General features: G+C 59.8%; 46 protein-coding genes (1 of these 46 only partly in view). 30 read left to right on the top strand and 16 right to left on the bottom strand.

The window, feature by feature from the left end; translation table 11 throughout:
* Nucleotides 1-162: 162 nt before the first annotated feature.
* The 4 genes from ACSQ36_RS39150 to ACSQ36_RS39165 all read left to right on the top strand — a co-directional run bounded on the left by ACSQ36_RS39150 (nucleotide 163) and on the right by ACSQ36_RS39165 (nucleotide 8,038).
* On the top strand, nucleotides 163-4,419 hold the full coding sequence (locus ACSQ36_RS39150) for a matrixin family metalloprotease (RefSeq protein WP_436186258.1): 4,257 nt from the start codon (nucleotides 163-165) through the stop codon (nucleotides 4,417-4,419).
* 129 nt (nucleotides 4,420-4,548) lie between these two features.
* Complete coding sequence (locus ACSQ36_RS39155; RefSeq protein ID WP_436186259.1) at nucleotides 4,549-5,364, top strand: sulfotransferase family protein; 816 nt, start codon at nucleotides 4,549-4,551, stop codon at nucleotides 5,362-5,364.
* Nucleotides 5,365-5,367: 3 nt separating this feature from the next.
* Nucleotides 5,368-5,922: an adenylyl-sulfate kinase gene (cysC, locus tag ACSQ36_RS39160; RefSeq protein WP_436186260.1), complete on the top strand. Its 555-nt coding sequence runs from the start codon at nucleotides 5,368-5,370 to the stop codon at nucleotides 5,920-5,922.
* Entirely contained in the window at nucleotides 5,912-8,038 is a 2,127-nt protein-coding gene (locus ACSQ36_RS39165; protein ID WP_436186261.1) for a type I secretion system permease/ATPase, read from the top strand. The genes cysC and ACSQ36_RS39165 overlap by 11 nt, the downstream gene beginning before the upstream one ends.
* Here the strand turns inward: ACSQ36_RS39165 and ACSQ36_RS39170 are convergent.
* Nucleotides 8,005-8,352, bottom strand: coding sequence for a hypothetical protein (locus tag ACSQ36_RS39170; protein ID WP_436186497.1), 348 nt, complete (start codon nucleotides 8,350-8,352; stop codon nucleotides 8,005-8,007). The two genes, ACSQ36_RS39165 and ACSQ36_RS39170, sit on opposite strands and share 34 nt — an antisense overlap.
* Here ACSQ36_RS39170 and ACSQ36_RS39175 point away from each other — a divergent pair.
* From ACSQ36_RS39175 to ACSQ36_RS39190, 4 genes are all read left to right on the top strand, one after another.
* A complete protein-coding gene (locus ACSQ36_RS39175) occupies nucleotides 8,294-9,463 on the top strand; it encodes an HlyD family type I secretion periplasmic adaptor subunit (RefSeq protein WP_436186262.1) in 1,170 nt (389 codons plus the stop codon). The two genes, ACSQ36_RS39170 and ACSQ36_RS39175, sit on opposite strands and share 59 nt — an antisense overlap.
* Complete coding sequence (locus ACSQ36_RS39180) at nucleotides 9,453-10,886, top strand: TolC family protein (protein WP_436186263.1); 1,434 nt, start codon at nucleotides 9,453-9,455, stop codon at nucleotides 10,884-10,886. The genes ACSQ36_RS39175 and ACSQ36_RS39180 overlap by 11 nt, the downstream gene beginning before the upstream one ends.
* Before the next feature lie 198 nt (nucleotides 10,887-11,084).
* A complete protein-coding gene (locus ACSQ36_RS39185) occupies nucleotides 11,085-11,354 on the top strand; it encodes a BrnT family toxin (RefSeq protein ID WP_213762803.1) in 270 nt (89 codons plus the stop codon).
* Nucleotides 11,341-11,607 (top strand): BrnA antitoxin family protein, encoded by a 267-nt coding sequence (locus ACSQ36_RS39190; protein ID WP_213762802.1) that lies wholly within the window; start codon nucleotides 11,341-11,343, stop codon nucleotides 11,605-11,607. Before ACSQ36_RS39185 ends, ACSQ36_RS39190 begins: the two co-directional genes overlap by 14 nt.
* Nucleotides 11,608-11,846: 239 nt before the next feature.
* Here ACSQ36_RS39190 and ACSQ36_RS39195 read toward each other — a convergent pair whose 3' ends face one another.
* On the bottom strand, nucleotides 11,847-12,695 hold the full coding sequence (locus ACSQ36_RS39195) for an IclR family transcriptional regulator (protein ID WP_255631212.1): 849 nt from the start codon (nucleotides 12,693-12,695) through the stop codon (nucleotides 11,847-11,849).
* Between the two features lie 140 nt (nucleotides 12,696-12,835).
* Between ACSQ36_RS39195 and ACSQ36_RS39200 the strand changes: the two genes are divergently transcribed.
* The 3 genes from ACSQ36_RS39200 (at nucleotide 12,836) to ACSQ36_RS39210 (ending at nucleotide 17,753) form a co-directional block, all read left to right on the top strand.
* Nucleotides 12,836-14,071 (top strand): acyl-CoA dehydrogenase family protein, encoded by a 1,236-nt coding sequence (locus ACSQ36_RS39200; protein WP_436186264.1) that lies wholly within the window; start codon nucleotides 12,836-12,838, stop codon nucleotides 14,069-14,071.
* On the top strand, nucleotides 14,068-16,272 hold the full coding sequence (locus ACSQ36_RS39205; RefSeq protein ID WP_436186265.1) for an acetate--CoA ligase family protein: 2,205 nt from the start codon (nucleotides 14,068-14,070) through the stop codon (nucleotides 16,270-16,272). The genes ACSQ36_RS39200 and ACSQ36_RS39205 overlap by 4 nt, the downstream gene beginning before the upstream one ends.
* 89 nt (nucleotides 16,273-16,361) lie before the next feature.
* Complete coding sequence (locus tag ACSQ36_RS39210; RefSeq protein WP_436186266.1) at nucleotides 16,362-17,753, top strand: MFS transporter; 1,392 nt, start codon at nucleotides 16,362-16,364, stop codon at nucleotides 17,751-17,753.
* A gap of 40 nt (nucleotides 17,754-17,793) precedes the next feature.
* Here ACSQ36_RS39210 and ACSQ36_RS39215 read toward each other — a convergent pair whose 3' ends face one another.
* The 5 genes from ACSQ36_RS39215 to ACSQ36_RS39235 all read right to left on the bottom strand — a co-directional run bounded on the left by ACSQ36_RS39215 (nucleotide 17,794) and on the right by ACSQ36_RS39235 (nucleotide 28,763).
* Complete coding sequence (locus ACSQ36_RS39215; RefSeq protein ID WP_436186267.1) at nucleotides 17,794-19,302, bottom strand: efflux transporter outer membrane subunit; 1,509 nt, start codon at nucleotides 19,300-19,302, stop codon at nucleotides 17,794-17,796.
* Entirely contained in the window at nucleotides 19,299-22,646 is a 3,348-nt protein-coding gene (locus ACSQ36_RS39220) for an efflux RND transporter permease subunit (RefSeq protein ID WP_436186268.1), read from the bottom strand. The genes ACSQ36_RS39215 and ACSQ36_RS39220 overlap by 4 nt, the downstream gene beginning before the upstream one ends.
* Nucleotides 22,643-25,780: an efflux RND transporter permease subunit gene (locus ACSQ36_RS39225; protein WP_213762797.1), complete on the bottom strand. Its 3,138-nt coding sequence runs from the start codon at nucleotides 25,778-25,780 to the stop codon at nucleotides 22,643-22,645. Before ACSQ36_RS39225 ends, ACSQ36_RS39220 begins: the two co-directional genes overlap by 4 nt.
* A 19-nt stretch (nucleotides 25,781-25,799) precedes the next feature.
* Nucleotides 25,800-27,071, bottom strand: a complete 1,272-nt coding sequence (locus ACSQ36_RS39230; protein WP_436186483.1) for an efflux RND transporter periplasmic adaptor subunit — start codon at nucleotides 27,069-27,071, stop codon at nucleotides 25,800-25,802.
* Nucleotides 27,072-27,740: 669 nt separating this feature from the next.
* The gene (locus ACSQ36_RS39235) at nucleotides 27,741-28,763 is read right to left on the bottom strand and encodes a LacI family DNA-binding transcriptional regulator (RefSeq protein WP_436186269.1); all 1,023 of its coding nucleotides are present in this window, start codon (nucleotides 28,761-28,763) and stop codon (nucleotides 27,741-27,743) included.
* Nucleotides 28,764-28,973: 210 nt separating this feature from the next.
* Here ACSQ36_RS39235 and ACSQ36_RS39240 point away from each other — a divergent pair, with 210 nt between their 5' ends.
* From ACSQ36_RS39240 to ACSQ36_RS39260, 5 genes are all read left to right on the top strand, one after another.
* Nucleotides 28,974-30,113 carry an ABC transporter ATP-binding protein gene (locus ACSQ36_RS39240; RefSeq protein ID WP_436186270.1) on the top strand — a complete coding sequence of 380 codons (1,140 nt, stop codon included), beginning with the start codon at nucleotides 28,974-28,976 and terminating at the stop codon, nucleotides 30,111-30,113.
* A 115-nt stretch (nucleotides 30,114-30,228) separates the two neighbouring features.
* Nucleotides 30,229-31,482 carry an ABC transporter substrate-binding protein gene (locus tag ACSQ36_RS39245; RefSeq protein WP_213762794.1) on the top strand — a complete coding sequence of 418 codons (1,254 nt, stop codon included), beginning with the start codon at nucleotides 30,229-30,231 and terminating at the stop codon, nucleotides 31,480-31,482.
* Between the two features lie 73 nt (nucleotides 31,483-31,555).
* Entirely contained in the window at nucleotides 31,556-32,461 is a 906-nt protein-coding gene (locus ACSQ36_RS39250) for a carbohydrate ABC transporter permease (RefSeq protein ID WP_436186271.1), read from the top strand.
* A gap of 18 nt (nucleotides 32,462-32,479) precedes the next feature.
* A complete protein-coding gene (locus ACSQ36_RS39255; RefSeq protein WP_436186272.1) occupies nucleotides 32,480-33,331 on the top strand; it encodes a carbohydrate ABC transporter permease in 852 nt (283 codons plus the stop codon).
* A 1,209-nt stretch (nucleotides 33,332-34,540) separates the two neighbouring features.
* A complete protein-coding gene (locus tag ACSQ36_RS39260) occupies nucleotides 34,541-36,514 on the top strand; it encodes a beta-galactosidase (protein WP_436186273.1) in 1,974 nt (657 codons plus the stop codon).
* Nucleotides 36,515-36,911: 397 nt separating this feature from the next.
* Here the strand turns inward: ACSQ36_RS39260 and ACSQ36_RS39265 are convergent, their stop codons facing one another.
* Nucleotides 36,912-37,202, bottom strand: coding sequence for a hypothetical protein (locus ACSQ36_RS39265; protein WP_436186274.1), 291 nt, complete (start codon nucleotides 37,200-37,202; stop codon nucleotides 36,912-36,914).
* Between the two features lie 58 nt (nucleotides 37,203-37,260).
* Nucleotides 37,261-37,485, bottom strand: a complete 225-nt coding sequence (locus ACSQ36_RS39270; RefSeq protein ID WP_436186275.1) for a hypothetical protein — start codon at nucleotides 37,483-37,485, stop codon at nucleotides 37,261-37,263.
* Nucleotides 37,486-37,848: 363 nt separating this feature from the next.
* On the opposite strand from ACSQ36_RS39270, the gene ACSQ36_RS39275 reads away from it, so the two are divergent.
* Complete coding sequence (locus ACSQ36_RS39275) at nucleotides 37,849-38,274, top strand: GFA family protein (RefSeq protein WP_436186276.1); 426 nt, start codon at nucleotides 37,849-37,851, stop codon at nucleotides 38,272-38,274.
* A 193-nt stretch (nucleotides 38,275-38,467) separates the two neighbouring features.
* Here ACSQ36_RS39275 and ACSQ36_RS39280 read toward each other — a convergent pair whose 3' ends face one another.
* On the bottom strand, nucleotides 38,468-39,424 hold the full coding sequence (locus tag ACSQ36_RS39280; protein WP_436186277.1) for a sulfonate ABC transporter substrate-binding protein: 957 nt from the start codon (nucleotides 39,422-39,424) through the stop codon (nucleotides 38,468-38,470).
* A 488-nt stretch (nucleotides 39,425-39,912) separates the two neighbouring features.
* On the opposite strand from ACSQ36_RS39280, the gene ACSQ36_RS39285 reads away from it, so the two are divergent.
* The 5 genes from ACSQ36_RS39285 to ACSQ36_RS39305 all read left to right on the top strand — a co-directional run bounded on the left by ACSQ36_RS39285 (nucleotide 39,913) and on the right by ACSQ36_RS39305 (nucleotide 45,862).
* On the top strand, nucleotides 39,913-40,293 hold the full coding sequence (locus ACSQ36_RS39285; RefSeq protein WP_436186278.1) for a hypothetical protein: 381 nt from the start codon (nucleotides 39,913-39,915) through the stop codon (nucleotides 40,291-40,293).
* Between the two features lie 141 nt (nucleotides 40,294-40,434).
* The gene (locus tag ACSQ36_RS39290; RefSeq protein ID WP_436186279.1) at nucleotides 40,435-41,508 is read left to right on the top strand and encodes a sulfate ABC transporter substrate-binding protein; all 1,074 of its coding nucleotides are present in this window, start codon (nucleotides 40,435-40,437) and stop codon (nucleotides 41,506-41,508) included.
* A gap of 8 nt (nucleotides 41,509-41,516) precedes the next feature.
* Complete coding sequence (locus ACSQ36_RS39295; protein WP_436186280.1) at nucleotides 41,517-43,310, top strand: SulP family inorganic anion transporter; 1,794 nt, start codon at nucleotides 41,517-41,519, stop codon at nucleotides 43,308-43,310.
* A gap of 252 nt (nucleotides 43,311-43,562) precedes the next feature.
* Entirely contained in the window at nucleotides 43,563-44,132 is a 570-nt protein-coding gene (locus tag ACSQ36_RS39300; RefSeq protein WP_213762784.1) for a phasin family protein, read from the top strand.
* 599 nt (nucleotides 44,133-44,731) lie between these two features.
* On the top strand, nucleotides 44,732-45,862 hold the full coding sequence (locus tag ACSQ36_RS39305; protein WP_436180774.1) for an IS110 family transposase: 1,131 nt from the start codon (nucleotides 44,732-44,734) through the stop codon (nucleotides 45,860-45,862).
* Between the two features lie 513 nt (nucleotides 45,863-46,375).
* Here the strand turns inward: ACSQ36_RS39305 and ACSQ36_RS39310 are convergent.
* From ACSQ36_RS39310 to ACSQ36_RS39335, 6 genes are all read right to left on the bottom strand, one after another.
* Nucleotides 46,376-47,125 (bottom strand): amino acid ABC transporter ATP-binding protein, encoded by a 750-nt coding sequence (locus tag ACSQ36_RS39310; protein WP_436186484.1) that lies wholly within the window; start codon nucleotides 47,123-47,125, stop codon nucleotides 46,376-46,378.
* Nucleotides 47,125-47,802: an amino acid ABC transporter permease gene (locus tag ACSQ36_RS39315; protein ID WP_213762783.1), complete on the bottom strand. Its 678-nt coding sequence runs from the start codon at nucleotides 47,800-47,802 to the stop codon at nucleotides 47,125-47,127. The genes ACSQ36_RS39310 and ACSQ36_RS39315 overlap by 1 nt, the downstream gene beginning before the upstream one ends.
* A gap of 45 nt (nucleotides 47,803-47,847) precedes the next feature.
* The gene (locus ACSQ36_RS39320; RefSeq protein ID WP_436186281.1) at nucleotides 47,848-48,627 is read right to left on the bottom strand and encodes an amino acid ABC transporter substrate-binding protein; all 780 of its coding nucleotides are present in this window, start codon (nucleotides 48,625-48,627) and stop codon (nucleotides 47,848-47,850) included.
* Between the two features lie 160 nt (nucleotides 48,628-48,787).
* Nucleotides 48,788-49,735 (bottom strand): D-isomer specific 2-hydroxyacid dehydrogenase family protein, encoded by a 948-nt coding sequence (locus tag ACSQ36_RS39325; protein WP_436186282.1) that lies wholly within the window; start codon nucleotides 49,733-49,735, stop codon nucleotides 48,788-48,790.
* A 203-nt stretch (nucleotides 49,736-49,938) separates the two neighbouring features.
* Entirely contained in the window at nucleotides 49,939-51,579 is a 1,641-nt protein-coding gene (gene groL / locus ACSQ36_RS39330; RefSeq protein ID WP_213762780.1) for a chaperonin GroEL, read from the bottom strand.
* Nucleotides 51,580-51,592: 13 nt separating this feature from the next.
* Nucleotides 51,593-51,886: a co-chaperone GroES gene (locus tag ACSQ36_RS39335; protein ID WP_213762779.1), complete on the bottom strand. Its 294-nt coding sequence runs from the start codon at nucleotides 51,884-51,886 to the stop codon at nucleotides 51,593-51,595.
* A 361-nt stretch (nucleotides 51,887-52,247) separates the two neighbouring features.
* Here ACSQ36_RS39335 and ACSQ36_RS39340 point away from each other — a divergent pair, with 361 nt between their 5' ends.
* The 8 genes from ACSQ36_RS39340 to ACSQ36_RS39375 all read left to right on the top strand — a co-directional run.
* On the top strand, nucleotides 52,248-53,066 hold the full coding sequence (locus tag ACSQ36_RS39340; protein WP_213762778.1) for an ABC transporter substrate-binding protein: 819 nt from the start codon (nucleotides 52,248-52,250) through the stop codon (nucleotides 53,064-53,066).
* 94 nt (nucleotides 53,067-53,160) lie between these two features.
* Entirely contained in the window at nucleotides 53,161-53,886 is a 726-nt protein-coding gene (locus ACSQ36_RS39345; RefSeq protein ID WP_436186283.1) for an amino acid ABC transporter permease, read from the top strand.
* Entirely contained in the window at nucleotides 53,883-54,620 is a 738-nt protein-coding gene (locus ACSQ36_RS39350) for an amino acid ABC transporter permease (protein ID WP_436186284.1), read from the top strand. Before ACSQ36_RS39345 ends, ACSQ36_RS39350 begins: the two co-directional genes overlap by 4 nt.
* A gap of 250 nt (nucleotides 54,621-54,870) precedes the next feature.
* Entirely contained in the window at nucleotides 54,871-55,347 is a 477-nt protein-coding gene (locus tag ACSQ36_RS39355; RefSeq protein ID WP_436186285.1) for a rhodanese-like domain-containing protein, read from the top strand.
* A gap of 38 nt (nucleotides 55,348-55,385) precedes the next feature.
* Nucleotides 55,386-56,315, top strand: a complete 930-nt coding sequence (epsC, locus tag ACSQ36_RS39360) for a serine O-acetyltransferase EpsC (protein ID WP_436186286.1) — start codon at nucleotides 55,386-55,388, stop codon at nucleotides 56,313-56,315.
* Nucleotides 56,312-56,542, top strand: coding sequence for a helix-turn-helix domain-containing protein (locus ACSQ36_RS39365; protein WP_213762773.1), 231 nt, complete (start codon nucleotides 56,312-56,314; stop codon nucleotides 56,540-56,542). Before epsC ends, ACSQ36_RS39365 begins: the two co-directional genes overlap by 4 nt.
* Before the next feature lie 114 nt (nucleotides 56,543-56,656).
* Nucleotides 56,657-57,589 (top strand): family 2A encapsulin nanocompartment shell protein, encoded by a 933-nt coding sequence (locus tag ACSQ36_RS39370; protein WP_089165150.1) that lies wholly within the window; start codon nucleotides 56,657-56,659, stop codon nucleotides 57,587-57,589.
* A protein-coding gene (locus ACSQ36_RS39375) for a family 2A encapsulin nanocompartment cargo protein cysteine desulfurase (RefSeq protein ID WP_436186287.1) crosses the window boundary here: on the top strand, nucleotides 57,564-57,671 show its start. The gene runs 1,899 nt beyond the window's last position; the window shows 108 of its 2,007 coding nt (coding positions 1-108); it begins with the start codon at nucleotides 57,564-57,566; the stop codon falls past the right edge of the window. Before ACSQ36_RS39370 ends, ACSQ36_RS39375 begins: the two co-directional genes overlap by 26 nt.

The following is a 57,671-nucleotide window of genomic DNA, read 5'->3' on the forward strand; positions in this document are numbered from 1 at the left end:
CAGCAGTCAACAGTATTCAATAGCGACGGTAGTATTGCCTACACGGAAAACACCTCTTCCACTGGGGGGATAGTAACAAGTGATGTCATTGATGCAAACGTGAATGCTTCGCTGGCTGTCGCGGGCGACAATGTTGTTTTAAATGGAATCGCAGGAAACATCGTGTCGATCTCCGGGCAAGGCGATATTTTAAACCTGAGTAACGGTTCTCTTTCGTTTGCCGCTGGCTCGAGCGCAATGCTGAACGGTTCGGGTAATAAAGTAACTGCATCTTCGGCAGGCGCCACGTTCACGCTAAACGGCACTGACAATCAGGTCAATGCTTCTGGTGATGTCGTGTCGCTTTCGCAAGGCTCCAGTGCTGATTTTATTGGCGGTAATAACACAATCACCGAAAACGCCGGTTCCACGGTCACACTCAACTCCACCGACAGCAACACAATCGAAAATGCCGTCACCGGACAGGAGTTCACCATTTCAGGTGGGACGATCCGCGCATCCGGTGACAACGGTCCTTTTGGCGGGGGCGCGACAGACAGTTTCACCGCCAACAACGACGGCTCAATGAGCCTCGCGATAAGCGATTCAAGCGGCGAGCAAACCGACACCGACACATTCAGTTCAACCGGGGAGCTCACGCAGGACCAGCAGTTCAGCAACGGCAATTTGGCCGATGAGATCAACTATACAAGCGGCGTCGAGACAAGCCAGGTTTTCTACAGTGCGCTCACCGGAGCCGAAACCGCCGAGAACATCTTCAACAGTGACGGTTCGCAATCCGACAGCACCTTTAGAGGCGGGATCGAGAATATATCCGTCTATAACGCCGATGATCAACTCATCGAGCAGGCGCTGATTATCCCGAACGCCACAACGACCGAAGACTTCTACGACCCGTCGAGCGGTCTCATGACGGGTGAGGTCATGGTCAACAGCGATGGGTCCGAGCGAGACATTACCATTAACCAAGATGGTTCGTATAGCAGAGCGATTTTCGATGCCTCCGGCCAGCAAACCGAGCAGGACCAATGCAATGCGGATGGTTCGGCTACCGAGGATTTCTACGATCCGTCGAGCGGGGTGCAGACTGGCGAGAACCAGATCAACAGCGATGGCTCGCAGACCAACTATCAATTCAACAGCGATGGATCGCAGAGCGCGTCGGTGTACAACGCGTACGGTCAACAGACCGAGCAGGCGCAATTCAACGCGGACGGTTCGGCAACGAAGGATTTTTACAACGCTGCGGGCCAGGAGACCGAAGCCCTCGACGATTTCACGAACGGCACTTCGCAGGAGACCTTTTTCACCGGGTTGCCGAGTGGCGAAACGTCGGAAACGGATGCATTCACCGGTGCGGACGGAACCGGAACCCAGACTGCGGCTCTATTCGACCTTACCAATGGGACATCGCAGGAGCTCTTCTACACTGGCCTGTCCAACGGGGAAGCGTCGGAAGACGAATTCTTCAGTGGCACGAACGCTACCGGAACGCAGTCGGAGGACCTCTACGATTTCACCAATGGCACTTCGCAGGCACAGTATTTCACGGGCCTGGGCAGTGGAGTTTCGGAATTGATTGATGACTATATGTCGGCCAACGGCACCGGTACCGAGACGTCGCAGGTCACTGATTTCACTGCGGGTAACTCACAGGTGACCACTTTCACCGGGTTGCCAAGTGGCGAATCGTCGGAAACGGATGCCTTCAGCGGCGCCAACGGAGCCGGCACCCAGACTGCTGCTCTCTTCAACCTCACCAATGGGACATCGCAGGACTTCTTCTACAATTCATCTACGGGTGCAGAAACGGGCGAAACCGATATCAACGCTGACGGTTCGCAGGATCAGTACACGTTCAATGCCAACGGCTCGCAGAACATGACGGCGTTTAACGCAGCCGGGCAAGAGACGGAGCAGGCACAATTCAACGCCGACGGTTCGGCAACTGAGAACTTCTACGATCCGTCCACACGCGCAGAAACGGGCGAGACCGATATCAACGCCGACGGCTCACAGGATCAATACACGTTTAACGCCAACGGCTCGCAGAACATGACGGCGTTTAACGCAGCCGGGCAAGAGACGGAGCAGGCGCAGTTCAACGCCAACGGTTCGGCAACTGAGAACTTCTACGATCCGTCCACACGCGCGGAAACGGGCGAAACCGATATCAACGCTGACGGTTCGCAGGATCAGTACACGTTTAACGCCAACGGCTCGCAGAACATGACGGCGTTTAACGCAGCCGGGCAAGAGACGGAGCAAGCACAATTCAACGCCAACGGCTCAGCGACAGAGTACTTCTACAATCCGTCCACGCGTGCGGAAAGCGGCGAGACCGATATCAACGCCGACGGCTCACAGGACCAATATACGTTTAACGCCAACGGTTCGCAAAACATGACGGCGTTCAACGCAGCCGGGCAAGAGACCGAGCAGGCGCAGTTCAACGCCAACGGTTCGGCAACTGAGAACTTCTACGATCCGTCCACACGCGCAGAAACGGGCGAAACCGATATCAACGCTGACGGTTCGCAGGATCAGTACACGTTTAACGCCAACGGCTCGCAGAACATGACGGCGTTTAACGCAGCCGGGCAAGAGACGGAGCAAGCACAATTCAACGCCAACGGCTCAGCGACAGAGTACTTCTACAATCCGTCCACGCGTGCGGAAAGCGGCGAGACCGATATCAACGCCGATGGCTCACAGGACCAATACACGTTTAACGCCAACGGTTCGCAGAGCATGACGGCGTTCAACGCAGCCGGGCAAGAGACCGAGCAGGCGCAATTCAACGCCAACGGTTCGGCAACTGAGAACTTCTACGATCCGTCCACACGGGTACAAACCGGCGAGAACGACATCAACGCCGATGGCTCGCAGACCGACTATTCGTTCCTGAGCAACGGTTCGCAAACCGCATCGGTCTACAACGCAGCCGGCCAGCAAACCGAGCAGGCACAGTTCAATACCGACGGGTCGGCCACCGAAATCTTCTACGATCCATCAACTCGGGACGCTACCAGTGCAAATCTCATTAATGCCGATGGTTCGCAAACGGATTACACAATCAATGCGGATGGCTCGCAAACCGCGCTGTCTTATAACGCCGCTGGCCGGTTAACAAGCGAGACGTGGTTCAACCCGGCCGCGCAGGAAACGCAGTCCGACGTCATTTCTGGTAACACGACCTATGTGGACCTCTTCAGCCCAGGTTCGTCGTACGCATACGAGGAGGATGTGTACAACGGCAATAGCCTGAGTCAGGAGAGCATGTACAACCAAGCTACAGGCCAGCTCAATGAAGTTGCACTGTTTGACGGATCAGCCTTCGCTAACGAGGTTGAGATTGCCGACGGTGGCCCATATTTCTCCGAGGTCGTGACCTACAACTCGCAGACCGGTCAGGTATTGAGCGCGATCACCTACAACCCGAACACCGGCATCATGACCGGATTCAGCGGCAGTGGGTCAGGCAGCGGCTCATCCGACAATTCTGATGACGATTACGATGATGATGTCGCATACAGTGGCTTGTTCAGCGGCGGCTACGGCTATTACGGCGGCTACGGCTTCGCTGGCAGCGCGAGCACGGTCCAGGCATCAGTAGGCAGCAACATCGGTTCGATCGCCCAAGCGGATCTGGCGAAGGGCGATCAGGCAGGCGCAACTGCGGCAGAAGCCGGACTCCATCAAGCCTACAACACGGCGATGGCGACTCCCACCGCCGGAACCGGATCGTCAGTACTGGAAGGCTCAAAGTGGGACAGCAATGTCATTACCTGGAGTCTTGCGGGCGCACCGGGTGCGGGCGACTCCCAAGCGAACAGCGCATACGAGACCGATCTCCAGCAAGCATTCGCCACATGGTCGGCCGCTTCGGGCATCACCTTCGAGGAGCTTTCCGGTTCGGCCCAATCGGATATCAGCGTCGGCTTCGGCGATCTCAGCACCGCGAGCACGGGCGTGGTGGGCTACACCTCGTACCAGGCGAAGAATGGACAGATGGCTGGCGCGAACATCGAACTGGAAGATCCGAACCAGGACGCGTTGGTGGCAGGCGCTGGCGGTCAACTCACGTACTCGGGAACCGATGCAACGCTCGAGCAGGTCATGCTGCACGAAATCGGGCATGCTTTCGGATTGGCCGACAACGCCGACCAAAACTCGATCATGTACTACGACCTGACTTCGAATAACCGGACGCTGGACAGTACGGACATCGCAGGCATCCAGTCGCTGTACAGTCCGGGATCGAACTCGAGTTCATCGGCGTCCAACGCGTCGGGCAGTCAGATCGACCAGTTGATCCAGGCGATGGCGTCCTACGCTCCCATGCCGGCCGGTATCACGAGCCTTGCGGCCATCCAGCAATTGAACGCGCAACCGATGCTCGCTGCGTCCGTGCACTAGGCCTGACCTCGCAACACTGAATGACCCTGATGTCCTCGTGAGCGAAAGCGTGCGGCGACATCAGGATAACTAATTGTATTCATTGACTATTGCTCGTGATGAACGCCACGGGCATTATCGGATCCTCCTGTGGTAAACAAGCTTCATCTCATCTCGGGTCTTCCTCGTTCAGGCTCGACCCTGCTGTGCGCGTTGCTACGCCAAAATCCACGCTTTACCGCGGCAATGACCAGTCCGGTTGCCTCTCTATGCGGCACCATGCATAAAAAAATGTGCGGCGGCGAGTTTGCCGTGTTTTTCGACGACGCAAAGCGCGCCGCCATGCTGCGTGGTGTTTTCGACAGCTACTACGCAGGCATTCAGCCGAGCGAAGTAGTGTTCGATACCAATCGAATCTGGACGGGAAGGGCGGCGCTGCTGAAAGCGCTATACCCCGAATCCCGCATTATTTGCTGCGTGCGCGACATCGGCTGGATTATCGACAGTGTCGAGCGAATGCTGGCGAAGAACCCCCTTCAACTGTCCCGCATGTTCAATTTTGAGCCGGGTTCTTCTGTTTATGCCCGCGTAGAAACGCTAATGAATTCGGAGAAGGGCCTGATAGGCCTGCCATGGAGCAATCTGCGAGAGGCGTGGTTCGGTGACGAAGCCAAACGATTGATCCTCGTACCGTACGATCGTCTGGTGCGCGCGCCGGAGCAGACGCTCCGTAGCCTCTACGAGGAGCTGGGCGAACCCTGGTTCAGTCATGACCTTGACCACGTGGCGTACGACGAGCCTGACTACGATGCTCTCCTGGGCATGCCCGGACTGCATAAGGTCAGGGCGAAGGTCGAGCATCAGGCGCGCAAGCCATCTATCCCGCCTGACCTTTTCGCGAAGTTCGCGCATACCCAGTTCTGGGAAAAGCCGGAACTCAATGTGCATCGCGTCCGGATTCTCTAGAACGTGAGAACGGATACGCACAACGCACAAACAGGCTACTGCTACTGGCTCACGGGACTATCAGGCGCAGGAAAATCGACGATCGCGATTCACGCTGCACAAAACTTGCGAGCGCACGGATACCGAGTGTCCGTGCTGGACGGAGATGAACTGCGCACGGGACTAAATTGTGATCTCGGTTTTTCCAGGGAGGACCGTGCCGAAAACGTGAGGCGTATCGGCGAAGTGGCGCGGTTGATGGTCGACTCAGGTCTCATCGTTCTTGTCAGCGCGATTTCTCCCTACCAGGTGGACCGTGAAGCTGCGCGATGCCGGATTGGCGACCACCGTTGCTTCACAGTCCTCATCGATACACCTCTGCAAACCTGCATCGAACGCGACACCAAGGGATTGTACGCACGAGCGAGGGCCGGCGAGATCAAGGGAATGACCGGATGGGACGACCCCTATGAATCGCCTTGTGCACCAGACATCTCGATCGCGACCAAAAGCGTGTCCGCCGAGGCGGCAGCACAGCAAATTGAACAACACTACCGGCAATTGATCCATGGGCATTGAAGAGCAACCGGCGCAGATGGAAGACGCCGGCCTGTCGGCACTGGTGCTCATCGCACGCTTTCACGGCATAGCCACCGATCCGGCGCAACTCAAGCATGCGGCGGCAGTCAGAAGCGACGCGTTTTCCGAAGCGCAACTTGTACTGTCCGCGCGCAGTATCGGACTCAAGGCGCGTGCCGTCGTGTTAATACCAGAACGACTTGGGAAAACACCATTCCCTGCACTGGCACTCGATCGCACGGGCCGACACTTTATCCTGGCCGGTTCGGACGGCAAGACTGCTCTGGTGTTGGAACCCGGCATGCAGGCGCCTGCTGTGAGGCCGATCGAAGAGGTCATGGAGCGTTCCAATGGACGGATGCTGCTGTTCACATCGCGTGCATCGCTGGCTGGCGAACTAGCGCGTTTTGACTTCTCGTGGTTCATTCCTGCGGTCGTCAAATATCGGCGGCTGCTTCTCGAAGTCCTCGGCGTTTCACTCGTCCTGCAGCTTTTCGGCCTGGTCTCGCCGCTGATGTTTCAGGTGGTGATGGACAAGGTCCTCGTCAACCGGACGTACAGTACGCTCAACGTGGTGTGTGTGGCGCTGCTGGTCAGTTCAGTATTCGAAGTGCTGCTCACGGGCCTGCGCAACTACGTGTTCGCGCACACCACAAACCGCATCGACGTCGAACTGGGCGCGCGGCTTTTCCGACACCTCGTGGCGCTGCCGCTTGCGTACTTCGGCGCGCGTCGAGTGGGCGATACGGTCGCCCGCGTCCGCGAGCTCGAGAGCATCCGGAACTTCCTGACCGGACAGGCGCTGACCGCGCTCATCGACCTGACGTTCTCGTTCGTATTCCTCGGCGTGATGTGCCTGTACAGCGTCTGGCTGACGCTGGTCGTCGCTATCTCGCTGCCTGTGTACGGTGCGATTTCGGCGGGCCTGACGCCGGTATTGCGCGGCCGCCTGAACGAGAAATTCTCGCGCGGGGCCGACAATCAGTCCTTCCTCGTCGAGGCGGTATCGGGCATCGAGACAGTCAAGGCGATGGCCGTGGAGCCGCAGTTCATCAAACGCTGGGAGACACAGTTGGCCGCGTATGTAAGCGCGGGTTTTCGTGTGAGTTCGCTGGGCAATGTGGGGCAGCAACTCATTCAGCTGGTCGGCAAGCTGGTAACGCTAAGCACCTTGTTTCTCGGTGCGAAGCTGGTTATCGATGGCAAGCTTACCGTAGGAGAACTGATCGCCTTCAACATGATGTCGCAACGGGTGAGTGCGCCGGTGCTCAGACTGGCGCAGCTCTGGCAGGATTTCCAGCAGGTCGGCATTTCGATGAGCCGCCTAGGCGACATTCTGAATTCGCGCACGGAACTGCCGCAAAGCCGTCAGGCGCTTCCTGCGCTCAAGGGCCATATCAGCTTCGACAATATCCGCTTCCGTTATCGCCCGGACGGTCCGCCGATTCTTGACAACGTCGGGCTGGATATAGCTGCCGGGCAGGTAATCGGTATCGTGGGACGCTCCGGGTCGGGTAAAAGTACGCTGACGAAGCTGTTGCAACGGCTGTACATCCCTGAACAGGGCACGGTTCGTATCGACGGCATCGATCTGGCGCTGGCCGATCCCGCGTGGCTGCGTCGCCAGATCGGCGTGGTGCTGCAGGAGAACCTGCTCTTCAACCGTTCGATCCGGGACAACATCGCGTTGACCGATCCCGGTGCACCGCTGGCCGCGGTGATTGCGGCCGCGAAATTTGCCGGCGCGCACGAGTTTATCTGTGAGTTGCCGGAAGCCTACGACACGATGGTCGGAGAGCACGGGTCGAACCTGTCGGGCGGCCAGCGACAGCGCCTGGCGATCGCGCGGGCCCTCCTGACCAACCCGCGCATCCTGGTCTTCGACGAAGCCACCAGTGCGCTGGACTTCGAGACTGAACGGGTGATCCAGAACAACATGAAGGCGATGTGCGCAGGACGTACGGTGGTCATCATTGCCCATCGGCTAACGGCTGTACGGCATGCCGATCAGATCGTGGCGATGGACAAAGGCCAGATTGTCGAGCAAGGGAACCACGAAACATTGCTTCGGTTAGGTGGCTATTACGCGCACCTCGTATCCCTCCAGGACGGTTGACCATGAAATTCTTGCGATTGCAGGCCATGGGTGACCTGTTCACCCGCTATGCGGCAGTGTTCCGCAGCGCCTGGACCATCCGCCATCAGTTTGACTCTGCCGCCCGCGCCGAACATGAGCTTGCGTTCCTGCCTGCGCAGCTTGAACTGGTTGAAACGCCGGTGCATCCCGCGCCGCGCTGGGCAATGCGCAGTATCGTGATCTTCACGGTGCTGGTTCTGCTGATCGGTATTGTTGGCAGGCTTGGATATCGTCGTGTCGGCATCGGGAAAATTTGTACCCGATGCCCGCATCAAGGTGATCCAGCCAGCCATGACGGGAGTGGTCCGGGAGATTCTGGTTCAGGACGGCGAACGGGTGAGCGCAGGCCAGTTGCTCATGAAGCTCGACACTACACAGGCGGCAGCCGACGCCGATAAAGCGCAGTCATCGAAGCTCGATGCCCAACTGGGAGCCGCCCGGGCGAATGCACTGCTTGCTGCGCTACGTGACAATCGGCCGCCGATGGTCGCGCACGTCGAAGGCGCTCCGGAGGACCGGATGCTGGAAGCGCAGCGCCTGGCTGAAGGTGCATTCCTCGAATACCACGACAAGGTCGATAGCGCCCGGGCTGAACTGCTCAAGCGGGAGGCCGAACTCGACAGCACCCGGCAAGAGGTCGCGAAACTCCAGGCAACCGCGCCTCTTGCCCGTCAACAGGCGAACGAATACAAATCCCTAGCGGGCGATAAATACGTGGCACAGACCGACTATCTCGACAAGGAGCAGACGGCACTCGGTCAGGAGCACGAACTACCTGCGCAACAAAGCCATGCGCGCGAGCTCGCGGCGGGCATTGCCGAGCAGCGCGCGGACATTGAGTCCGCCTCGTCGAAGTTCCGTAAAGACCAGCTTGATGAGCTGGAAAAGGACACACAGCAGGCCACTCAAAACCGCGATGACGAGACCAAGGCGCAAACCCGCCAGGCGTTGTTGAGCCTGAGCGCGCCGGTGTCCGGGACCGTCCAGCAACTGGCCGCGCATACGCTCGGTGGCGTGGTGACGACGGCGCAGACCCTGATGGAGATCGTGCCTGACGACACGCTCGAAGTAGAGGCGCAACTGCAGAACAAGGATATTGGCTTCGTAGATGCCGGGCAGCCGGTTGCCGTCAAGGTTGAAGCGTTTCCCTATACGCGTTACGGATTTATCACGGGAACGGTCGTGTCGGTGTCGAACGATGCGGTCCAGGACAAGAAACTTGGCCTGACTTTCCCGGTTCGAATCCGGCTGTCGACCAACCGGATTCGCGTGGAGAAAAAGTGGATCACACTCACCCCCGGCATGGAAGTCACTGCCGATATCAAGACCGGCAAACGCAGCGTCGCAGGGTACTTCCTTGGTCCGTTGATGGAAAGCGCCCAGGAGAGCATGCGTGAGCGCTAAGCAACTGCTGGTGACTATGATGGCGGCGGGATTGTTTGCGGCGACATCGAGTGCATGGGCTTTCGATGTGCTTCGTACCGAAGTGGGGATATCGCCAACGCCCGCCGGTGCGATGGCGCCGGACGCGGGCGGATGCCAATTCGGCTTGCTGTCCAGGCCGCTTCTATTGACGGAAGCGATCGAGCGCGCGCTGTGTGGCAATCCTAAAACGCGGGAAGCGTGGGCCGACGTCAAGATTCAGGCAGCGGGCCTCGGTGTCGCACGCTCGGCCTATCTACCCACGATCTCCGGCAACGGTCAGCTCATGCGCGACAATTCCGTCACTGATGTCACAGGCCATCCGACTCTGAGTTCGGCGACTCTTGCGACCATCAATACAGAAAGCGTGTCGCTGAACTGGACGCTTTATGACTTTGGCGCCCGCGCAGCGGCGGTTCGCAATGCGTCGGCTCTGCTTGCCGCAGCCCGGTCGACCGAGAATGCGACGCTCCAGAGCCTCTTTGTCGCGGTCGCGAAGGATTATTACGCTGCACAGGCCGCCGCTGGCGCGCTTGCCGTCGCGTCGGACATTGAGCAAATGGCGGGTGACAGCGCGAAGGCAGCGTCCGCCCGGGTCGATAGAGGTATCGCGCCCATCTCTGACGCGCTGCAGGCGCAGACGGCCTATACACAGGCCGTCCTGAGCCGGAACAAGGCTCAAGGGGCATGGCAAACGGCGGCAGGGACGCTCGCCTCCGACATGGATCTTTCGCCAGACGTACCCGTCGCTCTACCGGTCGTCACGGATGGCGTGCAGCCCGACGCGGCTTTCACACAATCGGTGGGCGAATTGATCGAGGACGCCCGCCGCGATCACCCCACGGTCCTGGCTGCGCTGGCCCAAACGGATGCGGCGGCTGCAAAAGTAGACCAGACTCGCGCACAAGGCCTGCCGAACTTCAGTCTTGTGTCGAAATACAGCCGGGACAATCAGCCGGCCAGTCTGGGGCTGGGGATTCAGGAATACCCGGCAAGCGGACACGAGTGGTATGTCGGCGTGCAGGTGACAATTCCGTTCTTCGAGGGCTTCAACCGGACGTATCAGATCCGGCAGACGCAGGCGCAACTTGAGCAGCAGCAAGATGCGCTCGATGACGCGCGCCAGCAGGTCGGGCTGGAGGTCTGGAACAGCTACCAGGCCGTGCAGACTTCGACAAACAGCGTAAAGGACAGTGCAACGCTGCTCGATATTGCGCAACGATCGTTTGTTGCGGCCCAGCATCGATATCAGGCTGGCGTGGGCAATATTCTCGAACTGCTGAATGCGCAGACCGCGCTGGCGAACGCACAGCAGCAGCGTGTGCAGGCGCTTGCCGATTGGCGCGCGGCACGGTTGAGGCTTGCTGGGAGTCTTGGGCGACTCGACACGGCCGATATGCGATGACCCGAGGATCAAGTCACATAAGCCACGCCGGTGCTAAAGCTTGAGCCGAACCAGTGATTGTAAAAATCACCCATTTTGACGCGTGAAAACGAGGTTGTGACGCAACGTTTATATCCAATACGGCGCAACTCGGCAGTGAGTTTTCTGCTATTACAAAAAGTCGTTGAAATCGAGACTTTCTGTTACTACAATATCTAAATGGAAATCACATTCGACCCGGCAAAAGATGCCATCAACAAGGAAGGGCACGACGGAATTTCGCTCGCCGACGCATGCCGCTTCGATTGGGATAACCTGCGGTACGAAGTCGATACTCGGTTTAACTACGGTGAGGAACGCTATCGCGGCTTTGGTTACATTGGTGGCCGGCTCCATATGGTCGCGTTCACGTTCCGAGATGAAACCATGCGCGTCATTAGCCTGCGCAAAGCAAACGCCAGAGAGGTGAGAGACTATGAGCAAGCGTGAAAAGACCCCTGCAGAAATCGAACATGAGTTTGATTCCGCCGAAGTGCCGAGCGCCAACATCAAGGCGATGCGGCCATTTTCGGAACTGGTGGAAAAAAAGCGCATGGGCCGTCCACCCAAGGACAGCCCGAAGGTGCTTGTAACCAGCCGGTACGACGCCGACATTATCGAGCGGTTCAGGGCCAAGGGCGACGGGTGGCAAACACGCATGAACGATGCGCTGCGCACGTACCTGATGGAGCACGAGCTCTAACGTGACTTATATTCGCCAGTTCTGCTTCAGCGCTCTGGCGCAAGAAGATGTCGATGTTTTTCACGCAGCCGCGCTCGGCGCTGGCGGGCGCGACACAGGCAAGCCAGGATTTCGCGCCGGTTACGGTGCAAACTATTGCGCTGCATACGTCGTCGACCCTGATGGGCTGCCGGATCGAGGTTTATTGCGGACAAGCCATTTCGCAGCGTCAGGGACTACCGACCAACCGGCCCGCCACCCTAATAAATCCCCATCGCGCCTTCGACGCTACGCACCATAGACAACAACCGCGGCCCGACGTCTCGTTCCAACTGTCCGTCCTTGAGCAGATACGAAGGCACGCCGCAGTTGAACACGAGGATCTCGCCATCGGCCGCCGGCCTCATCGGCACGGCCACGGCATGTACTTCACGTCGCAGATCGCCGTACGACACGCAAAAGCCGCGCTCATGAAAATAGTCGATGCTCTGCAGCACGCGTTTCCCGAACGTGTTCCATTCATCGGGCGTCTTGACGGAGATCTCATTCAATAGAGCCTCGCGCCGTTCACTCGGCAGCGCCGCGAGAAGCGCACGGCCCATCGCGGTGCGAACGATCGGATAGCTCAAACCGATGTCCGCGGGCAAGCCAAGCGGCGTGTTGCTGCGGCTGCTTTCCAGATACACCACGTTCAGCCGGTCACGCATGCCAAGCGACACCGAACCGCGGATATGGTCCGCCAGCTCCTTCATCGAGGGGCGCGCGATCTGCCGCACGGCGAGACTCGCGAGCAGCGGATAGCCGAGCGATAGCACGGCCGACCCGAGTTGAAACTTGTTGTTCATCCGGTTCACGCGCAGGTAGCCGAGCCTCGTCAGCGTGTACGTGAACCGTGAAATCGTGGCCTTGCTCATGCCGGTGCGCGCGGCGAGTTCAGCGTTGCCGAGCTGGGAATCGCGCGGCGTAAAGGTATGCAGTATGTCTAGGCCGCGTGCGAGCGTAGTGGCGAATTGCCGGTCGCCATCGAATTCATCGGGCACGTAGCGCGCCTTCGACTCCAGATAATCGCTCGCGATCGTGGCCGTGTCCGGCATGTTAGTGCGTCCCATGGCGTCTCCTCCAATTCCCCCATTTTGCTCCCCGTGTTCCGCATATCCAAACTCTGTTCAGCATAGTCGAACACCAAGCGCCTTTTAGTTCGAAAAGTTCGATAGTGAAGCCATAAGCCGAACACATGACGGAGACAGCAATGAGCAGACAAATACTTGAATTCGACGGCGAATTCGATGCATTACTCGCCGACGTAGCGCGCTTCGTGCGGGAAGAGGCGATTCCGCGCGAGAACGAGATCGAGCAGGCGGATCAGGTGCCCGCGGATCTCGTCGAGCGAATGCGCGGCCTCGGCTACTTTGGCTGGAGCATCCCGCGCGATTTCGGCGGCGCGGGCTTGTCGACAGAACAACTTGTTCGCGGCGCATTCGCGCTTTCGCAAGCGTCGGTGGCGTTTCGAGCGCGCGTCGGAACGAACACGGGCATCGGCTCCGAGGCGCTTGTCGCGGACGGTACCGACGAGCAAAAGCAGCGTTACCTGCCGCTCCTCGCATCGGGCGCGATGACGGGCGCGTTCGCGCTGACCGAACCGGATGCCGGGTCCGACGCGACCGCGCTAAAGACAACCGCTCGGCGCGACGGCGACCACTATGTACTCGACGGAGCCAAGTGTTTCATCACGAATGCGCCCATTGCCGACCTCTTCACGGTCATGGCCCGTACCGATCCGTCAATCCCGGGCGCAGGCGGCATCTCCGCGTTCCTGGTCGAGCGCGGCACGCCCGGCCTCTCGACAAGCGAGCCGTATCAGAAGATGGGGCAGGCCGGTTCTCCCGTCGGCGACGTGCATTTCAAAGCGTGCCGCGTCCCGGCAGCGAACCTGATCGGCGCAAAGGAAGGGCAGGGATTTCGCACGACAATGAAAGTGCTGAACAAGCAGCGCATCCACCTCGCCGCGCTGTGCACGGGGCCCGCTATCCGCATGCTCGACGAAGCGGTCGCTTGTACGTCCACTCGCGAGCAGTTCGGCCGGCCAGTCTCCGACTTCCAGCTCGTGCAGGCATTGATAGCCGAGTGCCAGACGGAGATCTATGCCGCCCGTTCGATGATTCTCGACACCGCGCGCAAACGCGATGCCGGCGAGGACGTCGCGCTGGAAGCATCAATGTGCAAGATGTTCGCCTCCGAGATGTGCGGGCGGGTCGCGGACCGGGCCGTGCAGATGCTCGGCGGACGCGGTTATCTCGCGGGCAATGCAGTGGAACGGTTCTATCGCGATGTCCGCGCATTTCGTATCTACGAAGGCACCACGCAGATCCATCAGTTGAACATCGCGAAGATTACGTTGCGGCGCGCGGCACAGGCGAAAGAAGCGCTGGCTGAAGAAACACGGGCGAAGGACAGCGTCGGCACGACCGCTGCGCGTGCCGCATGAGCGCCGCCACGAAGGCACCATGCGCGCTCGATATCGAACGGCTGGTCAGTCCACGGTCGATCGCGATCATCGGTGCGTCGAACGATCCTAAGTCGATCAGCGGCCAGCCGATGCGCTATCTCATGCAGCACGGCTATCAAGGCGCGCTGTATCCGGTGAACCCCAAATACGCTGAAATCGCAGGGGTCGCATGTTACGCGAGCATCGAAAGTCTGCCCGCCACGCCCGACCTCGCGCTGATCCTCGTCGCCGCGCGGCGTGTGCCGGACATGTTGCGCCAGTGTGGGGAGAAGGGCATCCGCTACGCGATCGTCTATAGCTCGGGCTTCGCGGAGGCGGGGGAAGCAGGCGCTGCGCTGCAGCGTGAATGCACGGAGATCGCCAAGGCTTTTGGCCTTCGAATCATCGGCCCGAATTGTCAGGGTCTCGTCAGCACGGACACCGGCGTCTACGCGGGTTTCGGTGCGCCGTTTGGCGTCGACTACCGGCCCGGCGGTCTCTCATTGATCTCGCAGAGCGGCGGATTCGGCTGCGCGCTGTTGCTCATGGCGGACGAACTCGGCATCGGCTTGCGGCATTTCATTACGACCGGCAACGAAGCCGACGTGAGCTTGCTCGACCTCGTCGACGCCTGCATCGACGATACGAAAACGTCGCTGATTGCTACGTATATCGAAGGATTGAAGGATGCGCGCCGGCTTGTCGAAGTTGCGACCCGCGCGCTCGATGCAGGCAAACCGCTGCTTGCGTGGAAGGTCGGCAATACCACCGATGGCGCCAAGGCGGCCGCTTCGCACACGGCGAATCTTGGCGGCGCCTCGACGCTGTATCGCACCGCGTTCCGTCAGACGGGCGTGATCGAAGTCACCGACGTGGCCGATCTCGGCGACTACGCGAAGGCGTTCGAGGCGAAACGCCTTCCGCGCGGTCACCGGATCGCCGTCGTCACGCTCTCGGGCGGCGCCGGCATCCTGATCACCGATGCATGCAGCGAACGGGGCATGACGCTTCCGCCGCTGTCTGCGCAGACGCTTGCCGCGCTCGAGCCTATCGTGCCATCGTTCGCATCACTGAATAATCCCGTTGACCTGACCGCGGGCATCCTTGCCGAGCCGAAGATATTTGCCGATGCCTTGCAGATCATCGCCGACGATCCCGGCATCGATTCGATCGCGATCATGGCGGCGGCTGCAAGCGGCGACGTTGCGCTCGCGATGGCTGAAGCGATTCAGCGTGTCTACCGCGCGACCGACAAGCCGATGATGCTCGCCTGGAATGCGCGCCGCGATATGGCGAGCGAAGCGTACGACGTGATCGAGCAGAGCGGCGTACCACTCTATGCAACGCCCGTGCGCTGCGGGCGCGCGTTCGCGGTGCTCTCAAACTATGCACAAGCACGCCGCGCCCGGGAGGCTGCACGACTCGCACCGGCGCCTTTGCGTCGTCATGTCAGGCAAGCGCACGCGTTGCTCGCCGAGAGCTCGGGTAATCTGACGGAGCACACAGCGCAGGCGCTCCTCGCGCACTATGGCATCGATACCCCCAAGGGCGTGCTGGCGATCAACCGCGATGAAGCGCGGTCGATCGCGCGCTCGATCGGCTTTCCGCTTGTCATCAAGGTCCAGTCGCCCGACATCCCGCACAAGACCGAAGCAGGCGCGGTGCGCGTCGGCATTCGCGATGAGGCAATGCTGATGGCCGCGTTCGATGAAATCGTCGCAAACGCGCGGCGCCATGTTCCCGGCGCGAGGATCGACGGTGTGCTCGTGCAGGAAGAGATCCGCGATGCGGTGGAGATGATCGTTGGTATCGAGAACGATCCGTCGTTCGGACCAGCCGTGATGTGTGGACTCGGCGGGATCTACGCCGAGGTGCTGAAGGATGTGGCGTGGCGCCTCGCGCCGGTCTCGCACGCCGACGCGCACGCGATGATCCGCGAACTGCGCGTGGTCGCAATACTCAACGGCGCGCGCGGCAAACCGCCGGGCGATATCGATGCGCTGGCGGACGCAATTGTTGCAATGTCCGCAATGGCGCTTGACCTCGAACCGGGCCTGAAGGAGTTCGACATCAATCCGCTTTTCGTCCTGCCTGCGGGCAAGGGCGTGCGCGCGGGCGATGCCCTTGCGCGCTGCCTGCCGAAGCGCGAGGCGGTTGTGGACGAGGTTCAGAAAAACGCTCACGCTGTCGTCGACGGATAGTGTCGCGGGGCTTGCCTGACCGCTTTGAAACCGGACGTCGCGGGTACACCGCGACGTCCAAGTCAGTTCGCATTCTTCGCGAGACCATCATGAATAACCAACCGCAACCCGGCGCAGCGACCTCGGGCGACACTACACCCGACGAAGTCGAGCGCACTTATCGAAAGGTGTTTTTCCGGCTGATTCCGCTGCTTTTTCTCTGCTACGTGATCAGCTATATCGACCGTGTGAACATCAGCTTCGCCAAGCTGCAGTTCATGCATGACCTCGGGTTTTCAGAGTCGACGTACGGCCTGGGCGCCGGCCTTTTCTTTATCGGCTATGTGCTCTTCGAGGTGCCGAGCAATCTCTGGATGCAACGAGTCGGCGCGCGACGCACGCTCTTGCGCATCATGTTCGCGTGGGGCCTCGCGTCAAGCCTGATGATGTTCGTTCGCACACCGACGCAGTTCTACGCCATGCGGTTCCTGCTGGGTGTCACCGAAGCGGGCTTCTTTCCGGGGATCATCTTCTATCTGGGCTGCTGGTTTCCCGGTGCCCGGCGCGCGCGCGTGATCGCGTTCCTGATGATGGCCACCGCCGTGGCGGGGATTATTGGTGGCCCGATGTCGGGGTTCATCATGACGCGGCTGGCGGGGGTGGGCGGCTTGCCCGGCTGGCAGTGGCTCTTCCTTCTGGAAGGCGTGCCCGCTGTCACGCTCGGCATCTTCGCGTTCTTCTTTCTCGGCGATTCGCCTGCGGACGTCCGCTGGCTCAGCGGCCGCGAGAAGGCGTTGATCTCGCGCGAACTCCTCGCCGACGAAACGTCGAAGCACTCGGGTCATCTCGACGGACTGCGCGGCGCGCTCGCCAATCCGCGCGTCTATCTCGCGGCGATCGTCTACTTCGCCGTGATGATGCCATTCAATGCAATCGGCTTCTGGGCGCCGACCATTATTCGTGATCTGGGCGTGGCCAACGTGCTCGATGTCGGATTGCTGTCGGCGCTCGTGTTCATCGCGGCGGCGATCGGGACCTACGTTGTTGGCGCGAGCTCCGACCGGATGATGGAGCGCCGCTGGCACGTGGCGGGCAGCGCGGCCGTGACGGCGCTCGCTTTTGCATTATTGCCTGCCGCGGGCCATAACGTCACGATCGGCGTGTGCCTGCTTGCGCTGGCGGCAGCGGCATCGTATGGCTGCTTTGTCGTGTTCTGGACGATCCCGCATACGTTCCTGCCACGCTCGTCGGCGGCAGGCGGGATTGCGATGATTACGAGTCTCGGTGGCACGGGCGGCTTCGTGAGCCCGGCATTCGTGGGCTGGACCAAGATGCAGACGGGAAGCGCGGAGTTCGGGCTGATCGGCCTTGCAGTCGTATTGATGGCGGGAGTCGTATTGATGTTGATTGTCTTCCCCGCCTCGGGGAACACGCTCGCAACGGAGCAGGCCCCCGGCAGCAATGCGCCGGCGCAACCGGGCCTTGGACATACGCATCGGTAGGAAGCGTCGCCAATGAGCCCGCATGGCCTATCCCTTCGCGCTACTGAGCGGCCTGAGTTGCCTCGCTTGCCGGGCTCGCCGCACTTGCCGCTTCCACCGGATGCCGCGGATCGTGCAGTGCGCTGTCCGACCAGCCGCCGCCCAGGTCGCCGATCAGCGAGGCGGCATCGAGCAGCCGCGACTCCTGCACGTTCAATGCGGTTTGCTGATTGCTCAACTGGGTCGCCAGGCTGGTCGCCACGGTGGTGTAGTCCACCGTGCCGGCCTGATACTCGTTGAAGGCAATCTCGGAGCCGTGCGTTGCATCGCGCACGGCGGCATCCAGCGCGTCGGACTGCTCGGCCAGGATACGCAAGCCGGACAGGTCATTCTCGACATCTTCGAACGCGGTCAGCACGGTGCCACGGTAATTGGCGACGGCCGACTGGTAGGCCGCCTTGGCCGCCGCGACTTCGCCGCTGCGCTCGCCGCCGTCGAAGATCGTTTCAGTGGCGCTGCCGCCCAGCGACCAGACGTAATTGGCCACGTGCAGCAAGCCGCCCAACGGCGACTGCGTGAAGCCGTCCAGCGCGGACAGCGACACTGTCGGGTAGTACGCCGCGACCGCGACTCCGATCGCGGCATTCTCGGACGCCATCTGGCGTTCGGCCGTCGCTATATCTGGCCGGCGCTGCAGCAAGGTTGAGGGAACGCCAACCGGAATCGCCGGCAAGGTGGGCATTGCCGTGCTGTGCGGGATGACCAGGTCCTCGGGGTTCTTGCCGACCAGTACCGCAATGGCATGCTCGGATTGGGCGCGCGACACGCCGAGCGCGATCAGGCTCGACTGCGCGGTTTCGAGCTGGGTGCGCGCGGTCACTACGTCGGAAGGCGCAATGGTGCCGAACTTGTCCTGGTCGGACACCACGTCCAGGAAGTGCTGGAACGCTTTGACCGTTTGCTGCAGCAGGTCGATATTGGCGTCGCTGGTACGCAATTCGATCACGGCGGTCGCGAGCGCAATCTGCTCGGAGAGCGTCGCATTCGCGAGCGTCGCTTCACTGGCCTGCGCGGTCGCGGCATTCTGTTCAATCGTACGGCGCACCGAGCCCCACAGGTCGGGCGCCCAACTGACATTGCCCTCGAGCGAGGCCGAGTTGTTCACCGGCTGTATGCCGCCGAAACTGCGGCTCGCGCTTGAGCCGGCCGTACCGGTGCCGCTGCGCTGCCGGGTGCCCGAGCCGGTCACGCCAATCGTCGGGAACAGGCCGGAGCGTGCAACCTTCACTTCGGCGAGCGCCTCCTGATAGTTGGCATAGTCCTGGGCCACGGTCTGGTTGGACACCACCACCAGCGGTTCGAGCTGGTCAAGCAGCGGATCGTTGAAGCCGGTCCACCACGCACCCTTGGGCCCGTCGGCGTTTGGCTCGGCCTGGGTCCAGCCACGCAGTTCGCGGAAGGTCGCAGGGACGCTGACCTGCGGGCGGTGATAGTCCGGGCCGACCATGCAGCCGCCGAGCAGGAGGGCCGCCGCGGCGGCCAGTGGTTTGCAGGGAATCTTCATCTTCATGCCTTCGTATCCGTTTGCCCCGATTGCTCCGGCGGCCCCATTTGTTCCTCTTGCCGGTTCCACGGCAGTCCGGAAGACCACTTGACGAGCTTGAAGCGCAACCGGTCCAGGTACAGGTAGATCACCGGTGTGGTGTACAGCGTAAAGACCTGGCTCAGGATCAGGCCGCCCATCACGGTGATACCCAGCGGCTGGCGCAGCGACGCGCCCTGGCCGATCCCGATTGCGAGCGGCACCGCGCCGAGCACGGCGGCGAACGTGGTCATCATGATCGGCCGCAGACGCACGACGGCGGCGGCATGAATCGCCTCCTTGGCCGCCATGCCTTCGTTGCGTTGCATCTGGATCGCCACGTCCACCATCATGATGCCGTTCTTCTTGACGATACCGATCAGAAGAATCATGCCGATCAACGCGATCACCGAGAACGGCGTGCCGAAAATCAGCAGGGCGAGGGTGGCGCCGATACCGGCCGAGGGCAGCGTCGACAAGATCGTGAGCGGGTGAATCGAACTTTCATAGAGTATCCCCAGGACGATGTAGACCACACCCAGCGCAGCGAGGATCAGCAACGGGATGGTGCCCATTGACTGCGCGTAGGCTTGCGCCGCGCCAGCGAACGCACCGTGGACGCTGGCCGGCATGCCGATTTCGCGTTCCGCGTTCTCAAGCGCCTCTTGAGCCTTGCTGAGCGATCCGCCGGCGGGGAGGTTGAAGGAGATCGTTGCGGCGACCAGCCCGCTCTGATGGTTCACCTGGGTCGACGTATGGTTGTTGACGTAGCTGGCGAGCGCCGGCAACGGCACCATCGTCTCGGCCGAGGTGCTGTCCGCGCTGCCGCTCGAACTGCCGCCCTTGCTGTTGGAGATGCTGTTGTTGGTCGCATTGGCTTGCGCGTTCGAGTTCAGCGAGTTGGTGCTCGACGACGCGCTCGACGCCGTGCTGACTGCGCTCGCGGCCGTCACGCCGGTGACCGTGCCGCCCGGCATTTGCGTCTGCTCCGAGCCGGTCGGATTGCCGGCCGCCGTGCTCATGAAAATCTGCTTGAGCGTCTGCGGATATTGCCAGTACTGCGGCGCCACCTCCATCACCACGAAGTACTGGTTAAGCGCGTTGTAGATGGTCGATACCGTCCGTTGGCCGAACGCGTCATACAGCACGTTGTCGATCTGGTTCGGCGCGAAGCCGTAGCGGGCCGCCGTGGCGCGGTTGAAATTGATGTAGGTCTGCAGACCATTTTGCTGCAGGTCCGAGTTGACGTCGATCAGCTGGCTGCGATCCTTGTTGAGCGCAGTCACGAGCTTGGGCGTCCACTCGAACAGCGCGGCGGAATCATCGCTCGTCAGCGTGTACTGGTATTCGGCAGCCGACTGCCGCCCGCCGATTCGCAGATCCTGCTGCGCCTGCAGGAAAAGCCGCGCGCCGGAGACTCCGTTGAGCTTGGGCCGCAGGCGGTTGACCACTTCGGTCGCGGTCACATGCCGCTGGGCCAGTGGCTTGAGTTCAATAAACACGTTCGCCGTGTTCAGCGCGCGGCCGCCGGTAAAGCCGGCCACCGAGGCGACCGCCGGGTCCTTCTGCACGATCGCTTGCAACTGGGCGAGCTTCTTTTCCATCGCCGGGAAGGAGATGCTCTGGTCGGCGATGATCTGCCCGATCAGGATGCCCGTGTCCTGCTCCGGGAAGAAGGTAGCGGGCAGCAGCTTGAACAGGAAGACGTTCGCCACCAGCAGGCCGATCAGCAACAGGATCACCAGCAGCGAATGGTCCAGCACGGCGGTGAGCGAACGCGAGTAGGCGTTCTTGAAACGATCGAATAGCGCCTCGACCCAGGTCGCCCAGCGGGCCTTTGAATGGCCGGCGTGCTCGCGGCTCAGCACGTACGCGCACATGGCCGGCGTGACCGTGAGCGAGATCACAAGCGAGATCAGGATCGCGATGGACAGCGTCACCGCGAGCTCATGGAACAGCAGACCGACGATGCCCGGCATCAGCAGGATAGGCAGGAACACTGCGATCAGCGAGAGGCTCATCGAGATCACCGTGAAGCCTACTTCGCCACTGCCTTTCAGCGCAGCCTCTTCCGGACTCAGGCCCAGTTCGAGGTGGCGCGTGATGTTTTCCAGCACCACGACCGCATCGTCCACCACGAAGCCGGTGCCGATCGTGAGCGCCATCAGCGAGAGGTTGTCGATGCTGTAGCCGAGCAGGTACATCGGCCCGAAGGTGCCGACGATAGACAGCGGCAACGCCACCGCCGGCACCAGCGTGGCGCGCGGCGACTGCAGGAAGATAAACACCACGCCGACCACCAGCAGCACGGCGATGAACAGCGTGCGCTCGGTATCTCCCACCGACGCCCGGACCGATTCCGACCGGTCGACCGCCACGTTGACGTGGACGCTGCTCGGCAGTGTCGCCTCGATTGCCGGCAGGACATTCCTGATCTGCCTGACCGTATTGACGATATTACTGCCGGGCATTGGATAGACGATCACCAGCACTGCCGACTTGCCGTTATAGAGCCCGGCGTTGCGGATATTTTCGTTGGAGTCCCTGACCTGGGCGACATCGCGCAGCAGCACAGGCGCGCCGTTGCGGTAGGCGACCACCAGGTCGCGGTAAGGCGCCGCCTTGTTGATCTGGTCGTTGGACAAGATCACATAGCGCTGGTCACCCTCGTCGAGGTGGCCCTTCGCGCTGTTGGCGTTGGCCGCGCTGATGGCCGCGCGCACATCTTCGAGGCCGAGGCCGTAGCTGTTCAGTTTGCCCGGCTGCAACTCGACACGCACCGACGGCAACGCGCCGCCGCCTAGCGTGATCTGGCCGACACCGTTCACCTGCGAGAGTTGCTGCTGGATCACGGAATCCGCGGAGTCATAGAGCTGCGCCTTGGTGAGCGTGTCCGAGGTCAGCGCGAGCACCATGATGGGCGAATCCGCCGGGTTGTACTGGCGATAGGTCGGATTGCTGCGCAAGGTGGTCGGCAAGTCTGCACGCGCTGCCTGGATAGCCGCCTCGACGTCGCGGGCGGCGCCGTTGATATCGCGGTTCAGCCCGAACTCGACCACGATCATGGACGAGCCGACATAGCTGATCGAGGTCAGCTCTTCCACGTCGGCAATCGTGCCGAGCCGCCGCTCGAGCGGTTCGGCCACGGTGGAGGCCATGATGTTCGGGCTCGCGCCCGCCATCTGGGCCTGCACCACGATCACCGGGAAAGCGATATTCGGCAGCGGCGCGACAGGCAACTGGAAATAGGCGAGGGCCCCGGAGATCAGGATCGCAATGGCCAGAAGCGTGGTCGCGACCGGGCGCCGGATAAATAACGCCGATATGTTCACGGCGTACCCTCCTCCGGAACCGGCGGCATGTCAGGCGCTTGAGGTTTGTTGCGATTACGCCAGCGCCTCGTGCGCTCCGCCATCCGGTCGAAGAACAGATAGATGACCGGCGTGGTGAAGAGCGTGAGCACCTGGCTCACGGTCAGGCCGCCGATGATCGCCAGACCCAGCGGGCGGCGCAGCTCCGAACCCGTGCCGCTGCCGAGCAGCATGGGCAGGGCGCCGAGCATGGCCGCGAGCGTCGTCATCAGGATCGGCCTGAAGCGCAGCAGCGACGCCTCGAAGATCGCCTCGCGCGGGGGCTTGCCATGGTTGCGCTCGGCGTCGAGCGCGAAGTCCACCATCATGATGGCGTTCTTCTTGACGATACCGATCAGCAGCACGATCCCGATGATGCCGATCACGTCGAGGTCGCTGCCGGCGATCATCAGCGCGAGCAGCGCGCCGATCCCCGCGGAGGGCAGCGTGGAAAGGATCGTGACCGGGTGGATGAAGCTCTCATAGAGCACGCCCAGCACGATATACACCGCCACCAGCGCGGCGATCAGCAGGTACACCTCGCTCGATAACGAGTCCTCGAACGCCTGCGCCGCACCCTGCAGCGAGGAGGTGATCGACGGCGGCAGATTGACCGCCCGTTCCGCTGCGTGGACGTCCCTGACCGCCGTGCTCAACGACGCATCCTTCGCGAGGTTGAACGAGATGGTGACGGACGGGAACTGCGCGAGATGGCTGATCACCAGCGGCGACTTGACGATCTGGATCTTGGCGATCCCGGAGAGCGGCACCTGGCCGGTACTGCTCGTCTGGCTCGGCAGATAGATATTGCCGATCGACTCCACGTTGGGCAGCGACTCGGGCTTGGCGACGAGGATCACCCGGTACTGGTCCGACTGCTGGAAGATGGTCGAGACAATGCGCTGGCCCAGCGCGTCGTAGAGCGCGTTGTCGACGGTGGCCGGGGTGATGCCGAAACGTGCGGCCAGTTGCCGATTGACTTCAACATTCACGCTCAAGCCGTCGGAGTTCATATCGCTTTGCACATCGGCAAGCGATGGGATCTGCTTCATGCGCGCAATCAGTTCCGGCACATACTTCTGGAACGCCTGCTGGTTCGGTCCGCGCAGCACGAAGCTGTACTGGTTCGGCGAGACCGTTGTGTCAAGCGTCAGGTCCTGCTCCGGCTGCACATAGAGCTTGATCCCGGACACATTGGCAACTTCGTCCTGCAGGCGCCGCGCGATCTCCTGCGCCGTGTCTGAACGCTTGTCGTGGTCGCGCAGGTTGATCAGGAAACGGCCGTTGTTAAGCGTGGAGTTGGTGCCGTCGATTCCCACGTAGGAGGTGAGCGAGACCACGTCCGGATCTTTCAGGATCGCATCGGCGAGCGCCCGCTGGCGCGCCACCATCGCCTTGTAGGACACCGAGTTGTCGGCCACGCTGATCCCTTCGATCACGCCGACGTCCTGCACCGGGAACAGGCCCTTCGGGATCACGATGTACATGACGGCGGTCAGCACGACGGTGCCGATCGCGACCATCAGGGTCAGCACCTGATGATCCAGCACCCAGCGCAGGCCCCGTTCGTAGCCGGCGAGCGTCTTGTCGAAGATGCCTTCGCTGATACGCTCGAAGCGGCTCGGATGGCGTTCCGCCTGGGCCTTCAAGAGACGCGCGCAGAGCATGGGCACCACGGTCAGCGAGACCACGGCAGACAGCACGATGGTGACCGCGAGCGTCACCGCGAATTCGCTGAACAGACGCCCGATCACGCCGCCCATGAAGAGCAGCGGGATCAGCACGGCAATCAGGGAGATGGTCAGCGAGAGAATCGTGAAGCCAATCTGCCCGGCGCCTTCGAGCGCGGCCTCAAGCGGCGTCTTGCCTTCCTCCAGATAACGCACGATGTTCTCGATCATCACGATCGAGTCGTCCACCACGAAGCCGGTGGCAATGATCAGCGCCATCAGCGAGAGGTTGTCGATGGAGTAGTTCAACTGGTACATCACGGCCAGCGTGCCGATCAGCGACACCGGCACCGAGATGCTCGGGATGATGGTGGCCGGCACATTACGCAGGAACACGAAGATCACCGCTACCACCAGCACGATCGACAGCCCGAGTTCGAGCGCGGCGTCGGATACCGACGAGCGGATCACGCCCGTGCTGTCCGAGACGACCGTGACCTTCATGCCGGCCGGCAGCGTTGATTCAAGCTGCGGCAACTGCTTCATGATCTGGTTGACGGTGGCAATCACGTTTGCCCCCGGCTGGCGCTGGACGTTCAGCACGATGGCCGGCGTGCCGTTGTACCAGGCGCCGCGCTCGACGTCCTGGGGCGCCGAGGTCACGCTGGCGACGTCGCGCATGAACACCGGTGCGCCATTCTGATAAGCGATCACCGTGTTCAGGTAGTCCTTCGGATCGCTGATCTGGTCGTTGCCGTTGATGGTGTAGTCGAGGTCCGGGCCGTCGAAGTTGCCCTTCGGCTGGCTGACGTTGACGTAGCTGAGCAGCGTGCGCAGGTCGTCGATATTCAGGCCATAGGCCGCCAGCTTGTGCGGGTCCGCTTCCACGCGGACGGCGGGTACATTGCCGCCGCTGGTGGTGACGACACCCACGCCCGACACTTCCGAAATCTTCGTCCCGAGGCGGTTATTGGCGGCGTCTTCCAACTGCGTGAGCGACATCGATGTCGAGGTGACCGCCAGCGTCAGGATCGGCTGGTCCGCCGGATTCACCTTCGCATAGGTCGGCGGTCCGGGCAGGCCAGTCGGCAGGAAGCTGTTGGCCGCATTGATGGCCTGCTGGACATTCTGCTGGGCGACGTCGAGGTTCAGCGACAGGTCGAACTGCAACGTGATGACCGAGGCGCCGTCCGAACTGTACGAGGTCATCTGTTGCAAGCCGGGAATCTCGCCCAGTTGCACTTCGAGCGGCGCGGTCACCGTGGTGGCCATCACGTCCGGGCTCGCGCCCGGATAGAAGGTCTGCACCTGGATGGTCGGATAGTCGACGTTGGGCAGCGAGGAGACCGGCAGCACGCGCACGGCGACAAGGCCCACTAATACGAGGGCGATCATCAGCAGCAGCGTGGCTACCGGTCTAAGAATAAACAGGCGGGAGATATTCATCGGGGGACGAGTTCGGCTTCTACGAGGCTGCGTCGGCCGCAGCCGCGCCCGAGGCGCTACCGTGGGCGTGCTTATGCTGACCCTGAGCGCCGCTCGCCGCGCCCGCTCCGGACGCCGGCGCTTCGGCAACAGCGCCGCCCGATGCAGGCCGCGCTGCTGCCGCCTTGATACTCGCGCCGTCGCTCAAGCGGTCGGTGCCGTCGGTCACCACGATGTTGCCTGCAGCAAGCCCCGACGTAATGACCGTGTTCTTGCCGTCGCTTGGGCCGAGGGTGACCTTATGCACGGACACGGTATTGTTGGTGTTCACGAGGTAGACATAGTCGCCCGGCGCGCCGGTTTGCACCGCCGGCGTGGGTACCAGCACGGCATTTTGCAAGGTATCGACGAGCAGCTTGACGTTGACGAACTCGCTCGGGAACAGCGCCTCGTCGTCGTTGGGGAACGTTGCCCGCAGGGTTATCGTGCCCGTGCTCGTCGCCATCTGGTTGCTGACCGCGTAGAGCGTGCCGGTGGCGATCTCCTTCGAGTTGTCGCTGCTGTAGGCGGTGACCGGCAGGCTCGCGCCTCCGTTCATGCGCTGCAGCACACTTGCGAGCGAGTCTTGCGGCACCGTGAATTGCACGGTGGTGGGTTTCATTGTGGTGATGACCACGATACCCGGCGACGACGAAGCCGTCACGTAGTTGCCCGGATCGACGAGGCGCAGGCCGACGCGCCCGGAAACCGGCGCGATGATATGGCAATAAGCCAGGTCGAGGTCGAATTGCGCAATGTTGGCCAGGTCGGCCTTCACCGCGGCCTCGTCCTGCTGCACGAGGAACTGCTGGTCGGCAAAGGTCTGCTCGGCAATGGACTTGCGCTCGTTCAACTGCGTGAAGCGGACGAGATCGGCGCGTGCCTGCGCGAGCGAAGCCCGGTCCTTGGCGAGTGTTGCCTCGGCCTGCTGCTTGTCGATCTCATACTGGCGCGGATCGATCTGGGCGAGGAATTGCCCTTTCTGCACGTCCTGGCCTTCGCGATAGCCGACCGACGTCAGGTATCCGCTCAGTTGAGGCAGCACGGTCACGGTGGCGGTGGGCGTCACCGTACCCAGTTCGTTCAGGACTTCCGGCATCGACCCGAGCGTCGCGGTGGAGACCGTCACCACTTGCGGTGCGGCCGCGCGCGGCGGTTTCTTGGCCCGCAGCAAATGCACGACCACGACTCCTATCAGCACCAGCACTGCCAACAACAGCACGAAACGCCAGCGCCTCGGGCGCTTTACCTGCGTGGAACCGGTGTCGCTCATACCACTCATACCTACGCCCTCCGAAAACAAACTCTGCCCTGGATAACCGGGTGGTCCGATAAAGAACCCAGCCCGGCGAGTGCCACATGTCTTTCATTTCCGGCTTAGCCGGAGTTGACGGAAGCTCCGTCATGGTCCGCAAAAAAGCTCGCTGGGTCAGCCGGGCATTCCTGCGGTCTTATTCTCTTGTTCGTCAGCGAAACTCTTGGGCCGAGATCCGGCGACGACGGGGGCGTACTTTTGAATTCGCGTTGTGCCTGCTCTTCAGGTTCCATTCGCCTGTAGGCGGACACGGCGTGGTATCGAAAAGATGGAGCCCCCTGTGATCAAACGAGTGCATACAAGTTCAACGGGTTAATTGCAACGATGCCCAATGAACGAATCAAACCGTACCGCAGTGTAACGAACCGGAGGCAGGTTTTTGAACGATCGTGTGGGGCGAAGCATTCCGAATCGTTACGATAGGAGCGTGAGTAACGTCGTGTAATACGACGGCGTACTTTCTCAGGAAAGTACCGCAAATATCATCGATATGGGGTGCTATCGACTATTGTTAGGTTTATGAAAGTAAATAGAAAGATATAACGCTACTATTACAAATAGCTTGTGCATTCCTAACTAAATGGTCGCATGAAGAATATCAACGCCGCCCGTTAATGCGTGAATGCTTCAGGTTGATTCCGGTCGCCGTGGACCCGTCGATGCACGTACAACCAGTTTCGGCGGCGGAGCGAGGACCATCGACGGTTGCACTTCGGGCACTTGAATGAGCCGGATAAGCCGATCAATAGACAACTCCGCTATGGCCGCGGTCTGGATCGCGACGGTCGTCAAAGCGGGATGTACCTGATGCGCAAGCTGGATGTCCGTAATGCCGATCACCGACACGTCATCCGGCACCTTGCGGCCAAGCGTGATCAACGCCTGCGCCGCGCCTATCGCTAACAGATCGTTGGTCGCGAAAATGGCGGTGAGGTGCGGCCGGTTCGCCATCAACTGCATGCAGGCGGCATAACCCGCGTCTATGGAATCGCGGATCTGCAGCACGGCCGCGGCGTCTGCTTCAATCCCGGCCTCGCGCATGGCGGCGCGAAACCCGTTGGAACGAGCATCCTGCAAGCCGCCGCAACCATCGCCGATCAGCAGGCCGATCTCACGGTGGCCGAGTTCGAGCAGATGCCCGGCGGCCAGCGCGCCCGCCTGGGCAAAATTCACTGCTATGCAGGGCAGGGCGGGCGGCGTCTCGGGATGCTCCCACATGGCCAGCAGGATAGGCGCGCTGTGCATGGCCGACGCGCACAGGTCGTTGATGGCAATGTCCGTGTTCATCACGAGTACGCCGTCCGCCAGCGTTCCCGCGATCTGATTCAGATAAGCGCGGCCAATCTCGGCGTCGTCGTCGGTATTGCACACCATCAGGAAGTGGCCTGCCTTGCGGGCCGCGCGCTCGGCCGCCAGCACGAACTCGGGATAGAACGGGTTCGATATATTGGAGAGCATCAAGGCCAAGGTCGACGAACGGCCTTCGGCCAACGCACGCGCGTTCAGGTTGGGCCGATAGCCAAGATCAGCAATCGCTTTCAGCACGCGGTCGGCCGTTTCCGGGCGGACTTTTTCGCGATTGCGCAGAACGTTGGACACGGTTGCCGCAGTGACATGCGCGCGCTTCGCAACTTCGGACAGAGTGACCATTTATCTAGTTATCCCACATTCAGGGAATGCGATTCAAATGTTGCAAGCGGTTGGCGACGTTGATAACTTTCTGGAAAACGGAAAACACAACCGAGACACGCATCATGACTTTTTTCATCGTACCTGAATTTAAGCGGTTAAATAACCGCTGCACAAGGCCCTGCCGTCTATTTTTCTCAAAAATTTAAGCGGTTAAATTGGAGAGATGGCATGGCAACGATCCGTCTTGAGAACGTCGAGAAGTCGTACGGTGATCATCCGCCGGTGATCCGGCGTGTGAACCTGGACATCGCGCAGCATGAGTTTTGCGTTTTCCTGGGGCCGTCGGGTTGCGGCAAGTCCACCTTGCTGAGAATGATCGCGGGTCTGGAAGACCTGAGCGAAGGCGAGCTGCATATTGGCGGGCGTCTCGTGAACGATGTTCCTGCTGCGGCGCGCGGCGTTGCGATGGTGTTCCAGAGCTACGCGCTGTTTCCGCACATGACCGTGTTCGACAACATGGCGTTCGGCCTGAAACTCGCGAAGCAGCCCAAGGACGTGATCGAGCGGAAGGTGCGTGAAGCCGCGCGCATCCTGCAACTGGACAGCTACCTCGACCGGTTTCCCAAAGCACTTTCCGGCGGTCAGCGGCAGCGTGTAGCGATTGGCCGGGCCATCGTGCGTGAACCCGGCGTGTTCCTGTTCGATGAACCGCTGTCGAATCTGGACGCTGCACTGCGCGGCCAGACGCGCGTGGAAATCGCCCGGCTGCACCAGCGCTTTGCAGACGCGAGCGTGGTCTATGTCACCCACGATCAGGTCGAGGCGATGACGCTTGCCGACAGGATCGTGCTGTTGCACGCAGGCGCGGACGCGCAGAGATTCGGCAGCATCGCGCAGACCGGTGCGCCGCTTGATCTGTATCACCATCCGAAGTCGCGCTTCGTGGCGGGTTTCATCGGCTCACCGAGAATGAATTTCATCGATGCCGTGGTCGAGTCGATCGGTGCGGGCATGGTGACGGTTGCGCTCGCGCAAAGCGGCGAATGCTTAGTTGTCCATGTCGATTCAAAGCAACTGCAGCCCGGCCAGCCGGTCACGCTCGGCGTGCGCCCCGAACATCTGCGGCTCGATGGCAGCGAGCAATCCATTCAGTGCGTCGCGGTGCTCTCGGAGGAGCTAGGCGAGCACAGCTACATTCACGCGGATCACGCGGGCGGCACGCTCGTCGCGAAGGCGCTCGGCGATACATCGATCGGTCCGGGCGAGCGTATTCGCATTCACGTTCCGGCTTCGGCGTGCCATCTGTTCGACGCGGATGGACTTGCGTTTCGGCGCAGCATGTTCGAGCCTGAACGAGCTGCGGCTTAGAGCACGGGTGCGCGAGTGCACAGAAGCATGGATTCAAACCCAATTCCGCCACAGAGCGGGTACATCGTCTGGCAGTTAATCGCTGTCAGCCAACAAGGTAGTCAAGGAGACAAAGATGATTGCTCATCGCCTTCGCAGTCTGGCTCATGCATCAGTGGCGGCCGCGCTGGTGGCAGGCTTACTCGGCTGCGCCGTGGCCGACGCCGCCACACTGACTGTCAACGTATCGGCGCGCGGTAACCAGCGTTCGACCTGGCAGGACGCGTTCGACAAGTTCAAACAAGCTAACCCCGACGTGGACCTCAAGGTGACCTATGTCACCGAAGAGGCGTACAAGGTCCAGATGGGCGGCTGGCTCGCCACCGATCCGCCCGACGTAGTCTCGTGGCACGACGGTGAGCGCATGGCGTATTACGCAGAACGTGGCCTGCTGGAAGACTTGTCGCCCGACTGGAGCAAGAACGGCTGGTCGCAGCAATACGCGTCGGTGAAGGAAGCGTCCACGTACAAGGGCAAGCAATACGCGGCGCCGCTCGGCTATGACGCTTACGGCTTCTTCTATCGGAAGGATCTGTTCGAAAAGGCGGGTATCAAGGGCGAGCCGAAAACCTGGGATGAATTTCTCGATGCCTGCAAGAAGCTGAAGGCAAGCGGTGTTGCGCCGATCGCCGTTGCCGCGCGCGATAGCTGGACGCTTGCCGCATGGTTCGACTATCTCGACCTGCGCATCAACGGCAACGCGTTTCATCAGCAATTGATGGCAGGCGAAATTCCGTACACCGATCCGCGCGTCAAGAAAGTCTATGCCGCGTGGAAAACGCTGATCGACGACCATTACTTCATCGACAATGCGTTGTCCTACGATCTCGATTCCATCGCGCCTTTTCTCGCGAACGGCAAGGCTTCGATGATGCTGATGGGCACGTTCTTCTCGGCGAGCATTCCGGCTTCCATTCGTCCGCAAACGGGCTTCTTCCGTTTCCCGGTCATCGACGCGAACGTCCCGACGGCCGAAGACGGGCCAGTCAATGTCCTGCTGATTCCGGCGAAGGCAAAAAACAAGGCTGATGCCCACAGGCTGCTGGCTTTCATGGAGCAGCCACAGATCAACGCCGATCTCGCCAAGGGCTGGGGGCAACTGCCGTCGAACAGTCAGGCTGCTGAACCTGAAGACGAAATTTCGAAGGTCGGTTTCCAGACGCTCGCAAATACGAAGGGCGGCATTGCGCAGTTCTACGATCGCGACATGACGAAGGAAATGGCCGACGAAGGGATGAAGGCGATGCAGCAGTTCTATAGCGATCCGTCGCAACTCGACGCCGTGCTCGCTCGCCTTGAAGCGACCCGCAAGCGCATCTACAAGAAATAAGCCCGGCGGCGCCAGCGGTTGCAGGTTGTATCAACCGTCGGCGCTCGTCAACGATCCCTGACGAGGCCCGATCATGTCTGATTCCGTAGCGCGTCGCATACCTGCGGCTCGGCGCCGGCACGTCTCTACTACACTTCGTCATCAGCACCGCGCCGCGTTTTTCTTCCTGCTGCCGGGCTGTGCGTTGTTTTGCCTGTGCGTGGTGTATCCGATCATCAGCAGCATTTCCCTCAGTTTTTATAACTGGGACGGGATGACGCCGAAGACATTCGCCGGCTTCGATAACTACATCGAACTGTTCCACTCGGACACGTTCTACACGGCGCTCAAGAACAACCTGATCTGGCTCGCGCTGTTCCTGCTTGCGCCGCCGTTCGGTCTGCTGTTCGCGTTGTATCTGAACCAGCATGTTCGTGGCATGCGCATTGTGAAGTCACTGTTCTTCGCGCCGTTCGTGCTGTCAGGCGTGGTGGTGGGTCTCGTGTTCAGCTGGTTTTATGACCCGGGCTTTGGCTTGTTGCGTTTGATTGTCGGCCACGGCATTCCTGTACTTGGCAATCCGCACACGGTGACGCTCGGTATCATCTTCGCCGCGCTGTGGCCGCAGACGCCGTTCTGCATGGTGCTGTACTTGACGGGTCTGACGGCCATCAATCCGGAAGTGGTTGAGGCGGCGCGCATGGAAGGTGCGAAGGGCGTGGCGCTGCTATGGCATGTGATCCTTCCGCAATTGCGGCCCGCTACCTTCATGGCGGTGGTGCTCACCGTGATCGGTGCGCTGCGCAGCTTCGACCTGATCGCCGTGATGAGCGGCGGAGGGCCGTTCGACAGTTCCACCGTGCTCGCCTATTACATGTACGACCAGGCGATCAAGTACTACCGCGAAGGATATTCCGCGGCGATTGCAGTCGTGCTGTTCGCCATCATGCTCGTCTATATCGTGTTCCATCTGCGCCGCATGCTGCGCGAAGAACGCTGATTCCAGGAGTTACGTGTCATGTATCCGCTTCCTGTTGAACGCTGGAAACCGCTTAACCGCAGGCTGTACAAAGCGTCGTTGCCAATCGCGCTTCTGATATGGCTGCTGCCTATGCTCGCAGTGCTCGTCACGTCTATACGCTCTTCGGAGGAGTTGTCGCAAGGTGATTATTGGGGCTGGCCGAAGCATTTTGCGCTGATCGAAAACTACGGCACGGCGCTTACGCAAACGCCCATGCTGCATTACTTCGCCAATAGCGTGCTGATCACGGTGCCGTCGGTGATCGGTGCGATCGCGCTGGCTTCGATGGCGGGTTTTGCTTTGGCTATCTACAAGTTCCCGGGTAATACCGCCGTGTTGTTCGCGTTCGTCGCCGGCAACTTCGTACCCATCCAGATCCTGATGATTCCGGTACGCGACATGGCGTTGAAAGTAGGGCTGTTCAATACCGTGTGGGCGCTGGTGATTTTTCATGTGTCGTTTCAGACCGGTTTTTGCACGCTGTTCCTGCGCAATTTCATCAAGCAGTTGCCGTTCGAATTGATCGAGGCGGCGCGCGTGGAAGGGGCGAGTGAATGGACCATCTACCTGCGCATTGTGTTGCCGCTGATCCGGCCTGCGCTCGCCGCGCTCGGCATTCTTGTGTTCACGTTTGTCTGGAACGACTATTTCTGGGCGCTATGCCTTACGCAAGGCGATGAGGCCGCGCCAATCACCGTGGGCGTCGCTGCGCTCAAGGGGCAGTGGACGACTGCGTGGAACCTGGTTGCGGCTGGGTCGGTGCTGGCCGCATTACCGTCGGTGCTGATGTTTTTTGCGATGCAAAAGCATTTCGTTGCTGGGCTGACTTTTGGGGCTAGTAAGGGGTGAGTTGAGCTTGTGATCGCTGACGCTTAGGGGGTTACGGAATTGGTTCGGCGGCGCTTGGTGGTCGATTGTTGGTTAGTGGTTGGGGTCTATGCCGGGGTGGTCGGTTCTGGGGTTCGCGGTCGGGGTCAGTGCTGGGTTGGTGCTTTCGGCGTTAGTGGTCTGCAAGAGTTGGATTTTCTCTTTATCACTATTAGCCACTGTGCGTGGCGGCACGTCATTTCTTTGTCCAAAGCGACAAAGAAACGAAGCAAAGAAAGCGCTTTCAAACACGCTACCCTAAGTGTCCACAGCGTGCAGTTTTCATTCATAGGTGCCCCAAAAGCACGGTGCTCGCCAGAGCCACGGATGTGTGAACCCCTCCTTCTCGCGAATCCTGACACGAACACGCTTCGCCCCGTACGTTCTCGGGCAAGCACAAGTTGCCAAGGAACCGGTACGGCCTCACGCGTTCTGCATGCTTCGTTTTTTGTTGGGTTGGCTGCTTGATCGATTCCCTTATTTCGTGGGTCACAGCTTGATCCGCAACAGCTCGACGTGACGTGTATTTATTGCCTCAGTCTTTGGTGAGTTGGCTACGCGGCCTACACCGCTATTTTCGTCGGTTACGGCCTTACGCATTGTTGGGGCCTTGTTACTTGGCGGGTTGGCTACGAGGTTCGGCGTGCAGACAAATTTGGAGGGCGGTCGTCCGCGGATAGCGCGGGGTGCCCCTTGGGCAGGTTCAATCACTGGTGGCGAAGCGTGTGGGTATCGGTGTTCGGAGAAGGAGGGTTTCACACATCCGTGGCTCTGGCGAGCACCGTGCTTTTGGGGCACCTATGAATAGAAACTGCACGCTGTGGACACTTAGGGTAGCGTGGTTGAAAGCGTTTTCTTTGCTTCGTTTCTTTGTCGCTTTGGACAAAGAAATGACGTGCCGCCACGCACAGTGGCTAATAGTGATAAAGAGAAAATCCGACTCTCGCAGACCACTAACACTGAAAGCAGCAACCCGGCATAGACCCCGACCACTAACCCCAGAACCTAGCAACCCGGCATAGACCCCGACCGCTAACCCCAGAACCGACCACCCCGGCATCAACCCCGACCACTAACCCCAGAACCGACCACCCCGCCCACCCCAACATAACCCCCAACCACCAACACCGCCCCTCCAACTCAAGTGCGAACGAAAACCAATTTCTCATCAACCTCTTAACGAGACCTTCCATGCAACTTGGTGTGTGTTATTACCCGGAACAATGGCCCCGTTCAATGTGGGCCGACGATGCAACGCGTATGGCCGAACTCGGCATCACGCATGTGCGGATTGCGGAATTCGCATGGAGCCGGATGGAGCCGCGCGCCGGAGAATTCGTCTGGGCGTGGCTCGACGAAGCCATCGAGACTCTAGCGGCTGCAGGGCTGAAACTCGTGCTGGGTACACCGACCGCATCACCGCCCAAGTGGCTGATCGACGCGCATCCAGAGGTGTTGCCAGTGCGTGCGGATGGCGTGCGCTGGAACTTCGGCTCGCGTCGTCACTACGATATTTCCAGCGAGATCTATCGGCGTGAGTGCGTGCGTTTTGTCACCGCGATGGCCGAGCGCTATGGGCGGCATCCATCCGTCATCGCCTGGCAGACCGATAACGAACTCGGATGCCACGACACCGTACCCAGCTATTCCCCCGCCGCACTGAAGCGCTTTCACGCGTGGTTGAAGCTTCGCTACGAGAGCGTGAATGCGCTCAACGAAGCGTGGGGCAATGTGTTCTGGAGCATGGAGTATCCGTCGTTCGACGCAATCGGTTTGCCGAACCTGACGCCGACCGATGCCAATCCAATCCATCTGCTCGACTTCCGTCGCTTCATGTCCGACGAGGTAGCGAGTTTTCATCGCGAGCAGATCGAGGTGCTGCGGCAGCACGCTCCCAATGCCGATTTGCTGCATAACTTCATGGGCTTTTTCACGACATTCGATCATTACCGTTTCGCTGAAGATAACGCGATCGACGTGGCCGCATGGGACAGTTATCCGATCGCACGCACTGAGTCGATCGCACTGCCCGAAGAGCAGAAAGCGCGTTACGCGCGGACCGCGCATCCCGATGTCTCCGCGTTCGATCACGACCGTTATCGCGCGATAGGCAGTGGACGGTTCTGGGTGATGGAGCAGCAGGCGGGACCGGTGAACTGGGCGTCGTGGAATCCGGTGCCGGCCAAAGGTATGGTCAGGCTGTGGGCTTATGAGGCGTTCGCGCACGGCGCGGAACTGGTCTCGTATTTCCGCTGGCGCCAGTGTCCGTTTGCGCAGGAACAGATGCATTCTGGACTCAACCTGCCGAATAACGAACTGTCGCCGGGCGGTCTCGAAGTGCAGCAGGCGGCCCGCGAGATTGCGGCATCGGCGGCACTGTCGGAACTTGGCGCACCGATGCGTGCGAGCACCGCGATTGTGTTCAACTATGAGACGCAATGGATGTTCGAGATTCAGCGTCACGGCAAAACTTTCGACTACCAGATGTTGGTGTTCGACTACTACGAGGCGCTGCGTGAACTCGGCCTGGACGTCGATATTGTTTCAAGTAAGGCCGATCTATCGCCGTACCAGTTGGTGGTCGTTCCAAGCATTGCCGTAATCGACGATACGCTCGTCGGACAGATAGAGAAGAGTTCTGCGCAATGGGTATTCGGTCCGAGGAGCGGTTCGAAGACAGCTGAATTCGCGATTCCTTCCGGCTTGCCACCAGGCGCGTTGCAAAAAGTATTGCCGATGCAGGTGCTGGAAGTCGAGACGCTGCGCCCGACGCTCACGCCCGCGCTTTCTTTCGGTGACTCACAAGGTGTTGCAACGCATTGGCGCGAGCATGTCCGCGCCAATGGCGACACGCGTGTCGATGCGCAGTTCGACGACACATGGCCGGCCGTGCTGAGTCACGGAAGGGTCCGATATGTGGCGGCGTGGCTGTCGCATGAATTGCATCGCGCGGTGCTGGAGCGGGCGGCGAAAGAGGCCGGCATTGAGACTCAACTATTGGCCGACGGCTTGCGCGTTCGTCGCCGAGGCGATCTGACTTTCGCGTTCAACTTCGGCGAACAGCAAGTGCAAGCTCCCGCATCGCTCAATGCGACGTTTGTGCTCGGGCAGCGGCAGCTCGCAACCGGCGATGTCTGCGCGTGGAAGGATGCGCAGACCAACTAAGCTGGCGATCGACATGACGTCGCTGAACGCGTTCCGAAAGGGTCAGCGCAACGACGTCCGCAGGCCGTCGCGGGCGCAACAAATACGCGTCGCGAATCGCGAACTCGTTGAGCAGGTCCCGGCGGGTTGGCCGCCGCTTCGAGCGTGACGCGGATCGCTGCATAGACTTCAAGCGGCTCGTCGTCCTTCGACCGGGTATCCGGGATCGGTATAGCCGGTGTCGACGCGTGCCCCGGTGCGACGAGACTATCGACAAGCTTTTCGTCCTCGGGGCTGAGTGCAACTTCAGTGCTTCGCCGTAGCTGTCCCATTGCGCTTCGGGTAAGCGCATGCGCCCGATTCCGTGTCGGATGGAGATGGGCGAACCGGCCTGAGCGGGGGGACCTGCCGACTCGGTTTATTCCGCATCCAGCCAGGAATCGAGACCCACGCGGAACGCGACGGCCGCAATCACCGGAACGGTCAGCATCATGACTATGCCGAAGTTCTCGATCATGTCGCCGTACATGATCGGTTTGTACAGGACAACGCCCGAGACAATAACGAAGGAGACAAAACCGACTAGCACCATCAGGCTGCTGCGGAGCGCATTCGACGGTTGCCAGCGCCGCCGCTTTCGCGGGGCGGCGCTGATCCGCTCCGGGTTCGACGGAGTATCGGGTTCAGATTTCTGTTTATTTTCTGGCATGGCGCAGCGAGGTGAGGGGCGGCCGAATGCGCAAAAAGACGCGTTGCATTCGGGATTTTCAATTGAAACCTGTCATGGCGGCAGATAATACCAATCGTAAGAAAGCGATGAGCTTGCCGACACGGAATGATTGTGTCACAGGCAGCGTGCCATGAGCAGAACGCCTCGGGCTCGTGCTGGCAGAACGCGATTGTTTACTATCGACCGGCGCTTTCATTCTCCATTGAAACACCGGCTTCTCTCCGATCCCGATTACTCGCAGCGTCAGCTCAACGTTCTTCATGTTGCGCGCCTTGGCCGGATCTTTCGCACCGGCACGGCCGTGCGCTGCCCGGTGACGGCGAACAGTTGCCGGTGGGGCCCTCCGTACGCCGGATCGCCTGCAGGCGTGGATGCTCTCTTGTTGAGCCCTTTCGTCGGCCTTCCAGTCGTTGTTGGAACGTAAGCCAAACGCGGTGACCACTGCGTAGCATGTCCAACGCGGAGGCCATGACAACAGGCGTGCGCTGCAGCGGGCCGGATGAGCGAGCTCTCGATAAACATCGCGGAAAAGGCACTAAAATGACTGCCGGCGCTAACATTTTCCAGTGTGAGCGAAAGTTGATGCGATCCAGCCAATCAGAACTTTGATATTCAGTTCGTCAGCATGAATTCTTTCATAGAGACAAACGTGAATTCGTTGCTTGCAGGCAGATGCCTTTGCGGCGCAGTCCACTATGCAGTGAAGGACGAGTTCGTCTATGCGTTGAACTGCCACTGTTCGAACTGCAGGCGCGCAACCGGTTCAGCGTTCAAGTCATTCGCGGGGATCGAGCGTAACAAGTTAGGCATAACGCAAGGGCACGCCGACCTGTTGATTTTCGGTGACGAGAACGCGGCTCACGATGTTCATTGCAAGATCTGCGGAAGCCTTATGTTTTCGGTGGTTCGTGAGGGCGAGTTCGTTCACGTCACTTTAGGAACGCTCAGCGACACTCCGGCTATTCGCCCAAGCGCACACATTTTTGTGGGGTCCAAGGCGCCGTGGTATTCCATAACCGACCAATTACCGCAGTACGATGAATTCGGCTAATACGGCGTACGGTGCGGGTTCATGCGGCGCGAGTGCACGCTCTTCAAGTCGATGATTGAAGCCGTTCAGTGCGATTACCCGGGAGCCGCTTCATGGCCATGATCGATTGCGCGATGCATTGGAGGCACCGGGCTTAGAGTTACGTGAGTTACGTTGAAGGCTTTGGCGTGCGTCCTGTATGCCGCGCGCCGGCCTAAGCCAGAACCGCTTCCTTCGTAACAATCTTGCGGGGAATCAGCTTCAGTTCGTAGAAGGTATCGGCGATCCGTTGTTGTTCGGCAAGCACATTGTCATCTATCGGTTTGTACACGTGAGCATAGTGGCGCAAGCCTGACTCTATGATCGCGGCGTCGAGGCCCTGAATGGGCGCAAGCTGAGCCGCGGCGGCGGGGAAATTCTGCTTCACCCATTGTCCTTCCTTGCCCAGTTCTTCGAGAGCGATTGCAATCACATCCTTGCGCTTTTGTGCGAACTCGCGCTGACTTAAAAAGAACTGGTGATGGCTGGCTACGCCTTGTGCGTCTGCAACGAGACGCGCGTTGCTTTGTCCTTCCACGGCGGCAAGAAATGGATCCCAGATGGCCCAGGCATCAACCGCGTGCTGTTCCAGCGCAGCGCGGGCGTCGGCCGGCGCCAGATAGACAGGCTGGATATCCGGAAAGTCGAGACCGTTCTTGCGCAGCAGCGCAACGATGAACCAGTGGACGTCCGATCCCTTGTTGAACGCGATCTTTTTGCCCTTGAGATCGGCGACGCTTTTGATCGGAGAGTCTTGCACGACGACCACCCCTTCGGCGTGCGGCGTGGGAAGCTCGTACGCGGTATAGACAAAATCCGCGCCCGCAGCCTGGGCAAATACCGGCGGCGCCTCTCCAACATAGCCGAAGTCGATCGCCCCTACATTCAACCCTTCAAGCAATTGCGGACCCGCGGGAAACTCGTTCCAGGACACCTTGACACCAAGCGGCGCGAGTCGTTTCTCGAGCGCGCCATGCGCTTTCAGGAGCACCAGCGTACTGGCCGCCTTTTGGTAACCGATTCTGAACTGGTCTGGCTGGTATGTGGCCCACGAAGGCAGTGCAACGCCTGCCATGGTTGCGCCAAGCGCAGCGATAAAGGTCCTGCGTCCTCGTTGTTTCGAGTTATTCATTGCCAAGCGTCCCGTAGTGGTCGCTCATCGAGGCGGCGCACGGCTAAGGCGAGGAGCGATGTGCGATACGCACGTTGTGCCGTATCGCATGCTTCACACAGACGCAGCAGCGGGATTCGCCGAAATGAGCCAAGTCAGATTTCGCGCAACGATAGAACGCAGCGCCGGCAACCACAACGATGCAATTGAAATATGCATATGGCCCTTTTGATCGCGTTAGTTCCTCGGCCATTCCCGGGCAGCGGCGCTACCGGTTATCGATCCGCGCCACTTTGTGAATTTCAAATGAAATTAAATTATTTCTGCTTTTTGCGCCTTGCTCTCATAGTCTTGGCAGGCAGTGTGCTTTGCCACAATCATCATGAGAATGCCCTGCGCTACCGACCCGGGGTTAATCCGCCAGTGCCCCGCGGCTTTCCGTCTTGCAAGGCGGCATCCCAGGCTGTCGGGCGTTGCTTTGAAGCAAACTTGGTCTGGAGCGCTGTCCGATGTCCCACGTATCGCCGTCTCCCGAGAGCCTGTCGCGGACATCACTTTGGGTGGTTGGCATCGCCATTTTTCTGGTTTGCGTCGAGGCAAGCTGGAAGACTCAATCGACAAGAGAGACCAGTTTTGCCGCTGCACGCCACGTCGTTATTTCGAATGACGCCAGAGCACCTGACTACTCGGTTTATCGGGCTGCCGATGACCGCACTGTTTCCTTCAGTCTCAAGGCCGGGGACGATTGCACCTATATAGACGACGCCGACAGCGTAAGCCAGGATGGCAACACCGGCAGTGTGCTCGTGCCGGTATTTTGTCCGGCTCGCGGGGCTGGATGGACATCGCTGAGCCTCTTGACGCATAGCGAACCCGGACCGGCGCGCTGATGGGGCGCTTGCGTATATCTGCCCAAAATGCCGGTCGATATCCACCATAGCAGTCGTTCTTTGCCTTTGCCGAATGTGCCCTGGCGCCCACGATTTTCCGTTTTGCGTGGCGACGTACTTTCACCGCTTTGAGAGCCACCCATGAAGCGCATCCCCTGGTTGAGCGTTGGCGCGGTAGTGGCCGTCGCGGTTGCGGTCACGCTGATCGGTGTCAAAAATGTCCAGGGCGACGTCGATCGCCAGATACTGAATGTTTCGTACGATCCGACCCGCGAGCTATACGTTCGACTCGATCAGCAGTTCGTCGCCAACTATCAGCGTGAAAATGGCGTTCGCCTGCAGGTGAAACAATCGCATGGAGGCTCTTCGCGGCAAGCGCGTTCTGTCATTGACGGTCAACAAGACGCGGACGTGGTGACGCTAGGTCTGTTTACCGATATAGACGCTCTTCGCAAGCGCGGCCTGATTGCCGATGGTTGGCAAGACCGCCTGCCGCATCATTCCCAGCCCTACTACTCGACCATTGTTTTCGTGGTTCGTCGCGGCAATCCGAGAGGCATTCATGATTGGCCCGATCTGGTGAAACCCGGCGTCGAGGTAATCACACCGGACCCGCGAACGTCAGGCAACGGGAAGCTCAGTGCGCTGGCTGCGTGGGGCGCCATGACGACGCGGGGCGGTTCCGATGCTGCCGCCCAAGCCTATCTCGTGGCCCTGTACCGCCACACCACGCGCCTCGATAGCGGTGCTCGCGGCGCGGCGACGACCTTCGTTGTCGAGAAGGTGGGGGACGTTCAACTGACCTGGGAAAACGAAGCAATACGCGAGCTTGCCGACACGCCGGGCGAACTCGAGATTGTCTATCCGCCGGTCAGCATTCTTGCCGAGCCCTACGTTGCGTGGGTCGACCGGAACGTCGCCCGGCACCACAGCGAGCGCTACGCACGAGCCTATCTCGACTACCTCTTCACTGATTCTGCGCAGGAGATCGTGGCGCAAGCGGGGTATCGGCCCTTCAACGCGGCGATTGCCGGCAAATACGCTAACCGGTTAAGGCCTATCAAGCTTTTCAATGTGACCGACATAGCTAAAAGTTGGGACGACGCCAATCACAAGTTCTTCGATGAGAACGGGATCCTCGATATGGTTATCGGTCCTGCCGGCGCAGCGGCTGACGAAAACGCCGCCGTCGCAATCCAGAAGGGTGGGGCATGAAACTCAGCATGAAACTGATCAGTCAATTCAACTACACAACGCAAAAAGGTCGCCGTGATCTGGTGGCAGGCCTGACAGTTGCCGCTATATCCTTGCCGCAAGGCATGGCGTATGCGCTGATTGCCGGCGTCGATCCGCGCTTTGGCTTGTACTCTGCCGTGGTAGTGACGCTTGTTGCGTCAATCTTCGGATCGTCGTCGCACCTGATCAATGGACCGACCAGCGCCATTTCCCTCGTGGTATTCAGCGCGCTCGCGTTTCTGGATCCGAATGCAAGCGCTGACATCTACGAAGCCATGTTCCTGCTCGGCGTGATGGTCGGCATTATTCAAATAGCGATAGCGGTGTTCCGTCTAGGCGACCTCACGCGGTACATTTCCGAATCCGTGATCCTGGGTTTCATGGCGGGCGCGGCCGTGCTTCTGGCAGTCGGGCAGATCGGCAATGCGCTTGGCGTGCGTGAGAAAGGGTCTGGCCATCAGCACGTGCTTTACCGGTTGTGGCTGACCGTTGTTCACGGCGATCCGGTCAACCTTAAAGCCCTCGCGATCAGTGCTGTCACGGTCGCTCTTGCACTCTCGCTGCGCCAAGCCGTGCGTCGCTACAAGCTGCCCCAATTCGATATGTTCCTGGTGCTGCTTGTGATGAGCCTTTCTGCTTATGCCCTGGGATGGTCGACGCCAGGGGCAGGAGGCAAGACGGCGATTTCGGTGATCGGCGCGTTGAAGGCCAGCCTGCCCGAGCCGCATATCCCTGAGATCAAGTGGTCCTGGCTTGGGCAGCTCTCGTCGTCGGCGGTTGCAATCGCGTTCCTTGGCTTACTCGAGGCGCTCTCGATTGCCAAATCGATTGCGCATCGGAGCGGTCAGCCGCTGGACTATAACCGCCAGTGCATGGCTGAAGGACTCGCCAACCTGGTGGGCGGCTTTTTCCGGTGTTTGCCGGGCTCGGGTTCCCTTTCGCGTTCTGCCATCAATTACCAGGCGGGTGCAGCCACGCGCTTCTCGGGCGTGATTACGGCGGTGATCGTCGCTGCGGCAGTGCTGCTTCTGGCTCCGTTGACACGCTACATTCCCAAGGCGTCGCTTGCGGGTCTTTTGCTTGTTACGGCATTCCGGCTGATTGACTTCGAACGGATCCGCTATGCACTTCGGGCGTCTCGTTACGACGCGGGGCTTGTGTTGATTACGGCATTGTCGGCGCTTGTGATTGGCGTCGAGTTCGCCATTCTCGTTGGTGTAGCTGTGTCCATTGTGCTGTTCGTGCCGCGCGCGGCCAAATTGAAAGCGACTGAATTGTTCGTTAGTCCGGAGCGGGTGGTACGAGAACGATTGCCGGGCGACCCGGAATGTACGTCCGTCGCGGTGTACGACCTTGAGGGCGAGTTGTTCTTCGGCGCTGCACTGGAGCTGGATCGTCATTTTGAAACGATCAATGCGCAAGTCGAGGCTCGCGGGATCCATCACGTCGTCCTGCGGCTCAAGCGGGTGCGTAATCCAGACGTGGTGTGTATAGAAAAGCTAGAGCATTTTCTGCGCGAAAGTCAAAACAACGGCCGGATTATTTTGCTTGCGGGACTGCGCCCTGAGCTGTTGGCAGCGCTCGTCAACCTGAAGTTCTCCGAATGGTATCCGCCGGAGCGTTTCTTCCCTGAAGAGGACGAGCGCTATTCGGCGACGCTGCGTGCGGTACGTTACGCATACAGCCTGATTGTCGATGCGAATACGTGTGCCCACTGCGCGCAGCACGGCGTCGAGCAGACTCCCGTACAAGAGGATGATCGCCTGTATTACCTGGTCTGAATCGTATCGGAGATGAGATATCTCTCCCACCTAAAGGCGGCACGACCTGGCGCTGTACGATCGTCATGGGTCTTAGCCGTCGCACTGCTTGAGTCAGGGTCGCTCGCCATATTTGCTATCACGAATATGTCATTTGACATCCTTACTCGTGGCACGAAGAATGGGCTTCATGTTGCGACGCACCACGCTCGCATCATGTTTTCGAATTAGCCGCCAGTGCCCGTCAGTGTCTGTCTACCCAGGAGCATAGAGATGACCCAGTTTTCTCCGGAACAGTTCGCCGTAGTGCAAAAAAGCCATGTCGACACATTCTTCAGCCTGACAAACAAGGTGTTCGAAGGCGTCGAAAAGCTGACCCTCCTGAACTTGCAGGCCGCGAAGTCAATATTTGCGGAAACGCAGGAAACCGCGCAGAAGACGCTGTCCGGGAAAGACCCGCAGGATTTGCTCAAGCTTCAAAACGGCCTGACCCAGCCGGCCACCGAAAAGGCCCAGGCATATAGCCGTCACGTGTATGAGATTCTGACGGGCACTCAGGCTGAATTCCTCAAGGTCGCCGAAGCGCAGCTTGCCGAATACAGCCAGAGCGCGCAGACCTTTATCGACGATCTTACAAAGAACGCGCCGGCCGGCTCGGAAACTGCCGTGGCCTTGCTGAAGTCGACGATCACCGCTGCCAATACCACGTACGACACGGTCCACAAGGCAACGAAGCAGGCCGTCGAAATTGCCGAAAGCAGTTTCGACGCAGCGACGACAGCCGCGTCGAAGGCCGCGAAGGACACAGCCGCGCCCGCGTCGCGAGCCGCCAAGGCCGCCTGACGCAGCAACGCACGGCGTATTGTGCCGTGCTGTACCGACCGGACGTTCGTGCCGGTCGGTTGCGAAGGGCTGACTGATTGCCATGCTCGTCGCTGTCGGCTGTTTCCGGTGAAGCCTGAACGGCCCAAATCCATAAGAATCCCTGCACGTTCTCAGTCGCAACCAGACGACCGCAATATGCGGCATATGTCGCGCTATTGATTGGCCACAAGGTCCGAGGCGCGTACGCATTGGAGGGATGTCGTCCGCGGATAGCGCGGGGTGCCCCTTGGGCAGGTTCAATCACTGGTGGCGAAGCGTGTGGGTATCGGTGTTCGGAGAAGGAGGGGTTCACACATCGGTGGCTCTGGCGAGCACCGTGCTTTTGGGGCACCTATGAATCAAAACTGCACGCTGTGGACACTTAGGGTAGCGTGGTTGAAAGCGTTTTCTTTGCTTCGTTTCTTTGTCGCTTTGGACAAAGTTAGTATGACTTCCGTGAGCAGTAAGGGCTGGCCCCCGTGGCAGAGCTAAAACACGCGGGTTAGCATAGTGCCAGAGCCGTAACAGTGAGGGCGAACCCGTCACTCATAGGTTTTGTTTCCAACCCGGAGGCCAGCATGCAAAACGATATCACGTTATTTGTCGGACTGGATGTTCACAAAGACTCGATTACAGTTGCCTACGCGCTGGGCAGCGGCGAAGTCGAAGTGCTCGGCAAGATCGGCACGCGCTCTCGCGATATTGATCAGTTATGCAAAAAGCTTCAATCCAAGGCTCGCCACGTAAAAATCGTTTATGAAGCCGGTCCTCTGGGCTATGACCTGCAGCGCCGCCTCGCTGCCAAAGGCTTCGAGTGCATGGTGTGCGCCCCCTCGCTGATCCCGCGCAAAGCCGGCGATCGCGTGAAGACCGACCGCCGCGACGCGCTCAAGCTCGTGCGCTCACTGCGCGCGGGCGACCTCAGCGCCGTGCATGTGCCCACCGTCGAAGACGAAGCATTTCGCGATCTTGCGCGTGTCTGGGCCAGTACGCGCGATGCCCTCAAACGCGCCCGCCAAGCGTTAAAATCGTTCCTGCTCGCCCACGCCGTGCGATACGCGGGCACGGCGAACTGGGGACCGGCGCATCGACGCTGGATCAGCAAGTTCTCGTTCGGCAACGCATGGCAGGACCTCGCCTTCACCGAGTTGCGCCGCGCGATCGAAGACCGGTTTGCGCAGTGCGAGCGGCTTGAGTCGGCCTTGCGCGAAGCGGTGCCGCAGTGGCGCTTTTATCCCGCCGTGCTCGCCCTGCAAACCATGCGCGGCATCAAGTTCACCACCGCCGTTGGCTTGCTCTCGGAGATCGTCGATGTGACGCGCTTTGCCCATCCTCGGCAGTTGATGGCGTGGCTGGGCATAACGCCTTCAGAATACTCGTCGGGGGGCAGCCGGCGCCAGGGCAGCATCACCAAGACGGGCAATTCGCTTGCGCGAAAGTTGCTGATCGAGGCCGCCTGGAGTTATCGGCATACGGCCCGGGTGAGTCCCGAGATTCAGCAGCGTCATGAGGGCGTGCCCAAGGTGATTATCGATCGCGCCTGGGACGCGCAGTTGCGTCTGTGTGGGCGCTTTAGAAGAATGGTGGCGAAGGGCAAACTCAAAAACGTGGCGGTCGTCGCGATCGCTCGCGAACTCGCCGGGTTTATCTGGGACATCGCCCGTCTGGGCATGGAGCAGGCGATCAACAACTCCAGAGCGGCTGTCTAAACCAGCAAAAAACAGTTTTGCAATCATCGAAAAGGCAGTTTCCTGAAGGCGGCGTAGCCCGGCATCAGAGTTACCCGCGGCATTTCTTTGCAACGGCTTATCAACGGTTCACGCCGACTTGCGCACAAAGTTAGCGGCAGGCTCACGAGACGGATCACTGTAATGCGGTAACCAACCCGCGAATATCAGATTGATTCACCGTCGAGTGTTACTGCTACGCCGCCCTCAGGAAATTGTAGGAAGAGAAAAGATGACCACAGCTAAAAACACCTGTTGACACGGAAAGTCATATCAGAAATGACGTGCCGCCACGCACAGTGGCTAACAGTGATAAAGAGAAAATCCGACTCTCGCAGACCACTAACGCGGAAAGCAACAACCCGGCATTAACCCCGACCGCTAACCCCAGAACCGACCACCCCGACACCCCTAGCATCCCCCGCACCAGATACAACCACGACCACGACGCAACCAAAGAACCTCCACCACGACTCACAGCGGGCGTCCCCGCAATCACATTTGCCGATTGAGAACCGAAACGAAACTCGCAGTTTCCGGCTTCTTCGGCCGATTGAAGATGTCATCTGCCAAGCCCGATTCGATCACGCTGCCAGCGCTGAGAAAAACAACCTCGCGAGCAATCGACGCGGCCAGACGTAAATCATGCGTAGCAAACAGCATCGTCATTCCTTCTTTCGCGAGTTGGCTCAACACGTCGATCACTTCGGCCGCGAGTCCTGGATCGAGCGCAGAGGTCGGTTCATCGCATAGAAGAATATCCGGCGAGGGTGCCAGCGCTCGTGCAATTGCTACCCGCTGCTGTTGCCCACCGGAGAGCGTGGCAGGCCAGGCATCGGCCTTCTGCGAAATTCCTACCTTCTCCAGCAGCGCGCCTGCTCGTGCCCGCGCGCGCTCCTTGTCCCATCGCTGCACGGTGACCAGACCCTCCATCACGTTCTGTATCACCGTCCGGTGCGGGAACAACTGAAAGCTCTGGAACACCATTCCGGTCTTGCGACGTATTCTGAGGACCGAATCGCGAGACGGTTTCTCCGAACTGCTGAATTCGATTCGTTCGTCACCCAGCGTGAGGGATCCGGCTTCGGGAACTTCAAGCAGGTTCACGCAACGCAGGAGCGTACTCTTGCCGCTGCCCGATTGACCGATCAGCGCCGTGACCGTACCCTGCGCGAGCGTGAGATCGACCGACTTGAGCACTTGATGCGTGCCGAAAGATTTCTGGATTTTATCGAGGGCAATCATCATTGACCCCTCTTGAAGAGTGCATGTTGGCCAAGTCTTCTTTCGAGTTGAACCTGGGCCGAGGACAACACGGAACTAAACACCAGATAGATCAGTGCCGCTTCCGTATACAAGATAAGCGGTTCATAAGTTACCGAAGCAATCCGTTGAGCCGCCTGGAAGATCTCGGGTACGGTGAGCACTGCGGCAAGCGACGTGTCCTTGATAAGCGCAATGAACGAGTTCGCCAACGCGGGCAGGGCGACGCGTGCAGCCTGCGGCAAGATTGTCCGCCGCAGTGCCTGCGAGCGCGTCATGCCCATGGAATACGCGGCTTCCCATTGTCCGTTGGGAATCGATTCGACTACGCCCCGGATCACTTCCGAGTTGTAGGCGCCCACGTTTAACGAGAAGCCGATAATTGCCGCGGTGAGCGGGTCCAGCACGATGCCGACGTTAGGCAGGCCGTAGAAAATCACGAAGAGTTGCACCAGCAGCGGTGAGCCCCGGATCAGCCATACGTAAAACTGTGCAATCTTGACAGCCCAACGCGGTCCGAACAGTCGCACGAGCGCGACCGCAAATGCCAGTGTCAAGCCGAGTGCAAACGACGCGATGGTGAGCGGCACCGTGAACACGAGTCCTGCATACAGGAGTGGCCAGAGCGACTCAACCATCAAGTGGAGCCAGGCTGGCATATTTCGGACCTCTAAAAATGGGTATGGGAAATGCTGACCGCGAGGCTACTTCGATACGTCCTTGCCGAAGTATTTCTCCGAGATTTGCTTATAGGTACCGTCTGCTTTAATCTCGGAAAGCGCTTTGTCAATGGCGGCCAGAAGCTGCGGATTACCCTTCTGGATGATGACCCCCGAATACTCGCTGTCAGCCGAATTATCGATTGCTGCGATCTTCACTTTCGCGTCCGGCTTATGCTTCTTGAAGTCGAGGAAGGAGAGACTGTCGTTCACTGTCGCATCAACGCGGCCGGACGTCAGTAGATCAATTGATTCGTTGAAGCCCTGCACACCGACCACGTCTGCGCCGTGATCCTTGGCGATCTTGCCGAAGTTGCTGGTCAGGGTATTGGCTGACTTCTTGCCCTTCAGATCATCGAAGGTTTTGATTGTCGTGTTATCCGAGCGCACGATCAACGCTGCATGGGATGCAATATAGGGCTGCGAGAAATCGTACTTGGCCTTGCGGGCGTCGGTGATTGCAACCTCGTTGATGACGGCGTCGTAGCGGTTTGCATCGAGCCCGGCAATCAGACCGTCCCACTTGCCTTCAACAAATTCCGGTTTAACGCCTATGCGCTTTGCAATGGCCTGGCCGATTTCTACATCGAAGCCTGTCAACTGGCCCGATGCATCATGGTAGGTGAAGGGGGCGTAAGTGCCTTCGGTGCCGATCTTGATGACACCGGCGCTCTTGATGCTTGCCAGATCGTCGGCTGCGAAGGCAGTCGAGATAGCAGTCAACTGAACGATGCCGGCAAGCAGCAAGATTTGGAAAATTTTCATGATGGGTGACTCCTCAGGGGTTTATTAATTGCTATTTCGGGTTCAATGAGCGAAGCCGAAAGCCTTCGGCGGGACTGTAACAAGGGGTGTTTGGTTCCACAAAGCATATTGACGTCGAAGGTTATGCCTGGATCGAATAAAGGCGGCATGGATCGTTTGTCTAGTAGCCCCGATGGATATCGACAAGATCTTCCAGCGACGCACCGTGAGTAAAGGCGCTGAAATTGCGCGCGAACTTGCGGGCCAGCTCGGCAGCATTGTGTGGGCCGATCGCTGACGTGTGTGGCGACAGGTGAATGCGCGGATGTGTATAGAACGGATGCCCAGCCGGCAGCGGCTCAGGCTCGGTCACGTCGAGCGATGCTGCATCAATACGACCGTCGGCAAGGGCCTCAAGCAACGCCTCGTTGTCGATCAGCGAACCGCGCGCGACATTGATGACGTGCAGTCCCGGCTTCGCCCGTGCAAGTAACTCCCGATTGACGATATGGCGGGTTGCTGCCGTAGCCGGCGCCGCGAGTACGAGATGGTCGGCTTCTTGCACGAGTGCGCCGATATCGGGAACAAGCGTGACGCCCGGCAGGTCCGGCGCGGTAGAACTTTGACGCCGTACCGCAATGACCCGGGCGCCGAGCGCAAGCGCTTTCTGCGCAAGAGCCTGACCGATCGAACCAAAGCCGAATATGCCAACCGTGCTGCCTTGCACCGTTGCGAGTGGCGTCAACGCCCATTGCCGGGCGTCGTGAATCCAGATATCCGGCAGGTGTTTCGCGTGGGCAAAGATCGCCGCCAACGCGAATTCGGCAATCGCTGTTGAAGAGGTGCCGCGTGCGGTGGTAACTGACAGACCCTCGAAGAACCAGCGCGGATAAAAGTCGATCCCCGATGAACCGAGTTGCACCCAGCGCAGCCCGAATGGCCACCCGGCGGGGGCATGCTCCGGCGCCCGTGCGCCCCGTATGATGATCGGCGCGGCGATCAGGATCGACGTTTCATCGGGCAGTTCGGCCGGCACCCCTCGCGGTATACCTACTACCCGAACATCAGGCAGTAGTGCCCGCACTGCATCATTGAACGGTTCGGCGAGCTGGCTGGCTATTGTGACCATGGGTTTTCAGAACGGGAAGTGACGGCACACTCGCGCATGGAGAGTGGGAGGATTGATAAGGACTACATGAAGAGAAGATTGGGGAAGCGGAGAACCGGGCAAAGCGCTGTGTAGTGAATCTGGAAGGCACGTCGGAGCGTCTGAACCTGTAAGCGCCGACGTGCTTATCAATGGAAAAGCAATGGAAAAGCGATGCGAAAGCCTCAGAAATCGAAGCCTGGTCCGCCCGCGCCCGGTCCGCCCCCAGGCACAGCAGGGGCCGCATTTTTCGGCGCTTCGGTTACCGTTGCATCGGTCGTGAGCAGCAAGCCCGCAATCGATGCCGCGTTTTGCAGCGCAGTGCGCGTGACCTTGGTCGGATCGAGCACGCCCGATTCGACCAGATCGCCGTATTCACCGGTCTGCGCGTTGTAGCCAAAGTTGCCCGTACCCTCGGCGACCCTTGCGACGACCACGCTTGCTTCCTCGCCCGCATTCGTGACGATCTGGCGCAATGGTTCTTCCAATGCGCGCAGCACGATCTTCACGCCGGCATCCTGGTCCGCGTTGGCGCCCTTCAGGCCGCTGATTGCCTGCTTGACGCGGATCAATGCGACGCCGCCACCCGGCACAATGCCTTCCTCGACTGCCGCACGCGTCGCGTGCAGCGCGTCGTCAACACGGTCCTTCTTCTCCTTGACCTCGATCTCGGTTGCACCGCCCACCTTGATCACCGCCACGCCGCCGGCCAGTTTCGCGACACGCTCCTGCAGCTTTTCGCGATCGTAGTCGGAACTCGCCTCTTCGATCTGCACGCGGATCTGCTTGACGCGCGCCTGGATATTCTTCGTGTCTCCGGCGCCGTCGATCACGATAGTGTTTTCCTTGCCCACTTCAATGCGCTTGGCCTGGCCTAGTTCTGCCAACGTCGCTTTTTCCAGCGTGAGGCCGGTTTCTTCCGCGATCACTTGGCCGCCGGTCAGGATGGCGATGTCTTCGAGCAGTGCCTTGCGACGATCGCCAAAGCCCGGCGCCTTAACCGCCACCGTTTTAAGAATGCCACGGATGTTGTTGACCACGAGCGTCGCAAGAGCCTCGCCCTCGACATCCTCAGCGATGATCAGCAACGGCCGTCCCGCCTTCGCGACCAGTTCCAGCACCGGCAGAAGATCGCGAATATTCGAGACCTTCTTGTCGTGCAGCAGAACAAACGGATCGTCGAGAACAGCGACCTGTTTATCCTGATCGTTGATGAAATAGGGCGACAGGTAGCCGCGATCGAATTGCAGTCCTTCAACCACATCGAGTTCATCGTCGAGCGACTTGCCGTCCTCGACCGTGATCACGCCTTCCTTGCCGACACGATCGATCGCCTCGGCGATTCGCTGGCCGATCGATTCCTCGCCGTTCGCCGAGATGGTCGCGACCTGGGCGATTTCCTTGCTGGTCGTGGTGGGCTTGCTGATCTTTTTCAGTTCTTCGACAGCGGCAATCACGGCCTTGTCGATGCCGCGCTTCAGGTCCAGCGGATTGAGACCCGCCGCCACGTATTTCAGCCCTTCGCGCACGATCGCCTGTGCCAGCACGGTAGCAGTCGTGGTGCCGTCGCCGGCGTCGTCGCTGGTGCGCGAGGCGACTTCCTTCACCAGTTGCGCGCCGATATTTTGCAGCTTGTCGGCCAGCTCGATTTCCTTCGCGACCGACACGCCGTCTTTCGTCACGACCGGTGAGCCGAAGCTGCGTTCCAGCACTACATTACGGCCTTTGGGCCCAAGCGTTACCTTCACTGCATTGGCGAGGATGTTGACGCCTTCGACCAGCTTCGATCGTGCGTTGTCGCTAAAGACAATTTCTTTGGCTGCCATTTCTGAAGCTCCGTTATTGTTGGGTGACCACGGCGACAATGTCTTCTTCGCGCAGCACGAGCAGTTCGTTGCCGTCGACCTTGACCTGCTGGCCTGAGTATTTTCCGAAGAGCACGCGCTCGCCGACTTTCAGGTCAGGCTCGATGCGCTTGCCATCGCTATCACGCTTACCGGGGCCGACGGCAATGACTTCGCCCTGGTCCGGTTTTTCGGCGGCACTTTCGGGAATCACGATACCCGATGCGGTTTTTGTTTCCTGGTCAAGGCGCTTGATGATCACGCGGTCGTGGAGCGGACGTAGGCTCATGGTTGGATTTCCGTTATGGTGAATGAGTAGCACTCTTCACAGGCGGGTGCTAACGGGAATCGAGTATAGGAATCTGTCGTGGCGCGATCCAATAACGAATACATGAAACGTTATCGGCGTTTAGCATTTGGCCGCCGCGCTTCGTGAGCACACGTCACGCCTGTCACGCGCACGTCTTGACCGTCGGCACGGCTTGTGACGGCTTGTGACGCTCTCAAGCTGTCCCTGTATTGATTATTCCGTCTGACGCTTAGCACAACACGAATCGATGGTTCGTTACGGCCGGGTTCGCTGCTACATTTCCGGCTGTGATGCACGCGTGCGTGCTCGCTCTATCTATAACTGCGCAGACCAACACATAATGAAAATCAAACTTTTCACCGCAGCTTTCATGGGGTCGCTGCTGATCATGTCGAGCCTGGCGCATGCTGATCGCCTTGACGATATCAAGAAGGCCGGCGTACTTCGCGTGGCGACTTTTGACAGCAATCCGCCTTTCGGCTTCGTCGATCCGAAGACCAACAAGATAGTCGGACTTGACGTGGACTACGCGAAAGCGGTTGCTGACAAACTCGGCGTCAAGCTTGAAATCCAGCCGACCAATCCGGCTAACCGCATTGCATTTCTGACATCGAAGAAAGTGGATCTGGTTTTCGCGAACTTCACTATCACCGACGAACGCAAGAAGGAAGTCGACTTCAGCACGCCGTACTTCGCGTCGGGTACGCAGTTCATCGCGAAGAAGGGCACGCTGAAGTCGCCGGATCAACTGAACGACCTGCGCATTGGCGCGGATAAAGGCACGACCAACGAGCAACAGGTTCGCGCGCAGTTTCCGCGGGCAACGATCGTAGCCTATGACGACACACCTTTTGCATTCGCCGCATTGCGAACGGGTAACGTCCAGGCAATCACGCAGGATGGCCCGAAACTCGTCGGCTTGCTCGCCAACGTGCCGGACCGCGACAAGTACGAGATCCCGGCTTTCACCATATCAAACGACTATGAGGGCGTGGGTGTCCCGAAGGGCGAGCCGCGGCTGCTGAGTTTCGTCAATGACACGCTGACGGGGCTCGAAGCAAACGGCACCGCGAGCCACATCTACGACCAGTGGTTCGGGCCGAAAAGCCGTGCGCCGTTGCCGCGTTTGTTCAAGATCGGCGACCCGCAGAAGAGCTGATCGCTGCGTGTTCAGCCAAGCCCGGTTCGACCGTTCACGGTCGAACCGGGCTTGGCATTTCAATTTTCCATTCGTGTTTAGCTGAATGATTCCAATGAACGGATGGCTTGCCCCGAAGTACCTGATCTGGCTGCTCCAGGGCTTCGGTATGACGCTGGGATTGTCGGTCTCGGTGATGGTCACGGCGACGTTATGTGGCTGTCTGCTTGCCCTTGCGCGCACTTCGCGCGCGGCGCCCATGCGTCGTGCCGCCGCGCTCTATGTATTGGTGTTTCGCAACTCACCGCTGATCGTGCAATTGCTGTTCTGGTATTTCGGCGTGGCGACGCTTTTGCCCGAAGCGACAATGACCTGGTTGAACACGCAGCATGCGGTGGATCTCGGCGTGTTCAAGTTGCATTGGCCATCGTTTGAATTCGTGGCCGGCTGGATTGGGTTGACCTGTTATTCGACCACCTTCATTGGCGAGGAATTCCGCTCGGGATTATCGGGTGTTCCAGTGGGGCAGCACAACGCGGCAGCCGCCCTTGGACTCACGCCGCTAGCCGCATTTGTTCACGTGATCTTGCCGCAAGCGGTGCGGATCGCGACGCCGCCGTTGTTCGGTCAGTACATGAATATCGTCAAGAACTCGTCGTTGACCATGGCGATCGGATTGGCGGAACTCTCGTATTCGTCGCGTCAGGTGGATACCGAAACCTTCAAGACGTTTCAGGCGTTTGGCATGGCAACTTTGCTGTACATACTGACCATCGCGATGCTGGAAGTTGCACTCGTGGTAGTCCAGCGCAGCGGTTCGCGAGCGACGGTGCGCCGATGAACGACGCCTTTTCCGCCATCCTGTCCAATCTGCCATATTTGCTCGTCGGCACGTTTCCCGATGGTCCATTGGGCGGCGCCGCGCTGACGCTGGTGATGGCCTCGATCTCCGCCGTGTCGTCCGCCATCCTCGGGCTGGCAGGAGGCATCGGGCTTGCCATGACGCGTGGGGTGATCCACCTGATCCTGCTCGCGGGCATCGGGTTCTTTCGCGCCATACCCGTACTGATGCTGATTTTCTGGACCTTCTTCCTGCTGCCGGTTGTGCTGCATATCAACGTGCCGGGTTTGGCGACGGTCGTGGCTGCGCTATCGCTGATCGGCGGCGCCTACCTGTCGCATTCGGTTCATGCGGGTATCGAAGCAGTGGGGCGCGGGCAGCGCCAAGCGGCGCTGTCGCTGGGGCTGACGCGGTGGCAAGCGATGCGTCACGTACTGCTGCCGCAGGCCATCCGCATCATGGCGCCGTCGTTCATTAACCAATGGGTGTCGCTGGTCAAGGATACGTCGCTGGCTTACATCGTCGGCGTGCCGGAACTCGCGTTTCTCGCCAACCAGGTCAATAGCCGGCTCATGATTTATCCGGTGCAGATCTTCCTGTTCGTGGGACTTGTCTATCTGATTCTGTGCACATCGCTCGATGCGTTGGCGACTCGCCTGCTGCTGGGACGCGCGCCGAGTGCTGAGCTGCGCGTGACGGCGCCCCCGGCGGCTGTCGTCCCGTCTCCGGATTGAGGCAAACCCTTGGCCTTCGCTCCGGCCTCGTTTTCTTTCAATAATTACGCGGAAGTTGCATGTGCTGGAACGATCATTTTTCCTCCAATGATTACCGATGTGGCGAAGCCTTCTTTAGAAATACGTTTTTATTGGTTCTGCTTCTGAGCGGCCTCTTTCATAGTGTCAATTGATGGCTATAGACGGTTGCATTTCCTATGACAACCCTTTGGCCTCGATGAGTTTTCAAGTGACAGTACAAGGAGACGTCATGGCAGTTGAATTGGAAGAAGGCGTAATTCAGGAATCTCATGCGGCATTGGATGCGGCGCGGGCCGCAGCGGCAGCAAACCAGTTACCTTACGCGGGAGGCGTTTCACCTCGCGACGCGTTTGCGCTGCTCGAGTCGGGCTCGGCGGTGCTTGTGGATGTCAGAACGGCCGAAGAGCGCAAGTTCGTGGGTTACGTGCCTGGCAGTATCCACGTGGCCTGGGCGACAGGCACATCGCTTACCCGCAACCCGCGCTTTGTCCGGGAGCTGGAAGCCAAGACCGGAAAGGACGCAGTCGTGTTGCTGCTCTGCCGCAGCGGCAATCGTTCAGCGCTTGCCGCGGAAGCTGCGACGAAAGCAGGCTTTACTCAAGTGTTCAATGTCCTTGAAGGTTTCGAAGGGCGGCTGGATTCGCAACAGCGGCGAGGCGTGGAGGATGGCTGGCGCTTTCAGGGTTTGCCGTGGATTCAGGATTGATCAACCTCTAATGGCTTGACGCCGAAGGATCTCCGACTGTGGCCGCATTTGACATCGACGACATCGTCCAATCGCTTCAGACGGTGCGCCAGCAATGGCGTGAAGTGCAGAAGCGTTCGCTCGAACCGGGCGGGCGCGAACTGCCGGCGCGCGAGGCGCTGGCGGATATTGTGGACACGTTGAAGGGCGTGCTTTTTCCGATGCGGCTTGGACCGCACGACCTTCGTCAGGAAAGCGAGAATTTCTACGTGGGTCATGCACTCGATTCAGCCCTGCATGGCCTATTCGCCCAGGCGCAACTGGAGTTGCAATACCGCGATCGTCATCTGTCGCGTGACGATGAAAACATCGCTACACGTGCCGGCGTTGCGGTTCGTGCGTTCGCGGCCAGACTTCCCGAGATCCGCACGCTCCTTGATAGCGACGTGCTTGCCGCCTATCACGGCGATCCGGCCGCCGGCAGTGTGGACGAGGTGCTGCTTTGCTACCCCGGCATTCTCGCCATGATTCATCACCGGCTGGCGCACGAGTTATACAAGCTCGACCTTCGCCTGCTTGCGCGCATTGTGGCTGAACTGGCGCACGGCGCAACCGGCATCGACATCCATCCGGGCGCTCAGATAGGCAAAGGATTTTTCATCGATCATGGGACGGGCGTGGTGATTGGCGAGACCACGGTCATTGGCGATCGCGTGCGCGTGTATCAGGCTGTCACGCTCGGCGCGAAACGTTTCCCCCGCGATGCAGAAGGGCATCTGGAGAAAGGACTGGCGCGGCATCCGATAGTGGAAGATGAAGTCGTGATCTATGCGGGCGCCACGATTCTCGGCCGCGTCACGCTCGGCCGGGGAGCGGTGATCGGCGGCAACGTATGGCTTACGCACGACGTTGCACCGGGCGCGAACGTCACGCAGGCCATCTCGCGCAATGACGGCGTGCAGCCGCGCGTTGCAGCGACCGTGTCATGACCGAAGTCGTCCGCAACTTCGGTGCAGCCGTCAGGCTTTTACGTGAGGCGCAGGCCTGGTCGCAGGAGCAGCTTGCCGAACACGCCGGCCTGAACCGCTCTTATATTGGCGAGATCGAACGCGGCCGCGTGACGGCATCCATCATCACGGTGCACAAGCTCGCCCGCGCGCTGGACGTTCCCATGGCGAAGTTACTACAACCCGAGCCGGTGACCGGGCCAGGGTGATCATTTTTTCAGAAATGCCGTCTATAGCATGTTGAATGACTGGGGCCACGGTCTTGATAATGACGTCTCCTGATAAGCATTCCCGTTTTTCTTCTATAGACTTCGGAGCTACACATGACGGCAACTGTGGGCGGCCAGACGGCGCTCGGCGATAACGCAGCACGGCAACTAGCCAATGCCACCAAGACCGTTCCCCAGCTATCGACCATCACGCCGCGATGGCTCACGCACTTGTTGCAATGGGTGCCGGTCGAAGCCGGTATCTACCGCTTGAACCAGGTCAAGAATCCCGAGGAAGTGAAGGCGGCCTGCACGCAACGTGAAGACGAAAGCGAACTGCCCCGGACCTTCGTTCCCTACGATGAAAACCCGCGCGAGTATTTTCTCAACGCGGTCAGCACGGTCCTCGACGTGCAGACTCGTGTGTCGGATCTATATAGTAGTCCGCATGATCAGATCAAGGAACAGCTGCGCCTGACGATCGAAACGATCAAGGAATTGCAGGAAAGCCAGCTCATCAATAACCCGGATTACGGTCTGCTGGCGAATGTTGCTGAAGAACAGCGCGTGTTTCCGCTGACCGGCGCGCCGACCCCTGATGATCTCGATGAACTGCTGACGCGCGTCTGGAAAGAGCCTGCGTTTTTCCTGACGCATCCGCTCGCCATCGCAGCGTTCGGGCGCGAGTGCACGCGTCGCGGTGTGCCGCCGCCCACCGTGAGCCTGTTTGGTTCCCAGTTCCTCACGTGGCGTGGCATTCCGTTGATCCCGTCGGACAAGGTTCCTGTCGCCGACGGCAAGACCAAGATCCTTTTGCTGCGCGTAGGCGACAAGCGGCAAGGCGTGGTTGGCCTGTTCCAGCCGGGTGTGGCAGGCGAGCAAGGGCCAGGGCTTTCGGTGCGCTTCATGGGGATCAACAACCATGCGATTGCCTCGTACCTGATTTCGCTGTATTGCTCGCTCGCAGTGCACTCGCCGGACGCACTGGCGGTTCTGGATGACGTGGAGATCGCCAAGTACCATGACTATCCTGACACCTACAAGTAAGCCAGTGAGCGGCGCTTCGCTGTCCGATGTTCCACAGGGCGCGGCACCTGCGGGCTTGCCGGACGTGGCCACGTTGTCGCGT

The sequence above is a fragment of the Caballeronia sp. LjRoot34 genome, from assembly GCF_964253815.1.
Taxonomy (GTDB): domain Bacteria; phylum Pseudomonadota; class Gammaproteobacteria; order Burkholderiales; family Burkholderiaceae; genus Caballeronia.

Bases quoted from the DNA above. Each gene is read 5' to 3' on its own strand.
- ACSQ36_RS39260 (WP_436186273.1), top strand. From the start codon at position 34,541: ATGCAACTTGGTGTGTGTTATTACCCGGAACAATGGCCCCGTTCAATG.
- ACSQ36_RS39290 (WP_436186279.1), top strand. From the start codon at position 40,435: ATGAAGCGCATCCCCTGGTTGAGCGTTGGCGCGGTAGTGGCCGTCGCG.
- ACSQ36_RS39215 (WP_436186267.1), bottom strand. From the start codon at position 19,302: ATGAAGATGAAGATTCCCTGCAAACCACTGGCCGCCGCGGCGGCCCTC.
- ACSQ36_RS39275 (WP_436186276.1), top strand. From the start codon at position 37,849: ATGAATTCTTTCATAGAGACAAACGTGAATTCGTTGCTTGCAGGCAGA.
- groL (WP_213762780.1), bottom strand. From the start codon at position 51,579: ATGGCAGCCAAAGAAATTGTCTTTAGCGACAACGCACGATCGAAGCTG.
- ACSQ36_RS39195 (WP_255631212.1), bottom strand. From the start codon at position 12,695: ATGGGACGCACTAACATGCCGGACACGGCCACGATCGCGAGCGATTAT.
- ACSQ36_RS39340 (WP_213762778.1), top strand. From the start codon at position 52,248: ATGAAAATCAAACTTTTCACCGCAGCTTTCATGGGGTCGCTGCTGATC.
- ACSQ36_RS39265 (WP_436186274.1), bottom strand. From the start codon at position 37,202: ATGCCAGAAAATAAACAGAAATCTGAACCCGATACTCCGTCGAACCCG.
- ACSQ36_RS39255 (WP_436186272.1), top strand. From the start codon at position 32,480: ATGTATCCGCTTCCTGTTGAACGCTGGAAACCGCTTAACCGCAGGCTG.
- ACSQ36_RS39295 (WP_436186280.1), top strand. From the start codon at position 41,517: ATGAAACTGATCAGTCAATTCAACTACACAACGCAAAAAGGTCGCCGT.
- ACSQ36_RS39235 (WP_436186269.1), bottom strand. From the start codon at position 28,763: ATGGTCACTCTGTCCGAAGTTGCGAAGCGCGCGCATGTCACTGCGGCA.
- ACSQ36_RS39345 (WP_436186283.1), top strand. From the start codon at position 53,161: ATGAACGGATGGCTTGCCCCGAAGTACCTGATCTGGCTGCTCCAGGGC.
- ACSQ36_RS39370 (WP_089165150.1), top strand. From the start codon at position 56,657: ATGACGGCAACTGTGGGCGGCCAGACGGCGCTCGGCGATAACGCAGCA.
- ACSQ36_RS39210 (WP_436186266.1), top strand. From the start codon at position 16,362: ATGAATAACCAACCGCAACCCGGCGCAGCGACCTCGGGCGACACTACA.
- ACSQ36_RS39250 (WP_436186271.1), top strand. From the start codon at position 31,556: ATGTCTGATTCCGTAGCGCGTCGCATACCTGCGGCTCGGCGCCGGCAC.
- ACSQ36_RS39170 (WP_436186497.1), bottom strand. From the start codon at position 8,352: ATGGCTGGCTGGATCACCTTGATGCGGGCATCGGGTACAAATTTTCCC.
- ACSQ36_RS39200 (WP_436186264.1), top strand. From the start codon at position 12,836: ATGAGCAGACAAATACTTGAATTCGACGGCGAATTCGATGCATTACTC.
- ACSQ36_RS39190 (WP_213762802.1), top strand. From the start codon at position 11,341: ATGAGCAAGCGTGAAAAGACCCCTGCAGAAATCGAACATGAGTTTGAT.
- ACSQ36_RS39300 (WP_213762784.1), top strand. From the start codon at position 43,563: ATGACCCAGTTTTCTCCGGAACAGTTCGCCGTAGTGCAAAAAAGCCAT.
- ACSQ36_RS39285 (WP_436186278.1), top strand. From the start codon at position 39,913: ATGTCCCACGTATCGCCGTCTCCCGAGAGCCTGTCGCGGACATCACTT.
- ACSQ36_RS39310 (WP_436186484.1), bottom strand. From the start codon at position 47,125: ATGATTGCCCTCGATAAAATCCAGAAATCTTTCGGCACGCATCAAGTG.
- ACSQ36_RS39305 (WP_436180774.1), top strand. From the start codon at position 44,732: ATGCAAAACGATATCACGTTATTTGTCGGACTGGATGTTCACAAAGAC.
- ACSQ36_RS39165 (WP_436186261.1), top strand. From the start codon at position 5,912: ATGGGCATTGAAGAGCAACCGGCGCAGATGGAAGACGCCGGCCTGTCG.
- ACSQ36_RS39240 (WP_436186270.1), top strand. From the start codon at position 28,974: ATGGCAACGATCCGTCTTGAGAACGTCGAGAAGTCGTACGGTGATCAT.
- ACSQ36_RS39270 (WP_436186275.1), bottom strand. From the start codon at position 37,485: ATGAAGAACGTTGAGCTGACGCTGCGAGTAATCGGGATCGGAGAGAAG.
- ACSQ36_RS39365 (WP_213762773.1), top strand. From the start codon at position 56,312: ATGACCGAAGTCGTCCGCAACTTCGGTGCAGCCGTCAGGCTTTTACGT.
- ACSQ36_RS39355 (WP_436186285.1), top strand. From the start codon at position 54,871: ATGGCAGTTGAATTGGAAGAAGGCGTAATTCAGGAATCTCATGCGGCA.
- ACSQ36_RS39315 (WP_213762783.1), bottom strand. From the start codon at position 47,802: ATGCCAGCCTGGCTCCACTTGATGGTTGAGTCGCTCTGGCCACTCCTG.
- ACSQ36_RS39245 (WP_213762794.1), top strand. From the start codon at position 30,229: ATGATTGCTCATCGCCTTCGCAGTCTGGCTCATGCATCAGTGGCGGCC.
- ACSQ36_RS39185 (WP_213762803.1), top strand. From the start codon at position 11,085: ATGGAAATCACATTCGACCCGGCAAAAGATGCCATCAACAAGGAAGGG.
- ACSQ36_RS39280 (WP_436186277.1), bottom strand. From the start codon at position 39,424: ATGAATAACTCGAAACAACGAGGACGCAGGACCTTTATCGCTGCGCTT.
- ACSQ36_RS39335 (WP_213762779.1), bottom strand. From the start codon at position 51,886: ATGAGCCTACGTCCGCTCCACGACCGCGTGATCATCAAGCGCCTTGAC.
- ACSQ36_RS39320 (WP_436186281.1), bottom strand. From the start codon at position 48,627: ATGAAAATTTTCCAAATCTTGCTGCTTGCCGGCATCGTTCAGTTGACT.
- ACSQ36_RS39350 (WP_436186284.1), top strand. From the start codon at position 53,883: ATGAACGACGCCTTTTCCGCCATCCTGTCCAATCTGCCATATTTGCTC.
- ACSQ36_RS39225 (WP_213762797.1), bottom strand. From the start codon at position 25,780: ATGAATATCTCCCGCCTGTTTATTCTTAGACCGGTAGCCACGCTGCTG.
- ACSQ36_RS39325 (WP_436186282.1), bottom strand. From the start codon at position 49,735: ATGGTCACAATAGCCAGCCAGCTCGCCGAACCGTTCAATGATGCAGTG.
- ACSQ36_RS39205 (WP_436186265.1), top strand. From the start codon at position 14,068: ATGAGCGCCGCCACGAAGGCACCATGCGCGCTCGATATCGAACGGCTG.
- ACSQ36_RS39230 (WP_436186483.1), bottom strand. From the start codon at position 27,071: ATGAGCGACACCGGTTCCACGCAGGTAAAGCGCCCGAGGCGCTGGCGT.